This is a genomic window from Marinomonas alcarazii, assembly GCF_003208215.1.
Lineage (GTDB): Bacteria > Pseudomonadota > Gammaproteobacteria > Pseudomonadales > Marinomonadaceae > Marinomonas > Marinomonas alcarazii.
This window is the reverse complement of sequence record NZ_QKLW01000008.1, coordinates 1-57,671: the sequence shown is the minus strand read 5'-3', so window position 1 is coordinate 57,671 and position 57,671 is coordinate 1. Positions and strand designations below refer to the sequence as shown.

At 45.2% G+C, this 57,671-nt stretch carries 52 protein-coding genes (1 of these 52 running past the window's edge); 28 read left to right on the top strand and 24 right to left on the bottom strand.

Annotated elements, in window-relative coordinates; all coding sequences use genetic code 11:
* Positions 1-1,368, top strand: partial view of a methyl-accepting chemotaxis protein gene (locus DFP75_RS14625; protein WP_110576798.1) — the 3' portion only. Its footprint begins 246 nt before the window's first position; the window shows 1,368 of its 1,614 coding nt (coding positions 247-1,614); the start codon falls outside the window, past its left edge; the stop codon is at positions 1,366-1,368.
* Between the two features lie 65 nt (positions 1,369-1,433).
* Here the strand turns inward: DFP75_RS14625 and DFP75_RS14620 are convergent, their stop codons facing one another.
* The 7 genes from DFP75_RS14620 to DFP75_RS14590 all read right to left on the bottom strand — a co-directional run bounded on the left by DFP75_RS14620 (position 1,434) and on the right by DFP75_RS14590 (position 8,404).
* Entirely contained in the window at positions 1,434-2,087 is a 654-nt protein-coding gene (locus DFP75_RS14620) for an HAD family hydrolase (RefSeq protein ID WP_110576797.1), read from the bottom strand.
* 60 nt (positions 2,088-2,147) lie between these two features.
* Positions 2,148-3,068 carry an EamA family transporter gene (locus tag DFP75_RS14615; protein WP_110576796.1) on the bottom strand — a complete coding sequence of 307 codons (921 nt, stop codon included), beginning with the start codon at positions 3,066-3,068 and terminating at the stop codon, positions 2,148-2,150.
* A 12-nt stretch (positions 3,069-3,080) separates the two neighbouring features.
* The gene (locus DFP75_RS14610) at positions 3,081-4,796 is read right to left on the bottom strand and encodes a putative 2-aminoethylphosphonate ABC transporter permease subunit (protein ID WP_110576795.1); all 1,716 of its coding nucleotides are present in this window, start codon (positions 4,794-4,796) and stop codon (positions 3,081-3,083) included.
* On the bottom strand, positions 4,796-5,869 hold the full coding sequence (locus tag DFP75_RS14605) for a putative 2-aminoethylphosphonate ABC transporter ATP-binding protein (RefSeq protein ID WP_110576794.1): 1,074 nt from the start codon (positions 5,867-5,869) through the stop codon (positions 4,796-4,798). The genes DFP75_RS14610 and DFP75_RS14605 overlap by 1 nt, the downstream gene beginning before the upstream one ends.
* An 85-nt stretch (positions 5,870-5,954) precedes the next feature.
* Complete coding sequence (locus DFP75_RS14600; RefSeq protein WP_110576793.1) at positions 5,955-6,986, bottom strand: putative 2-aminoethylphosphonate ABC transporter substrate-binding protein; 1,032 nt, start codon at positions 6,984-6,986, stop codon at positions 5,955-5,957.
* A gap of 173 nt (positions 6,987-7,159) precedes the next feature.
* Positions 7,160-7,867: a UTRA domain-containing protein gene (locus tag DFP75_RS14595; RefSeq protein ID WP_110576792.1), complete on the bottom strand. Its 708-nt coding sequence runs from the start codon at positions 7,865-7,867 to the stop codon at positions 7,160-7,162.
* A 75-nt stretch (positions 7,868-7,942) separates the two neighbouring features.
* Positions 7,943-8,404, bottom strand: a complete 462-nt coding sequence (locus DFP75_RS14590) for an Lrp/AsnC family transcriptional regulator (protein WP_110576791.1) — start codon at positions 8,402-8,404, stop codon at positions 7,943-7,945.
* A gap of 136 nt (positions 8,405-8,540) precedes the next feature.
* Here DFP75_RS14590 and DFP75_RS14585 point away from each other — a divergent pair, with 136 nt between their 5' ends.
* The 5 genes from DFP75_RS14585 to DFP75_RS14565 all read left to right on the top strand — a co-directional run bounded on the left by DFP75_RS14585 (position 8,541) and on the right by DFP75_RS14565 (position 11,840).
* Positions 8,541-9,497 carry a DMT family transporter gene (locus DFP75_RS14585; RefSeq protein ID WP_110576790.1) on the top strand — a complete coding sequence of 319 codons (957 nt, stop codon included), beginning with the start codon at positions 8,541-8,543 and terminating at the stop codon, positions 9,495-9,497.
* A 220-nt stretch (positions 9,498-9,717) separates the two neighbouring features.
* Positions 9,718-10,122, top strand: coding sequence for a type II toxin-antitoxin system HicB family antitoxin (locus DFP75_RS14580; protein WP_110576789.1), 405 nt, complete (start codon positions 9,718-9,720; stop codon positions 10,120-10,122).
* Positions 10,123-10,188: 66 nt separating this feature from the next.
* A complete protein-coding gene (locus DFP75_RS14575) occupies positions 10,189-10,578 on the top strand; it encodes a type II toxin-antitoxin system RelE/ParE family toxin (RefSeq protein WP_110576788.1) in 390 nt (129 codons plus the stop codon).
* Positions 10,571-10,873: a helix-turn-helix domain-containing protein gene (locus tag DFP75_RS14570; RefSeq protein WP_110576787.1), complete on the top strand. Its 303-nt coding sequence runs from the start codon at positions 10,571-10,573 to the stop codon at positions 10,871-10,873. The genes DFP75_RS14575 and DFP75_RS14570 overlap by 8 nt, the downstream gene beginning before the upstream one ends.
* A 64-nt stretch (positions 10,874-10,937) precedes the next feature.
* The gene (locus tag DFP75_RS14565) at positions 10,938-11,840 is read left to right on the top strand and encodes a hypothetical protein (protein ID WP_110576786.1); all 903 of its coding nucleotides are present in this window, start codon (positions 10,938-10,940) and stop codon (positions 11,838-11,840) included.
* Positions 11,841-11,916: 76 nt separating this feature from the next.
* Here the strand turns inward: DFP75_RS14565 and ettA are convergent, their stop codons facing one another.
* The 4 genes from ettA to DFP75_RS14540 form a co-directional block, all read right to left on the bottom strand.
* Positions 11,917-13,578 carry an energy-dependent translational throttle protein EttA gene (gene ettA / locus DFP75_RS14560; protein WP_110576785.1) on the bottom strand — a complete coding sequence of 554 codons (1,662 nt, stop codon included), beginning with the start codon at positions 13,576-13,578 and terminating at the stop codon, positions 11,917-11,919.
* Between the two features lie 217 nt (positions 13,579-13,795).
* Positions 13,796-15,292 carry a methyl-accepting chemotaxis protein gene (locus DFP75_RS14550; protein WP_110576783.1) on the bottom strand — a complete coding sequence of 499 codons (1,497 nt, stop codon included), beginning with the start codon at positions 15,290-15,292 and terminating at the stop codon, positions 13,796-13,798.
* Between the two features lie 54 nt (positions 15,293-15,346).
* On the bottom strand, positions 15,347-16,162 hold the full coding sequence (locus DFP75_RS14545) for a type 2 periplasmic-binding domain-containing protein (RefSeq protein ID WP_217494979.1): 816 nt from the start codon (positions 16,160-16,162) through the stop codon (positions 15,347-15,349).
* Positions 16,163-16,326: 164 nt separating this feature from the next.
* Complete coding sequence (locus DFP75_RS14540) at positions 16,327-17,238, bottom strand: DMT family transporter (RefSeq protein WP_110576781.1); 912 nt, start codon at positions 17,236-17,238, stop codon at positions 16,327-16,329.
* Between the two features lie 160 nt (positions 17,239-17,398).
* On the opposite strand from DFP75_RS14540, the gene nrdR reads away from it, so the two are divergent.
* The 7 genes from nrdR (at position 17,399) to DFP75_RS14505 (ending at position 23,344) form a co-directional block, all read left to right on the top strand.
* Positions 17,399-17,911, top strand: coding sequence for a transcriptional regulator NrdR (gene nrdR / locus DFP75_RS14535; protein ID WP_110576780.1), 513 nt, complete (start codon positions 17,399-17,401; stop codon positions 17,909-17,911).
* Complete coding sequence (gene ribD, locus DFP75_RS14530) at positions 17,908-19,080, top strand: bifunctional diaminohydroxyphosphoribosylaminopyrimidine deaminase/5-amino-6-(5-phosphoribosylamino)uracil reductase RibD (RefSeq protein WP_110576779.1); 1,173 nt, start codon at positions 17,908-17,910, stop codon at positions 19,078-19,080. The genes nrdR and ribD overlap by 4 nt, the downstream gene beginning before the upstream one ends.
* 278 nt (positions 19,081-19,358) lie before the next feature.
* Entirely contained in the window at positions 19,359-19,883 is a 525-nt protein-coding gene (gene nusB, locus DFP75_RS14525; RefSeq protein WP_110576778.1) for a transcription antitermination factor NusB, read from the top strand.
* Between the two features lie 309 nt (positions 19,884-20,192).
* Entirely contained in the window at positions 20,193-21,263 is a 1,071-nt protein-coding gene (locus DFP75_RS14520) for a CNNM domain-containing protein (protein WP_110576777.1), read from the top strand.
* Positions 21,264-21,393: 130 nt separating this feature from the next.
* Positions 21,394-21,687 (top strand): DUF6172 family protein, encoded by a 294-nt coding sequence (locus DFP75_RS14515; protein ID WP_110576881.1) that lies wholly within the window; start codon positions 21,394-21,396, stop codon positions 21,685-21,687.
* A gap of 166 nt (positions 21,688-21,853) precedes the next feature.
* On the top strand, positions 21,854-22,804 hold the full coding sequence (gene thiL, locus DFP75_RS14510; RefSeq protein WP_110576776.1) for a thiamine-phosphate kinase: 951 nt from the start codon (positions 21,854-21,856) through the stop codon (positions 22,802-22,804).
* A 57-nt stretch (positions 22,805-22,861) separates the two neighbouring features.
* Entirely contained in the window at positions 22,862-23,344 is a 483-nt protein-coding gene (locus DFP75_RS14505; RefSeq protein ID WP_110576775.1) for a phosphatidylglycerophosphatase A family protein, read from the top strand.
* A gap of 228 nt (positions 23,345-23,572) precedes the next feature.
* On the opposite strand, the gene DFP75_RS14500 is transcribed toward DFP75_RS14505, so the two are convergent.
* The gene (locus DFP75_RS14500; protein WP_110576774.1) at positions 23,573-24,379 is read right to left on the bottom strand and encodes an amino acid ABC transporter permease; all 807 of its coding nucleotides are present in this window, start codon (positions 24,377-24,379) and stop codon (positions 23,573-23,575) included.
* Between the two features lie 113 nt (positions 24,380-24,492).
* Positions 24,493-25,281, bottom strand: coding sequence for a transporter substrate-binding domain-containing protein (locus DFP75_RS14495; RefSeq protein WP_181417036.1), 789 nt, complete (start codon positions 25,279-25,281; stop codon positions 24,493-24,495).
* Between the two features lie 204 nt (positions 25,282-25,485).
* Here DFP75_RS14495 and DFP75_RS14490 point away from each other — a divergent pair, with 204 nt between their 5' ends.
* From DFP75_RS14490 to DFP75_RS14455, 8 genes are all read left to right on the top strand, one after another.
* Entirely contained in the window at positions 25,486-26,316 is an 831-nt protein-coding gene (locus DFP75_RS14490) for a hypothetical protein (RefSeq protein WP_110576773.1), read from the top strand.
* A 33-nt stretch (positions 26,317-26,349) separates the two neighbouring features.
* Positions 26,350-26,808 (top strand): GNAT family N-acetyltransferase, encoded by a 459-nt coding sequence (locus tag DFP75_RS14485; protein WP_110576772.1) that lies wholly within the window; start codon positions 26,350-26,352, stop codon positions 26,806-26,808.
* Between the two features lie 23 nt (positions 26,809-26,831).
* Positions 26,832-27,383 carry a DJ-1 family glyoxalase III gene (locus DFP75_RS14480; protein ID WP_110576771.1) on the top strand — a complete coding sequence of 184 codons (552 nt, stop codon included), beginning with the start codon at positions 26,832-26,834 and terminating at the stop codon, positions 27,381-27,383.
* A gap of 262 nt (positions 27,384-27,645) precedes the next feature.
* Complete coding sequence (gene carA / locus DFP75_RS14475) at positions 27,646-28,776, top strand: glutamine-hydrolyzing carbamoyl-phosphate synthase small subunit (protein WP_110576770.1); 1,131 nt, start codon at positions 27,646-27,648, stop codon at positions 28,774-28,776.
* 23 nt (positions 28,777-28,799) lie between these two features.
* The gene (carB, locus tag DFP75_RS14470) at positions 28,800-32,015 is read left to right on the top strand and encodes a carbamoyl-phosphate synthase large subunit (RefSeq protein WP_110576769.1); all 3,216 of its coding nucleotides are present in this window, start codon (positions 28,800-28,802) and stop codon (positions 32,013-32,015) included.
* Complete coding sequence (gene greA / locus DFP75_RS14465) at positions 32,015-32,491, top strand: transcription elongation factor GreA (RefSeq protein WP_110576768.1); 477 nt, start codon at positions 32,015-32,017, stop codon at positions 32,489-32,491. Before carB ends, greA begins: the two co-directional genes overlap by 1 nt.
* A gap of 120 nt (positions 32,492-32,611) precedes the next feature.
* Positions 32,612-33,625: a lipoate--protein ligase gene (lplA, locus tag DFP75_RS14460; RefSeq protein ID WP_110576767.1), complete on the top strand. Its 1,014-nt coding sequence runs from the start codon at positions 32,612-32,614 to the stop codon at positions 33,623-33,625.
* Between the two features lie 291 nt (positions 33,626-33,916).
* Positions 33,917-34,138: a type II toxin-antitoxin system Phd/YefM family antitoxin gene (locus tag DFP75_RS14455; protein ID WP_110576766.1), complete on the top strand. Its 222-nt coding sequence runs from the start codon at positions 33,917-33,919 to the stop codon at positions 34,136-34,138.
* 260 nt (positions 34,139-34,398) lie between these two features.
* Here DFP75_RS14455 and pgi read toward each other — a convergent pair whose 3' ends face one another.
* From pgi to dksA, 8 genes are all read right to left on the bottom strand, one after another.
* Complete coding sequence (pgi, locus tag DFP75_RS14450; RefSeq protein ID WP_110576765.1) at positions 34,399-36,045, bottom strand: glucose-6-phosphate isomerase; 1,647 nt, start codon at positions 36,043-36,045, stop codon at positions 34,399-34,401.
* 27 nt (positions 36,046-36,072) lie between these two features.
* Positions 36,073-36,924, bottom strand: a complete 852-nt coding sequence (gene panC, locus DFP75_RS14445; protein ID WP_110576764.1) for a pantoate--beta-alanine ligase — start codon at positions 36,922-36,924, stop codon at positions 36,073-36,075.
* On the bottom strand, positions 36,924-37,748 hold the full coding sequence (gene panB, locus DFP75_RS14440; RefSeq protein ID WP_110576763.1) for a 3-methyl-2-oxobutanoate hydroxymethyltransferase: 825 nt from the start codon (positions 37,746-37,748) through the stop codon (positions 36,924-36,926). The genes panC and panB overlap by 1 nt, the downstream gene beginning before the upstream one ends.
* 3 nt (positions 37,749-37,751) lie before the next feature.
* A complete protein-coding gene (folK, locus tag DFP75_RS14435) occupies positions 37,752-38,234 on the bottom strand; it encodes a 2-amino-4-hydroxy-6-hydroxymethyldihydropteridine diphosphokinase (RefSeq protein WP_217495032.1) in 483 nt (160 codons plus the stop codon).
* A gap of 14 nt (positions 38,235-38,248) precedes the next feature.
* Positions 38,249-39,709 (bottom strand): polynucleotide adenylyltransferase PcnB, encoded by a 1,461-nt coding sequence (gene pcnB, locus DFP75_RS14430; protein WP_110576761.1) that lies wholly within the window; start codon positions 39,707-39,709, stop codon positions 38,249-38,251.
* A 561-nt stretch (positions 39,710-40,270) separates the two neighbouring features.
* Positions 40,271-41,653, bottom strand: a complete 1,383-nt coding sequence (locus DFP75_RS14425; RefSeq protein ID WP_110576760.1) for a sigma-54-dependent transcriptional regulator — start codon at positions 41,651-41,653, stop codon at positions 40,271-40,273.
* Between the two features lie 126 nt (positions 41,654-41,779).
* Positions 41,780-42,682: a tRNA glutamyl-Q(34) synthetase GluQRS gene (gluQRS, locus tag DFP75_RS14420; protein ID WP_245927069.1), complete on the bottom strand. Its 903-nt coding sequence runs from the start codon at positions 42,680-42,682 to the stop codon at positions 41,780-41,782.
* 4 nt (positions 42,683-42,686) lie between these two features.
* The gene (gene dksA / locus DFP75_RS14415; RefSeq protein WP_110576878.1) at positions 42,687-43,121 is read right to left on the bottom strand and encodes an RNA polymerase-binding protein DksA; all 435 of its coding nucleotides are present in this window, start codon (positions 43,119-43,121) and stop codon (positions 42,687-42,689) included.
* Between the two features lie 169 nt (positions 43,122-43,290).
* On the opposite strand from dksA, the gene DFP75_RS14410 reads away from it, so the two are divergent.
* On the top strand, positions 43,291-44,457 hold the full coding sequence (locus tag DFP75_RS14410; RefSeq protein WP_110576759.1) for an aminotransferase class I/II-fold pyridoxal phosphate-dependent enzyme: 1,167 nt from the start codon (positions 43,291-43,293) through the stop codon (positions 44,455-44,457).
* A gap of 42 nt (positions 44,458-44,499) precedes the next feature.
* On the opposite strand, the gene lptG is transcribed toward DFP75_RS14410, so the two are convergent.
* Together lptG and lptF are read right to left on the bottom strand one after the other, a co-directional pair.
* Entirely contained in the window at positions 44,500-45,561 is a 1,062-nt protein-coding gene (gene lptG / locus DFP75_RS14405; RefSeq protein ID WP_110576758.1) for an LPS export ABC transporter permease LptG, read from the bottom strand.
* A 5-nt stretch (positions 45,562-45,566) separates the two neighbouring features.
* Positions 45,567-46,685: an LPS export ABC transporter permease LptF gene (lptF, locus tag DFP75_RS14400; RefSeq protein WP_110576757.1), complete on the bottom strand. Its 1,119-nt coding sequence runs from the start codon at positions 46,683-46,685 to the stop codon at positions 45,567-45,569.
* A gap of 120 nt (positions 46,686-46,805) precedes the next feature.
* Between lptF and DFP75_RS14395 the strand changes: the two genes are divergently transcribed.
* From DFP75_RS14395 to DFP75_RS14380, 4 genes are all read left to right on the top strand, one after another.
* Positions 46,806-48,269: a leucyl aminopeptidase gene (locus tag DFP75_RS14395; RefSeq protein WP_110576756.1), complete on the top strand. Its 1,464-nt coding sequence runs from the start codon at positions 46,806-46,808 to the stop codon at positions 48,267-48,269.
* A 270-nt stretch (positions 48,270-48,539) separates the two neighbouring features.
* Positions 48,540-48,929 (top strand): hypothetical protein, encoded by a 390-nt coding sequence (locus tag DFP75_RS14390; RefSeq protein WP_110576755.1) that lies wholly within the window; start codon positions 48,540-48,542, stop codon positions 48,927-48,929.
* 136 nt (positions 48,930-49,065) lie between these two features.
* Positions 49,066-51,849, top strand: a complete 2,784-nt coding sequence (locus tag DFP75_RS14385; protein WP_110576754.1) for a valine--tRNA ligase — start codon at positions 49,066-49,068, stop codon at positions 51,847-51,849.
* 93 nt (positions 51,850-51,942) lie between these two features.
* A complete protein-coding gene (locus DFP75_RS14380; protein ID WP_110576753.1) occupies positions 51,943-52,200 on the top strand; it encodes a cold-shock protein in 258 nt (85 codons plus the stop codon).
* Between the two features lies 1 nt (position 52,201).
* On the opposite strand, the gene DFP75_RS14375 is transcribed toward DFP75_RS14380, so the two are convergent.
* Positions 52,202-52,624, bottom strand: a complete 423-nt coding sequence (locus DFP75_RS14375; RefSeq protein WP_110576752.1) for a CBS domain-containing protein — start codon at positions 52,622-52,624, stop codon at positions 52,202-52,204.
* A gap of 111 nt (positions 52,625-52,735) precedes the next feature.
* Here DFP75_RS14375 and tadA point away from each other — a divergent pair, with 111 nt between their 5' ends.
* Together tadA and purL are read left to right on the top strand one after the other, a co-directional pair.
* Entirely contained in the window at positions 52,736-53,224 is a 489-nt protein-coding gene (gene tadA / locus DFP75_RS14370) for a tRNA adenosine(34) deaminase TadA (protein WP_110576751.1), read from the top strand.
* Positions 53,225-53,341: 117 nt separating this feature from the next.
* Positions 53,342-57,241 carry a phosphoribosylformylglycinamidine synthase gene (gene purL, locus DFP75_RS14365; RefSeq protein WP_110576750.1) on the top strand — a complete coding sequence of 1,300 codons (3,900 nt, stop codon included), beginning with the start codon at positions 53,342-53,344 and terminating at the stop codon, positions 57,239-57,241.
* Positions 57,242-57,671 lie beyond the last annotated feature (430 nt).

The window sequence follows — 57,671 nt, the reverse complement described above, 5'->3', positions numbered from 1 at the left end:
GATCGTGTTGAAAATGCCCAACAAGTAAAAGATCGCTTTAATCTATACCGTCAGTACTTATCAGCAGAGCCTGAAATTTATCAATCGCAAGGTGGTTTTGATAAGGCCTTTACGACTTGGTTGAATGCTTCAAATGCGCTTGTGAAGTTAGAGCGAAATGATCCGAATTTTGCGGCTGCAGAGCAGAAAGCCAATGCAGACTTTAGCGCTTTAAGGGACATTCTTGATAAAGCTGGCGAAGCGGTAAATAACCATGCGGAAATGTCTAAAAAAACCGTAATAGAACAGGAAAAAGCTTTTGAGAAAATGGCGATTGTTGTTGTGGTTATCGGTTTGGTAATAGCTGCTTGGTTCAGCTACAAAACACCTAAAACGCTTACTAATCAAGTGCGTTACTTAGGACAACGTATTCGTGAAATATCGGAAGGTGATGGTGACTTAACTCAACGTATCGAGTTTTCTACTAAAGACGAGTTGGGTGATCTTGCGGATGAATTTAACGGTTTTGTGGAACGTCTAAAAGGCATCATTGGTAGCATTCATAAACAGTCGGATGCGTTGGGTGAAATGACTGGCCAGCTAAATAGCGTAGCAACGAAAACGGCGGGCATTACCACCGCACTGGCGAATGCTTCTGCTTCGATCGTAAGTGCAGGTCATGAAATGGATATGTCTAACCAGCAAATGGCGGCTGTCGCTCGTGATACGGCAGACGAAGCCAAAAATTCTAACAGTTTGACGCAAAATGGTATGTCTGCAGTCAACAAATCTCAGCATGCAATTACTACGCTCGTGGCGGATATTGAACTTGCTCTTGGCCGTTCTGGTGAGCTACAAAAGAGTTCAGAGAGTATTGCCTCCGTTTTGGAAGTGATCCGAAATATCGCTGAACAGACCAACCTGTTGGCATTGAACGCCGCTATTGAGGCGGCTCGAGCAGGTGAGCAGGGACGTGGTTTCGCTGTGGTGGCGGATGAAGTGCGCACCTTAGCAACTCGTACGCAAGACAGCACTAATGAAATTGAAGGTATGATAGAGCAGCTAAAAATCAATGTGGCTGAATCTTCTAAAGCGATTCAAAACAGCCGTGACAATGCTGAATTTACAGTGAGTAATTTTGGTGAAGTTACCAGCGTGTTCAATAGTTTGCAGGAATCCTTTGCGAAGGTTCAAGAGATGGCAGCGCAAACGGCACAAGCTACTCAGGAGCAATCGGTTGTTGCTAATGACATTAATCAAAACATGGTGTCGCTAAAGGATCAAACGGACTCTGTCCAATCTGTGTCTGATCTGATACAACAACAGTCAAAAGACATTACTAAGTTGTACAAAGTATTGGATCAACAGGTGGGGAGTTTTAAAGTTTAGTCTGTTGCTGATAACGCTATAAAGATAAAAGGGTCGCATGAAAGCGACCCTTTTTTATGGAAGAATTAGCGAAGGCTAATGACAGGCCAGTCGCGTTCTTGAGCCACCTTCAAGAGAATTGGGTCAGCATCGACTGCGATAGGGTTGGACGCTTTTTCTAGTAAGGGGAGGTCGTTGTGAGAGTCGCTGTAAAAAAAACAATCGGCCATACTCATGTGGTGCTGTTCAGCCCATTCTATGGCTCGTGTTACCTTGCCTTCACGAAAAGTGGGTACGCCTGCTATTTCTCCAGTGATCTGGCCGTTGTGGTACTCAATATCGACCCCTAAGGCGTGTTCAACACCAAGGTAGCGAGCAATGGGGGCCACAAGGTGAGTGCCCGTGGCCGAGATGATCACCAGAGTATCACCGGCTGCTTTGTGTTTTGCTAGGGTGGCTTTTGCCTTCGGTAAGATCATTTCTGACACTTTATCTTTAATAAATGCATCAATCACATCATTTACTTGTTCCGCATTGAGCTGGATTAAAGGCGCGAGGGTGTAACGCATATAATCCGCTAAGTTAAGTCGGCCAGCATCGTAGTCTTCCATATAAGCTAGGTTAACGCTGAGAAAATCGTCTGGGGTCGGTAAGTTGCTTGCTGCCAAATACTCAGAGAAAGCTTGTGCTGTATCGCCAGCCACAAGCGTGTTGTCTAAATCAAAAAATGCCAGTGCCATCTCGGCTCCTTACTCTAGGCCAACCTTAACATGGTTGGCGATATACTCTGTTAAATAGGATTAACCCAATGCGACGGCAATTAGGCCTGTGAAGGTCATACCAACACCAATGAGCTTGGGGAGTTTGAATGATTCACCAAAACCGATGACCGCGAAAAGCACACCGAGCGGAATGCTCAGTTGCCGGAATGCCACCACGTAACTCACGTTACTCACAAACGCCATGGCTAAAATGACCAGAGAATAGGTGCATAGCATTAGCACCGCTGTAATGGCCGCAAGTCGCCATTGCCTTCGAGCCATGTCTTTAAATTGTTGCCTCTGCGGTTTGGATAGCCAGACAAACCACACCATCCAGATAAGTGAAAAGCAACTTTGTAGGGTGACGTACAAAATAGCAATATGCTCAGGTGGTGAAATAGGGGTGCCATCAGGGCTTGCTAACTCCCGCATTAACTGTGTCGCACGATCATCTACTAAGGAATAGCCTGCGGTAGCGAAAGCGGCAATGAGCGCAAATACAGTGGTGCGATTGTTATAATTGCGCCAACTGAAGTCTTGTAAGCGAGGTAGAGGAATCAATAAGCAGCCTAGAACAATCAAAATCACCCCAACGATGCTTTGATTGGAAATACCAGAACCTTGCCCTAAAAGCCAGCTTGAGACACAGACGATTATTAATGGCGATGAACGTGCGATTGGATAGGCGATCGACATATCTCCAGCGCGATACGCTTCTGCTAATCCCCATAAATACAGAGCTTGGAATAGACCTGTCAATAACAGCAAGCCCAGAATGCGAAGATCAAAGGCTTGAATCAATGACCACTGCCAAACAATTAATGGAGAAAATAACAGGCTGCCTAGTAACATGGTCAAAAAGAAAAAGGCGAGGGTAGGCTTCGCCTGTTTTCCAAAGAAATTCCAGCCAGCGTGCATAAACGCTGAAATTAATACCAGTAGGATAGCGGTTAGCGTCATGATCCTATTGCCTTAGCGCTTGTGCCAGCTTTGCGTGTGTTTTAGTAACACATCACCGAGAAACCAATGCACCACTCGAGCGCCCATACACGTCACCATGATTAAGACCGCCATCGCTGCAGCAGGAGCAATGTCACCCGCATCGTCCATATTGAGCACGGCAACTGAAGCTAAGGTCGTGTTGTAGGAGTACAAGAATACGACCGCAGAAACTGTTGTCATCGCGTTCACAAAAAGATAGCTGGCAATGTCCAATACCGCAGGCAAACAGACCGGCAATGACACACGCCAAAAGGTGATAATTTGTGGCACCTTGAGTGACGCTGAGACGGATTCAAACTCAGGGTCAATTTGTTTTAAGGCAGTCGATGCGGTCATGTGGCACACCGTATAAAAGTGGCTAATGGTGCACACGACTAAAATGGTCATGGTGCCATAAATGCTATTGAGTGGATTGTTAGGAGCGTTGAAGAAAAAGATGTACGCCAAACCCAATACCAAGCCAGGTACTGCCAAGGGCAGAATGGCAAATAATTGGAAAAAGCCTTTTAGTACGCCATATCCAGACAGCTTTTCCGCCAAATAGGATTGGAAGAAAATAAACAGCGTACCGATCACTGCGGTATAGGCTGCCATCTGTAAAGAATTCCAATAGGAAGCCCAGCCACCGCCGTCCATCAAATCAAACTGATAGTTCTTCAAAGAAAGAGATAGGTTATAAGGCCAGAACGTTACCAAAGAGGCGTATACCGCCATCAGAATAATGCCGATGATCACACCGGAAAGAACAAGCATAAACAACAAGGACAGCTTGTCGGCTAGTGGGCGTGGTTTGGGAGCAAAAGGCACGGCTTTTGACGTTAACTGCGCAGACTGCCGACGTTGTAACCAGCGATCGGTTAAGAAAGTGAGTACCGCAGGCAATAAGAGAATCACACTAACAGTGGCGCCCATTTCAAAGTTTTGTTGTCCAATTACCTGCTTGTAAATGTCGGTCGCCAAGACATTGTACTGTCCGCCAATTACTTTAGGTACGCCAAAATCGGTGATCACCAAGGTAAACACTACGAAAGCCACGCTGATAATGCCGTACTTAGCTGCTGGCAAGGTGACGGTGACGAAAGTACGCCATGGCGACGCGCCTAACACTTCTGCAGACTCGTATAAGCGTGCATCACTTTTCGATAGTGCGGTTAGCATGATCATCAGCGCATGGGGAAAGGTCCAAAAGCAGGAGCCAATAATAATCCCGATCGGGCCATAGATACTTTCTCCAAACAACAGTTCTTTCAAAATGCCTTGGTTGCCAAACAAGTACACCAAACTGATGGCAGGCAACAGAGAGGGGGACAAAATTGGTAGAACCAAAATCAGACGAAACATACCTTTGAGTGGAATACAGGTACGGTTAATAGCGTAAGCTGAAAAAAACGCCAGACTAGTGACGATCAAGGTACAGACAAAGGCTAAGAAAACAGAATGGCCAATGGAGCTGGACAGACTTGGGGTGGTTAAAAACAGTGTGAAATTTTCTAGCCCAACAAAGTTACCCTCGCGGTTTTGTACGCTTTTAGATAAAAGGCTGTAGATAGGCAGTACAATTGTAACGACCAGTGCTAAGGTGCCAACAATCATCATGCAGCCAAGCGCCCATTCATCCCAACTGCGACGACGGATCAGAGGCTGTTTTTGGCTGCTTGTATCTGTTGTAGTTAAGGTGGCTTCCATTACACCGCTCCTGCAAAGATATGTAGGCGATCTTGTGGCAATTGGCAGACCACTTTTTGTCCTTGTGATAGTTCAAGACGAGCCATTTCGTTCATGGAGATGTCGGCCATAATCGGTGTTTCGCGGTCGTCCAATTGAAGTAGGGAGCGTACACGGGAGCCTAAAAACTCCAGATGTACCACTCTGGCATTCACAATGTTGCCAATGTTGGTGTCAGCTGTGAAACGAATATCTTCTGGACGAATGGCGACACGAACTGCTTGTTCATAAGCAAGCGTGTTTTTAGGAGAGCGTAGGTGTAGCGACCCTGAATTGAGAAGGCCGCTTTGTGTGACTTGTGCTTCTAGAAAGTTCATTTCGCCAACGAACTCTGCCACAAAGGGGCTTTTGGGGTTGGCGTAAATCTCTTGTGGTGAGCCAACTTGCTCGATCACACCGTGATTCATGACAACAATTTTGTCCGCCATGGTCAGAGCTTCTTCCTGATCATGGGTTACCATAATTGTAGTCACGCCAAGCTTTTCTTGGAGCTGTTTGATTTCTTGGCGTAAATGGGCTCGTACTCGAGCATCTAGTGCAGACAAGGGCTCGTCTAACAGCAGAAGCCCAGGTGATGTGGCTAAAGCGCGGGCTAAGGCGACCCTTTGTTGTTGACCGCCAGACAGCTGCATAGGGAATTTCTCTTCGCTACCAGATAATCCTACGGTAGCGAGTAACTCTTTGACTCGTGCTCGACGTTGGTTGGCTGGAATGCGTTGTGATACCAAACCATAGGCAATGTTGTCTGCTACGGTTAGGTTGGGAAAGAGGGCATAGGATTGGAAAACAATACCAAAGTCACGATGTTTGACTGGTAAATAAGTGATGTCTTTGCCTGCTTGGGAAACCATGCCACCAGTGGGTAGATCAAGGCCTGCAATAATTCGTAATAAACTGGTTTTCCCGCAGCCAGAAGGCCCTAGAAAGCAGACAAATTCGCCTTCGGCAATACTCAGTGAGATGTCCTTTAGCGCTTGATAAGAACCGAAAAACTGCTGGACATTTTCGAGTGTTAAGTAGGTTTTATTTGACATGACTTGTTCTCTCATCCTATGAAAAAGCAGCGCTGAAGCCAGTCAGCACTGCTTGTTGTGCAATAGAAATTACCGCTTTGTTGTGTTATTTGGATTCACTCTTGCTATCAAAGCGTTGCTGCCATTGCGCTAAAATCTTATCGCGGTTTTGAGCAGACCAAGCAAAATCGTTATCAATCATCAGTTCTTCCGCATTGGCTGGGAAGAATTCGACTGGTTTGGCAACACCCGGCATCGCTACAACGGCATAGCCTTCGTTGTACATTTCGTTGGCTTTCTTAGACACAGTCCAGTCAACCAGTGTTTGGGCTGCTTTCAGTTTGTCTGTGCCTTTCACGATTGAGGTTGCTTCCATATCCCAGCCAAGACCTTCGGTTGGGAAAACAATGTCGAGTGGCGCGCCTGACTTTTTCGATTTAGCGGCACGGAAGGCGAAAGAGATACCAATTGGGATTTCACCAGAGGCCGCTAGTTTACAAGGCTTAGAGCCAGAGTGAGTGTAGCGATTGATGTTCTGGTGTAAGCCGTCCATGAATGCCCAGCCGTCTTTTTCGCCAAACAGTTGTAACCAGCTGCTCACATCTAGATAGCCTGTACCAGACGAGTTCGGGTTGGGCATGATGATGTGATCTTTGTAGATAGGCTTAGTCAGATCTTGCCAAGAGGTTGGTTTTGGTAAGCCCAACTTTTCGGCTTCGACGGTGTTATAACAAACGGCCGCCATCCACGCGTCCATACCAGTCCAAACTGGCTCTTCGGAACGGTCTTTGAATTTAGGCGAAAGCTTGTCATAACCTTTTGGCTTGTAGCTTTGCAGCATATTTTCACCATCAAGCAGCATTAGGCTGGTCGCCGCTAAGCCCCAAACTACATCGGCCTGTGGGTTGTCTTTTTCCGCCAATAGCTTGGCGGTGACGATCCCAGTTGAGTCACGTACCCAGTTAATCTTGATTTCTGGATGATCTTCGTTGAAACGCGCTGCGTATTTTTTTAGGTCTTCCGCTTCGATGGCGGTGTAAACCGTTAATTCCGTTTGTGCGGCATGGACGCTTGTCATAGAAAGAGCAGCGAAACCTGCAAACGTGGTAAAGCATTTAGCAAGGGTCTTCTTGTTCATTTCAACTCTCCGTGGGCAGTCAGAATACAAAAGTTAATCTGGTATATACCAGTTGGTGTTGAAAACAATAATGATGAAATGTTGCATCTTGATGACAGATGTAAAAAAGTAAAACGATGCTGTCCTTAGCGATGTTTTAAAGTGCGAAAAAAAGACAGGAATTGGAGAAGGGGTTAGTCGCGAATGGCTATTTGGATAGTGACGGCGTCATGGCGCCAGTATTCGTAGTCGATTTCCAGCACTTGTTTGTCTTGAGTATAATTGATGCGTTCAATGTTTAGGCCAGATTGCCCTGCGGTAATGCCCAGTGCGCTGGTGGCTTCTTCAGGCAAAGAGGTGGCCTTGAAAGATAAATCCATATCACGATAAGACATCTGGTACTTGCGGGCTAGCAGTTGACTGAGAGACTGAGTTAGGTCTTCCTCCTCGATGCCGGGTAATAGCGTGGTATTGATGTACATTTTCTCGATCAATACAGGGCGATTATCAATATAACGTCGACGGTGCAAGAAGAGGACAGGTGTGCCGACGGCTAAGTTCATTTTGGTTGCCACTTCTGAATCGGCTGCGACCAGTGTTTGCTGCAGCTTTTCCGTATGAGGTGTATAGCCTTGCTCGGTGACGAAAATATTGAAGCTCAGGTGGGCGGCTGGGTCATACACTACGGCTGGTGGCGAAACAAACCAGCCACGGCGATTTTGGCGATAAACCATACCTTCCATTTCGAGGCTTTGCAGTGCTTGGCGCACTGTGACTCGGGTGAGTTTGAATTGCTCACCAATTTCTCGTTCGGAGGGTAACTTACTGCCCGCTTCCAGCACCTTATTGCGAATCAGGCTGTGGAAATGTTCTTGCAGATGGCGGTAATGCTTCAATGACATTGACTCATTCTCTAGGGGATATAGCCCCTTAACATACTAAAAACAGGCTATTAAACAAAGCCTTTCCCTTGCTTATTAAGACACCCTGTTCAACGGCAGTGGTGCCGCTGTTTTTACTGAGCGAATAGCAAAATGGCTCTGAATGTCTTTGACATGAGGCAGTGACTGCAAAGCCTTTAATATACGCTCGTAATCCTGTAAGTCCCTTGCTACCACTTCTAGGCGATAGTCCGCGATACCGGACACCAGATGGGCGCTGATGATGTCTTCCATTTCTAAGATCGCTTGTTCAAAGACGATGTGCTTGTCTCCCGCATGGCTTTTTAAGCGTACTTCGACAAATACTGTCATGGAAAAGCCCGCTTTTTGTCGGTCAATGCGGGCGTGATAACCTTCTATCACACCCGAATCTTCTAAGTGTTTAACGCGGCGTAAACACGGAGAAGGGGATAAGTGTATTTCTTCCGCTAGGGCGACGTTGGTTAAACGGCCATCCGATTGCAGATGAGAGAGAATATCTAGGTCGGTTTTATCCATAATGGCACACTTAGTAATGTAAAGAGTTGAATTGAGTGTTATATGCTAAAAAGTAGCCTTTCTTGAGGGTAAATAGCAAGGACATGCTCGCGGATGAGAGCAGATAATAAAGCTATCGATTTCCCAAGAGGTGGTTATGTCCCAAACAGTCACACAGCACACATCAGCAATAGCAGCTCAAGAAACACCAAAATACAAACAATACGCCACAGGTTGGGGTTTTCGCCTTGGCTTATTGGCGGCTTTTGTAAGTATTTTGATTTGGGCGTCTTGGTTGGTCAGTATGCGTGCTGGCATGACCAATACTTTGACTGCTTTCGATTTGGGTATTCTACGATTTTCTCCGCCAGCATTATTACTGTTTCCTTTCTTATGGCGCGCTAGAGCCCAAGTAAAAGCGGTTTCTCCCATACTTTTATTGGGCATTGTATGTGGTGCCGGCCTGCCGTTTTTCTACCTCAGTGCAACAGGCGTTAAATACGCTCCTGCGTCCCATGCTGGCTTATTAATTCTTGGCGCTTTTCCTTTCTTTGTGACCTTGCTGGCCGTGCTTTTCTATCAAGAAAAAGTCAGCCAAGCGCGTAAAATCGGCTTGAGCTTAGTTTGTATCGGCGTGGTTGTTTTATTCAGCTTGTCACTGCTTACCGCACCAGAAAACACATGGAAAGGCGATTTATTATTGCTGGCCGCTAGCTTCTTCTGGGCGGTGTACACAGTGAGTTTGCGGATTGCAGGATTACCACCGTTGGTATCGACCGCTCTAATGGGATTAGTCTCCCTAATCGCGTTGGCTTTCTTATGGGCCACAGGATTAGCGTCTAGTGGACTAGCCGATGCCTCTTGGGATATGTTGGCAGGTCAAATTCTAGTGCAAAGCCTACTTGTTGGCCTGATGACGGGCTTCTCCTATGGCTATGCCATCCAAAAACTTGGCGCGGAAAACATGGCCGCCATCGGCGCCTTCACCCCAGTACTCGCCGCGCTCATCGCCATCCCCGTACTTGGCGAATATCTAGAAGGCTACTCCATCGCAGGGCTTATCTTCGTCAGCGTCGGCGTTGTCATCGCCAGCGGGATCTTTAAAAAGCGGTAGTTTTCTTTATCACCTCAGAGCTCTGATAACCCCGCTTACCTAAGGTAAGCGGGGTTTTGTTTTTTTTATAGAGATTTTTATTTTCCTCGAAGTCATAGCTATTTATTTTAAGGGTTATTGGAGTTGTGGTTTGTTTTGTTCAAAAAAATAACCTATTGAAATTTTTGAAAACAAGCTCAGCTCAACTAGTTCATTAGTGGCTTTAGCAGAGGTACGATCAATGAAATATCCAATTGTATTACATACCGATAACGGCGTTAGTTATGGCGTGACTGTGCCAGATGTGCCCGGCTGTTTTTCGGCTGGCGATACATTTGATGAAGCACTAGAAATGGCTGAAGAAGCGATTTTTTCTCACCTTGAACTCTTGCTAGAAGACGGTGAAGACATTCCAACCGCCAGCCCAATCTCTGTTCATAAAGACAACCCAGACTACGCCGATGGCGTGTGGGCTGTGGTGAATATAGATATCACACCACTGCTTGGTAAAAGCGAAAAAATTAACGTAACACTGCCACATTTACTCATTACCAAAATCGACAAAATGGTGGCGGCTAATCCGAAGTACAAATCCCGTTCTGGGTTCTTGGCCGAAGCATCGAAGAAAGTGCTACAGTTAAGTTAGCGGCAAGATAAAACAAGCACAGGATGTGTTGAGTATTGTTGAAATACTGCCCAAGGAGGGTATACTTTGATTTATAAAACGAAAGAGTTTTGTTCTTTAACTAAAAAAGATCGTTTGTCTGATATGGATCTCATTGAAGCATGTGATGAGATCCAGAGAGGATTAGTTGATGCAGACCTAGGTGGCGCTCTCTATAAAAAGAGAGTGGCAACAGAGGGCAAGGGTAAGAGTGGTAGCTATCGAACGATTATTGGTGCTGTCATTGGTGAAAAGTACTTTTTCTTGTATGCCTTTGCTAAAAATAAACGAGCCAACATCACGAAAAAAGAGCAAATGGCGCTAAGGGAACTAGCCCAAATCTTCATTAGTTTTAGCCAAGTTGAATTAGAAAACTTGATAGCCTCACAAGAGTTAATCAAAGTAGAGCATTGCCAAGAAGGAGATCGCCATGAGTGATATTTTAAAGTCTGTTCACAAGACAGCCAAAGGCCTTAAAAAGGCGGGTGCGATTGATAAAACCACCATGCGTCAGTTTGATACCTTATGCTTAACCTCCATTCATGATTTCACACCTGAGCAAGTCAAAAAACTAAGACTCGCCAACAACCTTTCCCAACCTGTTTTTGCTCAATACCTTAACGTCAGCGATAAGCTCGTTAAAAAATGGGAGCAAGGTGAAAGTAAACCTAGAGGCGCTGCGCTGAAAATGCTGTCTCTTGTGAAGCGTAAGGGGATAGAGACCATTGCTTAACTGTAGTGAAATATTGGAAATACATAATGTGATTTTTTTGGAATCAATGAAATAAGGAAGTACTTTGCTGACTAGAAAAGAATTTGAAAGGCTTATAGTTGAAATTGATCGAGAGCTTGGTGATAGAAACTTACTCTTTCATCAAAGACCAATGCATGCTTTTTCTAGTTTAGCAGGCAAACTTGATCCAAAGGGTGTATTTCCTATCACTTCTGAAGATTTTAATGATCCAGATGATTTTTCAAATGAGGCTATTTTCACTCAAGTCCATAATTGGTATGAAGAAACTTATGGTGATCGAACAAAAATACATATGGGGCCTGGTAGCTATATCCTTATTATCAAAGGTGAGCCTTGGAAGGTTGAGCTTCCTTTAGTGTATGGAAGGAATAACTTTACAATCGACTCTGATCTTGAAAGAGTTGAAAGGTATGTTGTTGCAAATGACGGAAAAAAAGTCCCATCGACTAATATTCTTTGGCATGTGGAAAACATAACGAGAAAAGTAGCCTTATCTCTTTCTGATGAAGAGCGAGAGATTATTTTTCAAGACTATATGTTTGCTTTGAACTCAGTGCAATTTTTACGAGATTTAAAAGGTGTTCCATATATGGAACAGGGAATGAATGATTATGATACAGCGATTCACAACATTTTTTATAAATACCCTGATTACAACAATGCAAAATGGTCTGCACTTCAGTTTGCAGAAAAAACTATAAAATCAAAGCTGAAGCAACATAATGTAAAGATTAAACATATACATTTTCTTTCTGATCTTTCAGGTGATCTTGAAAAAATAGGAATAAATGTCTCAAAACAACTAATCGACAATATACAGTGTGATGCGAAGGTTCGATATGGTGAGCAAAAAGTAACTCGGTATGAGGCTGTTCTTGCAATTAGAAGTTCACTTTCCTTATTTTCAGATGTCTTTCGAGCATCTTCATTTGAGATTAATACATAGTAATCAGACACAAAAAAACCGCTTACCTTCCGATAAGCGGTTTTCCATTCAAACCAACCAATCCTATTAAATAGAATTACGCATCAATACGTTTGTATTTGATACGCGTTGGTGTGGCTTCGTTGCCGGTACGTTTTTTGTAGTCGGCTTCGTATTCTGCGTAGTTACCTTCGAAGAAGACAGCTTTAGAGTCGCCTTCGTACGCTAGGATGTGTGTCGCGATACGGTCTAGGAACCAACGGTCATGGGAAATAACAATCGCGGCGCCTGGGAAGGCAAGTAGTGCGTCTTCCAGTGCACGCAAAGTTTCTACGTCAAGGTCGTTGGTTGGCTCATCCAGTAGCAATACGTTGCCGCCTTCTTTAAGCAGTTTTGCAAGGTGCAAACGGTTACGCTCACCACCAGACAAGTGCTTAACCAATTTTTGTTGATCAGACCCTTTGAAGTTAAAGCGGCCGATGTAGGCACGAGACGGTACTTTGTAGTTGTGAACCGTGATCATGTCTTGGCCGTCGGCGATTTCTTCAAATACAGTTTTGTCACCATCCAGTTCACGCATTTGGTCTACGTAAGCCAGCTGTACCGTTTCGCCTATGGTGACGGTACCTGTATCAGGTTGTTCGATACCCGCGATCATTTTGAATAGGGTCGATTTACCGGCACCGTTACCACCCACCACACCGACGATCGCGCCTTGTGGCACGACCATGTTGAAGTCTTCTAGTAGCATCTTGTGTTCGAAGCTTTTGCTAACGCCTTCGATTTCGATGACTTTGTTACCAAGACGTGGTCCTGGTGGAATGTACAATTCGTTGGTTTCGTTACGATCTTGGAACTCTTGCGAGTTCATTTCTTCGAATCGAGCCAAACGAGCTTTGGATTTAGACTGACGGCCTTTGGCGTTTTGGCGAACCCACTCAAGTTCCGATTTAATGGCTTTTTGGTGAGAGGCTTGTTGCTTCGCTTCGGTTTCTAGGCGAGCGTTTTTCTGCTCTAACCAAGAAGAGTAGTTGCCTTCGTATGGAATACCGTGGCCACGGTCCAATTCCAGAATCCAGCCAGCAGCGTTATCTAGGAAGTAACGGTCGTGGGTAATTGCCACAACGGTGCCAGGGTAATCTTTAAGGAAGCGTTCTAGCCAAGCAACGGATTCCGCATCCAAATGGTTGGTTGGCTCGTCTAGAAGAATCATGTCTGGCTTGTTAAGCAATAGACGACATAAGGCAACACGGCGACGCTCACCACCAGAAAGATGCTCTACTTTTGCATCCCAAGGTGGAAGACGTAGTGCATCGGCTGCGACTTCAAGGGCGCGCTCTAGGTTGTGGCCTTCTTTTGCTTCGATCAAGGCTTCAAGTTGGCCTTGTTCTTTTGCTAGGGCATCAAAGTCAGCATCTGGTTCTGCGTATTCTGCGTAAACGGCATCCAAACGCGCCATGGCTTCGATAACGTCAGTGAAGGCTTCTTCAACAATGCCACGGACGTTCTTTTCTGGGTCAAGGTGAGGTTCTTGTTCCAAGTAGCCGATTTTGATGCCAGGCATTGGGCGTGCTTCACCGTTATGCTCGGTATCAACACCCGCCATGATGCGTAGAAGAGTCGATTTACCAGAACCGTTAAGACCCAATACACCGATCTTAGCGCCAGGGAAGAATGAAAGAGAAATGTCTTTTAGAATCTCGCGTTTCGGGGGAACAATTTTCCCAACGCGGTTCATGCTGTATACAAACTGAGCCATAAAGAATCAACTTATCCTATGATTGGAGATCCATGCACTTTTAACGTCGTGAATGAATTTCGTTAAAACACTCCACGGGGTTGCCAAAAGAGCTGAGCAAATCGATGGAGAGCCAAATGCAATTAGTGGGGTAAGGATAGCACAGGGGATGATTAGGAAAAATACAGATGCGAGTAAGAACCGCTATTTATCGTGGCGGTTCTTACTGTGTTTTTTACTAAAGCTTAAAGTTAGATAAATCACTGTTAATGCTGGAGCTAAGAGAGTCGAGTTGATCACTTAGTTGTTCGATACTTGCTGCATTGTCCGTGATCACGATGGTGGCATTATTAATGATCAGCACTTTGTCGCTCACTTCAGACGCAACGGAGCTTTGCTCTTCGGTCGCTGTTGCTACTTGAGCGTTCATGTCGTTGATGACGACAATATCTTGAATAATGTCATCAAGGGCTGTGATGGCTCCGCTGGATTCATCAATGGTTTTTTGCAGGGTTGCGCTGGTTGATTGCATTAGCTTACTAGCGCCTTCCGAAGCGGACTGCAAATTGTTAATGATGCCTTCAATTTCTGTGGTGGAATCTTGAGTTCGTTGCGCTAATGAACGCACCTCGTCGGCCACTACCGCAAACCCACGACCTTGTTCACCAGCACGAGCGGCTTCTATTGCTGCGTTAAGAGCCAGTAAATTGGTCTGTTCGGCAACGCCTTTGATGACTTCCAGTACCGTGTTGATTTGCGCACTTTGGTCTTTCAATTCAATGATTTTCTCAGACGTTGAATTAATTTCTTGGCCTAAGTTGTGAATATCATTGATGGTATTTTTGACAATGGTATTGCCTTTGAGGGCCAGCTCGTTACAGCGTTGGGTTTTATCGGCCGTTTCGTTGGCGTTTCTAGCGACTTCTTGAGTAGCTGATGACATTTCATTAAGTGCTGTAGCGACTTGTTCAATCTCTAGTAACTGTTGCTCAGTGGACTTGGTGTTTTCATTGGCATTGGATTTTATGCTTTGAGAGCAGTGCGATAGCTCGTTGTTTGAATTAACAATTTTTTGTACCAAGGTATGAAGGTTGGAAATAAAAGTATCGAAACCATGTGCAAGTGCGCCCACTTCATCTTTACTCTGAATGTTTAGGCGTCTTGTTAAGTCACCGCCACCTTGTGCGATTTCAGCCATAGCGTTGGCGACAACTTTGATAGGGTTGACGACATAACGAGTTAGTACAAACCAGTTAGTAATCTGTAAAACGAGGATCAAAATGATGCCGATTAGAAGGAACATATTGCGAATTGACGATAAGAGCTTGGCGTTGCTGTCCATACGGTAGGTCACTTCAAGATGGCCTATAACGCTGTTGTCACTCCAAACGATATTGACTGTATCGACACGTAAGTCCTTGGAGTCTGCTTTGGTGCTTTGATCATCTTTCGCTGTGCCTAGTAGTTTATCTCTTTGATCATAGGCTTTGATGCTGTCAACAAAAGGGAGATTCATAAATGAAGACATGATGCGCTCAATAAGACTCGAATCATAAGAGAATATCGGTTCTTGCAGCGCAATAGATAAGGTGTTGTTTAACCCTTTTATTTGTTTGTTTAATGCCTCTTCAAAATGATTTTTTGCCAACATGTAACTACTGGAAAAAATGATCACCATCACGAGTAGTGAGGCAGTAGAAAGAAAAAGCATGGATTTTTGTTTGATTGAATTCATTTCTATCTCGTATCGTTGCTTTGGGAGTAAGGAATATGTCGTTACATTTTTGGTTTAAAGGTTGTCTAAATCTAGCCAAAATTCTTTGCGGTCAAAGGGGGTATCTGGATGCATTGTGGCATTTTTGATACGAATGACTTTGCGCTGCTTTAAGTTGGCCTGCTCTAACACATCTTTAATCATCGGGTGATTGAAGAAGAGTTTGTCAAAGCTGCCATCAGCGATAGCCATTTCAAAGCCTTTGTAAATTTTGTCGTGCAGCGATTTGTTGGACTTTTCAACATAGAAATATTGCGCGAATGGATAAATCAGCATGAGATGTTTTTCAATGGCTAAGTTCAGCTCTGGACGTGATTTTACTTCTACCCAAGGTTCATGAAGCGCTCTGGGAAAGTAATCGAAACGGCCGCCTTCTAGCATTAAAAATAAGTTAGGGTATTTCATTGTGGTGACGGTCGGGATGTTGGCTAATTTCATTACCTTTGTGTCACCCCAAAGTTTGCCCAAGCCAGCATCGAGTTTCTTTAAATCTTCTAAAGAATGTATTTGGTCGAATTTTTCTTGGTCACTGGCGCGAATAATAAAGATTCGGTGTCCGAGTAGCCCCTTTAGTGCCGGAATTCGGATCGGGAGCATTTTATCTTCGTAAGTAGAGGTGGAGCCACCCCACATCACATCGAATTTTTTTGACTCGACGGCGCCAATAGCTCGCGCTGTGTTTAGCTCTTGGTCATTTTGAATGAAGGTGGTATTTTGATCTACCTTACTCATAACGAGCTTCAATACACTGAACATCAGCTCTTCTTTCTCGCCTACCACCTTGTTAACTCTGATGGTTTCAGCGCTTATTACCTGCAGGGAATGAAGCATAAGAGCCACCATTCCGATGTGTCTCAATATATTCACGTGATCTTATTTCCTTATTATTTTTTACATAAAATTACACTTTTCTTAATCTTATGTCTTATAGCTTTTCTATTTCAAGCTAAATTTCATTATAACTATGGAAGAGATAAAAAGGAGAAGAGAGAGCTTTAGTTACTGGCTAAAATGAGAAGAGCCGCTCCGGTCACAACGAAAATAGCCCCAATCCACGCGCCAAATGCAGGACGTTGGCCTGTGGTGATCCATAAGCCTGGGAGAATCAATACCGGAACAATGGCTGACAGAGTGGTGACGATACCGACGTTAGCGTTGCCGACGCCCCAAACTAAGACGCTCATGCCGATCACCATGCCGATGGTGGCGAGGGCGGCGACCCTCATAAAATCGAAACGCGTTAGTTGGCCGAATGGGATCGTATCTTCAGCCTGTTTGTGTCTATAAAACAAGCCATACGCTAACACTAATGCTAGGGCGCCTGTGCCGACGCGTATTGCCGATACTGCAATAGGATCAGCGCCGTCGACTAAGGCTGGCTTGCTAAGCAGTGCACCACAGGCTTGTCCAAGTGCAGCACCAAGAGCGAGTAAAATGCCTATGCTTAATTTGCCCTTGGTTTGTTCCCAAGCGTGGAGGCTAGCTCTACGACCAAAAAGAATGGCAATCACGACTCCGATAAGCACCAAGCCGCAGGCGAAAAGCTGATTGAAAGAAAGGTTTTCATCTAAGAATAGCCAACCCAATAGAATCGACATAGGCGCATTGGTGGCGAAAAGCACCCCAGTGCGTCGAGGACCAAGGCGATGCACCGCAGTAAACAGCATGGTATCGCCAATAAAGATGCCTAGCAGCCCAGACAGCATAATAATTTCAGCATGCTGCCACAGCGTGGTATTGAACCGTTGGGTGATTAGGCAAATTGCTAAGAGGATAGAGCTGGCAATGACAATACGAACCGTATTGAAGCGCATGGTGCCAAAACGTTGAATTAAGTTGGGGGCCATTAGGCTCGAAATAGTCCAACACAAAGCGGCAACCAAGCCCGATAATTCTGCGAACGGCATATAAATCCTTATAAACAAACCCCTTTTATAGGTAAAAAAAGGGGAGAAGCGCACACAGTAGCTTGGTAGCTATATTATGGCGAGGTTGATATCATTTCACCCATCATGGATGGCCTAATTTCAGGCATTCTTACACCAAATTAGTGATATTGGAAGCACCATGCGATGCCCTTTTTGTGGAACTCAAGATACTAAAGTAGTGGACTCTCGTCTGGTTTCTGAAGGCGCACAGGTTCGTCGCCGTCGTACCTGCAGTCATTGCCAAGAACGCTTCACCACTTTTGAAGTGGCTGAATTACAAATGCCGAAACTAATCAAAAGTGACGGAAGTCGGGAGTCTTTTGATGAGGATAAGTTACGCAACGGCATTATTAAAGCCATTGAAAAACGTCCTGTCAGCATTGAAGCGGTAGAAACTGCGATCACCCGAATTAAAGAAAAAATGCAAGCGACTGGCGAGCGAGAACTGCCTTCTCGTTGGACTGGCGAAGCGGTAATGGAGGAATTGAAACGTCTCGACCAAGTTGCCTATGTGCGTTTTGCTTCTGTGTATAGAAGCTTCAAAGACATTAGCGAGTTTCGCGAGGAAATTGACCGTTTAGAAAATCACAGCGCCTCTGTTCCAGAGCCGAAAGAAGCCGCCCAAGAACTTAAAAAAGAAGACAAAGCATGACTGTTTATCATCACGAATATTGGATGGCGAAAGCCATTCAATTGGCAAAGAAAGGCCTTTATACCACGCACCCAAATCCACGTGTTGGCTGTGTTTTGGTTAAAGATCAGCAAATCATTGGCCAAGGCTTCCATGTTAAAGCAGGAGAAGGTCACGCTGAAGTGAATGCTTTAGCTGACGCGAAACAAGATGTGGCGGGTGCAACGGCTTATGTCACCTTAGAGCCTTGCAGTCACCAAGGTAAAACGCCACCTTGTGCTGATGCTTTAATCAATGCGGGTGTTGCGCGCGTTGTTTATGGTATGCAAGATCCGAATCCTGAAGTGTCTGGCAATGGTTTACTGAAAATCAAAAAAACTGGCATCGAAGTGATTGGTCCGGTTTTAGAGGCGGAATGCGAAGCGCTGAATCCTGGCTTTATCAAACGCATGCGCGAAGGGCTTCCTTATGTGCGAGTAAAGCTGGCTATGAGCATGGATGGCCGCACAGCAATGGAATCTGGTGAAAGCCAATGGATTACGGACTCTGCTGCGCGTCTTGATGTACAACGTCTACGTGCTCAAAGTGATGCAATTGTGACGGGGATTGGTTCGGTTTTGGCTGATAACCCAAGCATGACGGTTCGTATTGATAACGAGGGTCAAGAAGCTGATCCAAAAAGCGTGCGCCAACCGATTCGAGTCATAATGGATACGGCGCTGTCGATTCTTCCAGAAGCGAAAATTCTTTACCCGACGAATCAAGCTTGGGTGTTTTCGGTCGAAGAAGAAGTAGAAGAAGAACACTTAGACACGCTGACTAAAAAAGGCGTGACGGTGCGTTTTTCGCCACGCGGTTTAGACGGGCGACTCGACTTATTAGACGCGATGGAGCAGCTGGCCGATGCGGGTATTAACGAAGTTTTGTTAGAAGCGGGTGCCGAATTGGCTGGTGGCTTTTTAGCGGCGGGGCTGGTAGATGAAATCGTCGTTTATATGGCACCAAAGCTATTAGGTTCCAGTGCGCGTCCTTTGTTTAAATTACCTTTAGATGAAATGGATGAGGCGGTGGATTTGACGCTTAAATCGGTTCGCCAAGTTGGTCAAGATGTGCGTTTAGTGTATCAACCACGTTATCTAGAAGATGATTTTGAAGACGACCTTGAAGGTGACTTTGACGCAGAGTTGTAAAAATAAAGAAACGTGAGTCATTGCTTTTTCAGGCTTTTTTTTTGAAATGCCTGAAAATTGTTTTTTCTTGCGAATATTTAGAGAACTTTGCCGAGAAACCTAGAATAAATGTTGCTATAATCGCCGCCCAAGACAACCCATATATTCGTGCCTTTGGTCGATATGACTCAGATGCTGTCTAAACAGTGTCTAATAGCTCTTTAACAACCAAGGGTACTTTCAAACAGACATAAGCGTTAGCCCACAAGGCAGCGTAGTCTGGACAATTGAGGCAAAAAATGAGCGAAGTGGAAACAACAAACGACCAAACTCCAGCACCAAAACGTAAGGAGAAAAAGCCTTCACGTTCGCAATTGCGCAGTGCTTCACGTCGTTTGGCATTACAAGCGGTCTACCAGTGGCAGATGAATCACTCTGCTGTTAGCGAGATAGAGACCCAATTCGTGATGAACCAGGATCAAGAAATGGATTCTTGTGACAAGGTGTACTTCCGCGAGTTGCTACAAGGCGTTACTGCCAGTGCAAAAAAACTGGACGTTATGTTTGAAGAGTTATTAGATCGCCCATTAAGCGAACTAGATCCAATCGAATTGGCAGTTATGCGTATCGGGGCATATGAATTGTCTCAGCGTTTAGATGTGCCATATCGTGTTGCGATCAATGAAAGCGTAGAGCTAGCAAAAGGCTTCGGCGCGACAGAAAGCCACAAATACGTTAACGGCATTCTAGATAAACTAGCACAGCGCGTGCGTCGCGAAGAAATCGCCGCTCGCCGAGAAGCGAATAAAGAGTCAAACAAGTAATCAAAAACCGATTACTTAAACGCTCTCAATAGTATTTGAGAAAGACAACTAAGAGCCCTGTTATTACTTGTTAATAACGGGGCTTTTTTATATCTGCTTCAAACTGTCCAATTTTATTTGAACCTAACGTCCTAATCACAGACTAAATTAACATAGCCCGAGTGCTTAGAAGCCTAGATTAGCATGTTTGCCACTGAACTATTTAGAGTGGCAAGAATACGCTTCATGTTATTTAGGGGAAGCACAGCTTTGTAAATGTGATGATGAAGGTCTTAAAAACAACCGAAAAAATGAACGCGAGGGTCGGTAATGAGTACAGATGCTTTGCTGTTAATTATTTATGTTTTGACGGCAATAGGTTTTTCCTTTCTTTGTTCTGTGGCAGAAGCCGTATTACTGAGTATTACGCCGTCATATGTAGAAGGCATGAAAGAAAAACAGCCAAAATTCGCACAGCGTTTGAAGCGACTAAAACAAGATAATATTGACCAATCGCTTGCGGCTATTCTGACACTTAACACCATTGCCCACACGGCTGGGGCGATTGGAGCAGGTGCGAAAGCTACGGCGGTATTTGGAAGTGCATGGTTTGGTGTGTTTTCAGCGGCCATGACGATGGCGATCTTATTTTTCTCTGAAATAGTGCCTAAAACCATCGGCGCAATTTATTGGTCAAAGCTTGTTGTTCCTACGATGTACTTTGTACAGGGACTTATCGTCATCCTTTACCCCATCGTGTGGGTTTCAGAGAAGCTAACTAAGCTAATATCTCACGGAAAGACGCTGCATCACTTTAGCCGAGACGAGTTTATTGCCATGGCAGAGCTTGGTAAAGCAGATGGCCAGATTCATGATAGTGAATCCAGGGTTATTCGTAACTTGTTTCGTTATGGGTCGGTTAAAGCAATGGATGTCATGACGCCTCGAACGGTTGCTTTTGCACTTTCAGAGAATCAAACGGTTTCAGAGGTGTTTGAGCTTATTAAAAGTAAGCCGTTTTCACGTTTACCTGTTTATAAATCGGGCTTTGATGACATTACAGGTTTTGTGCTTAGAGACGACATTTTGTTAAGTAAGGCGTCTGACCGACATAATGAAACACTTAAGTCTTTAAAGCGTGATATTACCGTGGTCCCTGAAAAAGTATCATTACCAATGCTCTTGGACAGCTTTCTTAACGAGCGTCAGCATATTGCATTGGTGGTAGATGAATATGGAAGGGTAAAAGGAATCGTGACTCTTGAGGATTTGGTGGAGACCTTACTTGGCGTAGAAATTATGGATGAAATGGACAGTGTTGAAAACATGCGGGTGTTGGCGCGCAAAATGTGGACAACGCGAGCCAGAGCGCTTGGAATAGAGGTAGATCGCGTAGAGTAAAGTCTTGGGTATGATGTTTATGATCAGCTATTTTATCGTTTTATTGATGGCTGGTTTATTCTTAACCCGCTATTATAGGCGTCTTAAAGGTGGTTGTTATGCTGCCTTACCCAATATTTTTAGGATCATAATGAAAAAGACGTTTGTACTATCTCACCCCAAAAAGCCATACCAGCGTCTTATTGAAGAAGCGAAAAACGACGTTAAGCAATACATAAAAGCAGAGCGCAACAAAGCCTTGCCAGAAGGTGCGGATTTTTGGGGATTTAACTGCAAGTTTGGTCAAGTCGCAGACAAGGCACGAGCGATTCATGAAGGTGACATCAATGCCAATATTAGTTCTGCACAAAGCCAGCATTGGAAGTCTTTTTATTTAGAAGTGATCCCAACACCGAAAACACGCACTAAACGCTCAGAAGATTAACTCTGGGTATTCGGATTGGATGATGTCTTAAGGGCAGATTGCATTAGGCAATCTGCCCTTTTTTGCTTCTGACATCCTACTGACAATACGGTATCCTCTTACTCATTAAACTGGCTTATTTTGACCGTTAGGCGTGAGCTATTAATTAGGATAAAAGGATCTTCTGTTGAAAGAATTCGAGTTGATACAAAACATCTTTCAAGCGTCTGTCATGGCGAACACGCAAGGGCGTGGGGATCTTTTGTTAGGCATTGGTGATGATTGTGCTCAGGTGCAAGTGCCGCAAGGTCAGAGCTTGGTGTTTTCTATGGATACCTTGGTTGAAGGGCGACATTTTCCCTTCGATGCTGACCCTGTCGATATCGGTTACCGTGCGGTAGCAAGCTGCGTCAGTGACTTGGCTGCAATGGGGGCAAAACCGGCTTTTTTCACCCTAGGGCTGACCATTCCAAACTCTGATCCATCGTGGTTGGCCGGATTAGCACAAGGCATGGCGGAACTGGCGGAGCCAATTGGCTTGGCTTTAGTTGGTGGTGATACGACCAAAGGGCCGCTAACGATCACCCTGCAAGTGCATGGTTATGTGGAAGCGGACATGGCGCTAAAACGCAGTGGCGCCAAGGTTGGTGACGATATTTACGTTACAGGGTTGCTGGGTGATGCGGCAGCGGCTGTGCCGATTGTTACGGGAGAGTTGCAAGTATCGAGTGAGCGCTTTGATTATTTTTATGATCGTTACTGGCGACCAACACCAAGGTTAATTGCCGGCATGGCGCTGAAGCGAGTGGCTCATTCTATGATGGATATTTCTGATGGTCTCGCTCAAGATATCCAGCATATACTTAAAGCATCAGGAGCCGGAGCGAAGATCGATGCGAGTCGTTTACCAATCTCTTCTGAATTGCGTTATTGGCAACCCGAATCGGCAATTTCATTGGCATTAACCGGCGGCGATGATTACGAACTCTGTTTTACTGCCCCGAAAGAGCAAGCAGCCGAGATTGCCTTAATCACGCAAACACTGAGTTTACCTTGTACCAAGGTAGGAGAAATTGTTGCGGAAGGCTTTAGTATTCAAGGCTATGACGGTGAGGCATCGGGCTGGCAACATTTTTAGAGCCGAGATGGGCGCAAAGATTTTTAGTTTTTCATTTAATAAATAGGTAGTAACACCATGGCAAATTCTGCCCCAGCGTCTGTATGGCGTAATCCGATACATTTTTTGGCATTTGGCCTAGGCTCTGGTGCCGCGCCAAAAGCACCTGGCACTTTTGGTACATTAGCAGCGGTGCCGATTTTTATTTGGTTATTACAAGATTTAACGGCCACCGCGTATTTTATTGTGCTGGTCGTGACATCATTAGTGGGGGTTTACCTTTGTGGTAAAACCTCCAAAGACATGGGCGTACATGACCATGCAGGGATTGTTTGGGATGAGTTTGTCGGCTTCTGGATTACCATGTGGCTGGCGCCTGCGGGTTGGTTTTACATCGTGTTGGGCTTTGTCTTGTTTCGTTTATTCGATATCTTGAAGCCTTGGCCGATCTCATGGGTCGATAAAAACGTACACGGTGGCTTCGGTATCATGCTAGACGATATTCTGGCCGGTGTTATGTCTTTTGTCGTACTACAGGCTTTGGTTGAGTTTGTTTTTTAGCGCTTAGTTCCTTCCCCTTTTGTCTTCCAAGGGGAAGGTTAGGATGGGGTTGTTTTTGTTACTCAAACTGTCTATGTTGCCATGAACGAATAACATTTCTTCTCGAAACTACCGCCTCCCTCGTCGAAATGTTATTCGTTCATGGTGTTGATTCCCTCCGACCGGATAACCTTTTCCCCGAAACCAACGCTTTCCCCTTTTTTGGGGGAGGCGCTAATCTGTCTTTAGTCAATGATGATCATTTCTTCTCAAATGCGCTTCAAAGGCGCGGATCATGAGGGATAAGCTGAGTGTGAGTACGAGGTACATGAAGGCGACGACGTTGTAGGTTTCGAAGAATTGGAAGGTGGAGGAGCTGAAGACTTTGCCAAGTTGGGTAATGTCTTGTACGCCTAAAACCGAAACGAGTGCTGAGTCTTTGATCATGGCGACGAGGTCGTTGCCAAGGGGCGGTAAGATTTTACGCATGGCTTGGGGGAGGGTGATAAGGCGGAAGCGGTGCCAGTTGGATAAGCCGAGTGCTTTTGCAGCTTCGATTTGGCCTTTGCCGACTTCTTGAATACCAGCGCGAAACACTTCTGCAATGAAGGCGCTGTAGCTGATGGCAAGGGCGATAATAGCGCGCCACAATAAGGTGAAATCTCGTGTGCGAGCTTTTTCTATCCAGCCCGCTTCAATCGGCATTTGTAACGCCCAGTTGTAGAGTTTGACCATTTCCGGTGCGCCGACAAAGGCGATGTAGAAGAGCAGTACGAGAACGGGGACGCCACGAAAAATTTCTACATATAGGCGAGCAAACTCACGTAGTAGTCGATGACGAGAAAACCCTGCCAGTGCAATTAATAACCCAAGTAAGCTTGCCAGTATAAAGGCCGTGAAGGTGACGCCAATTGTGGTCAGCAGTCCTTCGCTTAGTGCGCCCGCGATGCGTTGGTAGCTTTGGTCGGAAACCATGTTCCAAACCAAAACCAGAGCGATAATAATGATGGTGACGAGCCACCAAGGCGTGCGATCTAGGGATTTTTTAAAGGGCATAATACATTCATAGCAAGACCGTTCCGTGGTTTATCAATAAAAAAACGGATCGCTATATAAAGTAGAAGATCCGTTGCTGTTGTCTGTTACATCGCGTTTATCAGTTGTGCTGCTTACTGATTAAAGTCGAAGAACCATTTTTTGTTTAGTGCTTCTAATGTGCCATCTTTTTTCATGCTTTCGATAGCAGCATTGATCGGCTTAACAAGGTCTGAACCTGGGGTCAGGATGAAGCCGAAATCTTCAGAGCCCAGTGGACCGCCAACGATCTTGAATGCGCCAGGGTTAGCACCGATGTAACCACGTGCCGATGCAGCGTCCATTAATACACTGTCGACGTCACCCGATTTTAGCGCTTGAACGGACGCACCGAAAGTCTCTAATAAAGTGATGCGAGGGTTGCCTTCGTCGCCATCAAGAACGTCATAAACAGCCACATAAAAGTTGGTGGTTCCAGCTTGTGCACCAAAATGCAGGTCTGGGTTGGCGGCAAAGGATTTGGCATCGTTGAAGCGATCTTCATCGGCACGAACTAACATAAACTGCTGAGAGGTCATATAAGGAATCGTGAAGTCGATTTGCTGGGCGCGTTCTTCATTAATAGTGATGCCATCCATGCCGACATCGTATTGGCCTTGTTTGATGGCTTGGATCATGGTGTCCCAGCTGCTTAGGTGCCATTCGATTTTGGCGTTTAAGCGTTTGCCAATTTCATTCATGGCGTCGTATTCCCAGCCAATACCTTCGCCTGTTGCTGGATCAACAAAGTTCAGTGGCGTGTAGGCATTTTCCGTGACGGCTAAAATAGTGCGACCTTTAAGGTCGGGTAAGTTGTCTGCAAAACTTAGGCTGCTGATCGCAACGGTCGCGATCAGCATCAAACGAGATAAAATCTGGGTCATGCTTTTACCTTTATAGAGGGCGTTATATTAATTAAAGTGGTTCAATAGGTTCAAAATTGGTTGCGATTATACACAGCCATCGTGCAAAGATCTCTAGCAAGCTTTAGGCCATCAAGTGGCATCTGTTGGCGTAAGCGGGTATATTTGCGTACCAATATTCAAATCTATGAATAGGCACTTTTTTAGGCTGCGATTAAGGTTATTATGTCCCGCGAATTACCACCTCAACAGGCTTTTCAAACTCATTGCTTAGCGCAAATGGGCGTGGTGTCTTGGTTGTCTATTGATAAAAGTGGGTCTGCTTCGGACAATGTCTCTGGGACGGTTTTTATGCCGCCTCAACCTTGGCCGATTGATACTGATGTCGCGGCGGATGTCGTTTCGGCACCACCGTCTATGGGATTTAAAGCGGCAGATCCTGAACCCGCTCCCGTGCCTAAATTATCGCCAGAAGAAAAAGAGCCTTTGGTTCATAACCTTCGTGAGCAGTTAAATGCTGGTCCGGAAATTATTGTTGAAGATCTACAGCCTATTGAAGAATTGGCGGTAGATATTGTGATTGAGCCTGAATCCAATGTTGTCAGCCAAATTACACACCTTGATATTCGAGCTTATGCGTTACTGAATAAATTGTTAATTTTGAGTGATGTGCCACAGGTGTTTTCCCAAGCAGAAGATATCGAACGTTTGGCGCTGAAAATGGGGCAAGCTCTGCTGAAACAGCCTATTGATGAATGGCAAGGTAGTGCGTTTAGCTGGCCTGGTCAATTGCGTAATCCGTACTTCACAAATCGCACTGACTGGTTGTTTGGAGCCTTAGAAAGCTATGTTGGCCGTCTAGTGAAAGACTTTCCTGAAGTGCCTTTGCTGGTTCTGGCAGGTGCTAAGGTGACTCAGCTGGTGGAAGATTTACCTGCTGATACGTTATTGAAGCAATATCCTACTGCTCGTATTGTGAGTTTGCCTGAGCTACATCGCATTCCAGAGTTACGCAAAGAAGCGTGGGAAGAAATGCAGTCTACGCTTTTTAGCTAATGTCATATTTCGACTGATGTGGTTTTGAATCCTATGAATGTCTCTGTTTCTATCCGTCCTGCCGTTTTGTCTGACCTTCCCGCCATTATCCAACTTGATGCTTTGTCTAACCCTCATCCTTGGGGTGAAAAATTGGTGGCTGACGCCTTGCACAGTCGGGAAAATTGGATAATCGAGTCGGTGGGTTCGACCCCCTTGGTTGCTTTGGGGTGGCTGACTGCATCGGTTGTGCTTGATCAATCCGAATTAGAATTAATTGTGATTGATTCTTCTATGCGTAGACAGGGGCTCGCTAGAAGGTTGATGATGGTTTGGTCAGAAACGGTTGCGCAGCAAGATGTCAGTGAATTGTTGCTAGAAGTGCGTGAATCGAATCTAGGCGCCATTTCCCTTTATGAATCGTTAGGGTTCGAACAGGTTGGTCGCCGAAAGAATTACTATCAAACAGAACAAGGGCGCGAAGCGGCCTGTTTGTTTACCAGAATTTTATGAATTAAATTGTTAAAGAGGTAAGTATGAGCAAGGTATTAGTTCCTATTGCAAACGGCAACGAAGATATTGAAGCTATTACTATTATCGATGTTTTGAGACGTGGTGGTTTAGACGTAACTGTGGCGAGTATTCATGACTCAAAACAGGTTGTTATGGCACACAATACTAAACTAGAAGCGGATGTCTTGTTGACGGATGTGGCCGATCAAATTTTTGATGCGGTTGTGTTGGCGGGCGGCATGCCTGGCGCTGAACATTTGCGTGATTGTGAGTTATTGATTGGTATGCTGGAAAAGCATGACATTCAAGATGCGCTATTGGCTGCGATTTGTGCATCGCCTGCAGTGGTGTTTGGTACCCATGGTTTTGTTGTCGACAAACAAGCGACTTGTTACCCAGGATTTGAAGACGGTCTAACTGGCGCAGAATATATGCCTAATGAACCTGTGGTGATGGATGACAATATTCTGACGGCCAAAGGACCAGCGACTGCGATGATTTTTTCATTGACTGTGTTGGGTAATTTAAAAGGTTATGAAGCAGCACAAAGTGTGGCTGATGGTTTGCTATGTTAAGTCTGTCTGACAGGTAGATATTATTCCTGACTAAGAAGTCAAGAAAAAAAGTGCTTCATTCGTGTATTTTTGCCTGTTTTCTCGGCAATTTGGTGGACGCTAAAGGCGTATCAGAGTAGAATTAGGCAGATTTTTTGAACGCGAGATTCATTGGTTATCCATCAATGGATGAACGGCAAAAACGCAATTTCTTAAAAGCGAGATGAGCCGCCGGTTCGTCTCGCTTTTTTGCAACCTGATAGGCTCTAAATGGGAGGTTCCTTTGGCAACATCAGCGATTCTAGCTCTGGAAGACGGCACGATTTTTAAAGGGGTGTCGATCGGAGCGGATGGCTCCTCAACCGCCGAGGTTGTTTTCAACACCTCGATGACCGGTTATCAAGAAATACTTACTGATCCTTCCTATGCTCGACAAATGGTCACCTTGACCTATCCCCACATCGGGAATACTGGCGTTAACTCTGAAGATGAAGAATCTAACAATGTTTGGTGTGAAGGCCTGATTATTCGTGATCTTCCTTTGGTTGCTAGCAGCTGGCGTTCACAAGAGTCTCTTGATTCTTACCTGAAACGCAAAGGTGTTGTTGGTATCGCCGATATCGATACGCGTAAATTGACACGTATCCTTCGCGAGAAAGGCGCGCAAGCGGGTTGCATTATGGCAGGTGAAAATCTGGATGAAGCAGCTGCTGTTGCGGCGGCCAAAGCCTTCCCAGGTTTGAAGGGTATGGATTTAGCCAAAGAAGTCACGGTTGAGAAAGCTTACGAGTGGACCGAGTCTACTTGGGATCTTGTTAATGGTCATACGACCCCAGAATCATTCGATTTCCACGTAGTGGCTTACGACTACGGTGTGAAACGTAACATTCTTCGCATGTTGGTTGAACGTGGTTGTCGTTTGACTGTTGTGCCTGCGAAAACGCCTGCAAGTGATGTGTTGGCGTTAAACCCAGATGGTGTCTTCCTATCCAATGGTCCTGGTGATCCAGAGCCATGTGATTACGCGATTCAAGCGATTAAAGAGATCCTAGAAACAGACATTCCAGTTTTTGGTATTTGTCTTGGTCATCAGCTTTTGGCTTTGGCTTCTGGCGCAAAAACGAAGAAAATGAAGTTTGGTCACCACGGTGCAAACCACCCAGTGCAAGACATCAAAAAAGGCACGGTCATGATCACTAGCCAAAACCACGGTTTTGCGGTTGATGAAGATTCCTTGCCAGCGAACCTTGAAGCCACTCATAAGTCTTTGTTTGATGGCTCTTTACAAGGCATCGCACGCACTGACAAGAGCGCATTCAGCTTCCAAGGTCACCCTGAAGCGAGCCCTGGTCCACACGATGTGGCGCCGTTGTTCGATCAGTTCATTGAAAACATTAAAGCCACTAAAGCCTAAAAGTAGGAGCGGAGCGAAATATTATGCCAAAACGTACTGACATAAAAAGCGTCTTAATTTTAGGTGCAGGCCCTATTGTTATCGGTCAGGCTTGTGAGTTTGACTATTCTGGTGCACAAGCGTGTAAAGCACTTCGTGAAGAAGGTTTTCGCGTTATTCTGGTGAACTCAAACCCAGCGACGATCATGACTGACCCAGTGATGGCGGATGCGACTTACATTGAGCCAATCGAATGGAAAACCGTTGAGAAAATCATCGAGAAAGAACGCCCAGATGCTGTTCTACCTACTATGGGTGGTCAAACTGCATTGAACTGTGCGTTAGATCTTGAGCGCCGCGGTGTTCTGGAAAAATACAATGTTGAAATGATTGGTGCGACAGCGGACGCGATCGATAAAGCGGAAGATCGTCATCGTTTCGACGAAGCAATGAAAGCCATCGGTCTTGAGTGTCCTCGTGCGGGCATCGCCCACAACATGGAAGAAGCGCTTAAAGTACAAAATGAAGTCGGCTTTCCTTGTATCATCCGTCCTTCTTTCACAATGGGCGGAACGGGCGGTGGTATCGCCTACAACATGGAAGAGTTCGAAGAGATTTGTACTCGCGGTTTGGATCTGTCGCCAACCAACGAGTTGCTAATCGATGAATCTTTGATCGGTTGGAAAGAATACGAGATGGAAGTTGTCCGCGACAAAAAAGACAACTGCATCATTGTTTGTGCGATTGAAAACTTCGACGCAATGGGTGTTCACACAGGTGACTCTATTACCGTTGCGCCAGCACAAACTCTGACAGATAAAGAATATCAAATCATGCGTAACGCTTCTTTGGCGGTATTGCGTGAGATCGGTGTAGAAACCGGTGGTTCTAACGTACAGTTCGGCATGGACCCAAAAACAGGTCGTCTTGTGGTTATCGAGATGAACCCTCGTGTATCTCGTTCATCGGCTTTGGCATCGAAAGCAACGGGTTTCCCAATTGCGAAAATCGCTGCGAAATTGGCGATCGGTTACACCCTTGATGAGTTGCAAAACGACATCACTGGGGGTCAAACTCCAGCGAGCTTCGAGCCAGCAATCGACTACGTTGTCACTAAGATTCCTCGTTTCACTTTCGAGAAATTCCCAACTGCCAATGATCGTCTTACAACGCAAATGAAATCGGTTGGTGAAGTGATGGCGATTGGCCGTACTTTCCAAGAGTCTTTGCAAAAAGCCTTGCGTGGTTTGGAAGTCGGTTCTGATGGCTTTAATCCTCAGCTAGATTTCTCTGAAGAAAACAGCAAAGAAAAACTTGCTTACGAGCTTCAATCTCCTGGTTCTGAACGTATTTGGTACATTGGTGATGCCTTCCGCTCTGGTATGACAGTTGATGAAGTATACGCTGCCACAGGTGTTGATCACTGGTTCTTGGTACAAATCGAAGACTTGATCAAAGAAGAAGTTGCCTTGGCAGACAAAGGTCTGATCGACATGACGTACGATGTACTTCGTCGTCTTAAGCGCAAAGGTTTCTCTGATGCACGTCTTGCGTCTTTGATGAGCGTGACTGAGAAGTCTATGCGTGAGCGTCGTTACTTGATGAACGTTCATCCTGTTTACAAGCGTGTAGATACTTGTTCCGCTGAATTTGCGACAGACACAGCGTATATGTACTCAACGTACGAAGACGAGTGTGAAGCTGCGCCAACAGACCGCGATAAGGTTATCATCCTTGGTGGTGGTCCAAACCGTATCGGTCAAGGTATTGAGTTTGACTACTGCTGTGTACACGCAGCACTTGGTCTACGTGAAGACGGTTACGAAACCATTATGGTGAACTGTAACCCTGAAACAGTATCCACTGATTACGATACATCTGACCGTTTGTACTTCGAGCCAGTAACGCTTGAAGATGTGTTGGAAATCGTACGTAAAGAAAAACCAAAAGGCGTTATTGTTCAGTTTGGTGGTCAAACACCACTGAAAATTGCTCGTGCCTTGCAAAACGAAGGTGTGCCAATCATTGGTACAACGCCAGAGTCTATTGACCGTGCGGAAGATCGTGAGCGTTTCCAAAGCATGATCCAGCGTTTAGGCTACAAACAGCCTCATAACGCAACAGTACGTAGTATTGAGCAAGCCGCAGCGAAAGCCGCTGTTATCGGTTACCCGCTAGTGGTTCGTCCTTCTTATGTATTGGGCGGCCGCGCGATGGAAATCGTGTACAACGAAAAAGAGTTGATGCGTTACATGACCAGCGCAGTGAAGGTGTCTAACGACAGCCCTGTATTGCTAGACCATTTCTTGAATGCAGCGATTGAGGTTGATATCGACTGTATCAGTGATGGTAAGCAAGTCGTTATCGGCGGCATCATGCAGCATATTGAGCAAGCCGGCGTTCACTCTGGTGACTCTGCGTGTTCTTTGCCTCCTTATTCTTTGTCGAAAGAAGTGCAGGATAATATTCGCGAGATGATCAAGAATATGGCGCTAGAGCTTGGCGTTATTGGCTTGATGAACACTCAGCTTGCTATTCAAGATGGCGAAATTTATGTGATCGAGGTTAACCCTCGTGCATCTCGTACTGTGCCGTTTGTTTCTAAGTGTATCGGTCGTTCTTTGGCGCAAGTAGCTGCCTTGGTAATGGCGGGTAAAACGCTAGAAGAACTTGGTTTCACTGAAGAAATTATCCCTACTTACTACAGCGTGAAAGAAGCCGTTTTCCCATTCAACAAGTTCCAAGGTGTCGATCCGATTCTTGGGCCTGAAATGAAGTCTACGGGCGAAGTAATGGGTGTAGGTGACACGTTCGCGGAAGCTTTTGGTAAAGCTGTTCTTGGTGGTGGTACTGAATTGCCAACATCGGGTCGTGCTTTCATTAGTGTTCGTGATATGGATAAAGAAGGTGCGGTAGACGTTGCTCGTCGCTTGGCAGAACTTGGTTTTGACCTTGTAGGTACTGAAGGTACAGCGAAGTACTTAACAGAGCGCGGTGTTAACGTTAGCAAAGTGAATAAGGTGAATGAAGGTCGTCCACATATCGTTGATATGATGAAAAATGGCGAGATTGATTACATCATTAACACTACATCCGGTACACAAGCGATTGCAGACTCTTCTGTTATTCGTCGTACAGCATTACAGCGTAAGGTTTGTTACACTACAACATTGGCTGGTGCTGAAGCTACGAGTATGGCGATTAGCCTAACAGGTGAAACGAAAGTTAGAAGACTGCAAGATTTGCACTTGGGGAAATAATGAATAAAGTACCAATGACAGTAGAAGGTGAGGCTCGTCTAAGAGAAGAGCTAAATCACTTGAAAACTGTCGTCCGTCCTCGCGTGATTGCGGATATCGCAACCGCGCGTGAGCATGGCGACTTAAAAGAAAACGCTGAATATCATGCAGCTCGCGAAGAGCAAGGGTTTACTGAAGGTCGTATTAAAGAGATCGAAGGTAAACTTGCTGATTCACAAGTGATTGATGTGAAAACTATGCCTGCCACCGGTAAAGTGGTGTTTGGTACCACGGTAACCTTGTTTAACGTGGATACTGAGGCAACGGTAACGTATCGCATAGTCGGCGACGACGAAGCAGATGTAAAAGAGAAGAAAATCTCTTACGCCTCTCCAATCGCCAAAGCTATCATTGGGAAAGAAGAAGGTGACGAAGTCATTGTGAAAATCCCAAGCGGTGAAGCGACATACGAAATCGAAAGCGTCGAATACATTTAATGTAAAGCGAGCTTCTAAAAACCACGATGCGAAAAGCACCGTGGTTTTTTTATGTCTGTAAAAAAGTTATAAAGAGAGCTGATTTTTAAGCTTATTCCTTTTGCGACAAGAGAAAACTCCATGGCTAGCCGAATTCTACTTTCCCACTCTAATAATCCTCATTTTAACTTGGCTGTTGAAGACTGTATTTTCCGTTCCATGCCAGCAGATCAGCGAGTGTTGTTTTTATGGCGAAACGCTGAAACCGTGGTGATTGGTCGCTCTCAGAACCCTTGGAAAGAGTGCAACATAGGTAAGATGGAGCAAGATGAAATTCACCTTGCTCGCCGCCAGAGTGGCGGTGGTGCTGTCTTCCATGATTTGGGTAATACCAACTTCACCTTCATGGCGGGTAAACCTGAATACAACAAAGAAGTGTCGACTGAGATCGTTCTGCAAGGCTTGAAGAAGCTTGGCATTGAAGGCTACGCCAATGGTCGAAATGACTTAGTAGTAGGCGAAGGTGAGGAAATGCGTAAGTTCTCTGGCTCTGCCTATAAAGAAACCAAAGATCGTGGTTTTCACCATGGTACTTTATTGTTGCACGCTGACTTGAGTCGTCTAGCGAATTACCTAAACCCTGATGTCAAAAAGCTCCAGTCGAAAGGCATCACCTCAGTACGATCTCGTGTAACCAACCTTGATTCGCTTTATCCACAGATTAACCATCAACTGGTGTGTGACGCTATTGTCGAAGCGTTTTGTGAATACTTTGATGAAACGCCAACCATAGAAGAAATTTCCCCTGAAGCCTTGCCAGATCTGCCAGGCTTCCTAGAGAAATTCGAACAACAACAAAGCTGGGATTGGAACTTTGGTAAATCGCCACAATTTACCCACACACTAGACGAACGCTTCAAATGGGGTGGCGTAGAAATTCACCTCGATCTGAGCAACGCGAAAATCACCGCCGCGCAGACCTTCACCGACAGCTTGTTCCCGGATCCAATAGAGCAACTTGCAGAAAAACTTATAGGCGTGACCTACCGACCAGACGCTATCGCAGCTTGTGTCGACTCGGTTATTGAAAACTATCTAGACCATAAGGCGGATTTAGAAGAGATGAAAGAGTGGTTGGTTAAGGCGGTTTCTTAGCTCTACTGTTTCTTTAAAACTTATTGAGTAATCATATTCGGCTCAGAATTCGCCATATTATGAGCCGAATAATTAGCGTAATCGGCTTAAAGTACCTTTAACCGCTCCAAAGCCACCGAAATATTGGCGACTGAGTTCAAAAAAGGCTGCTTATTTCGCTTGGAGGACGGTGGCAGGAATGATACCTGATTAGGATGGTTCCACTGATCGCAGCTTGTGGGTTAGCTGTTGATTTGCTTTGGGTGTTTACTTTATATTCAGTGGTACAGAATTAAGTACAGGAAATAAATGATGGATGCTATTAGTTATACAGCAGCTCGGGCTAATCTTGCTAAGACAATGGCTAAGGTCTGCGATGATCATTCTCCAGTGATTATTACGCGGAAAAGCGAAAGCCCAGTTGTGATGATGTCGTTAGCGGATTATCAGTCTATGCAAGAAACTGCCTATTTGCTGAGTTCACGAGCTAATGCTAAAGCACTGCTTGATTCTATCGATGAGTTGGAGGCATAAGAAAGCCAAGCGGCGTTTCGATGAGGTAGGCGATAGTTTCGAGAGAGAAACGCCGCTTGGCTTGGTGTCATGTACAAAAGTTAGTGTTGAGCTGTCATGTGGTTTTCGAGCTGAAGCCGTGACTTACATGAAAGCTTCGCTTTCAATGACCCCTCCCTAACCCTCCCCTTAAAGAGAAGGGGAGGGAATAAAAACAAAAACACCAGCCGAGGCTGGTGTTTTTAATGCAATGATAGAAAGTCTAAGCTGCTCTTTTTTAGTTAAGCCTGAGCTTTCTTGAACGCGTTGATCAAGGCTTGGGTAGAAGCATCCAGTGCGCTGTTGTCGCTGTCGCTGACTAAGCGGTTATAGATGTCTGTGCCCAACACTTTACCCAGTTCTACACCCCATTGGTCGAATGAGTTAATTCCCCAAATCGTGCCTTGTACAAAAGTACGGTGCTCGTATAGGGCGATCAAGGCACCAACGGTTGCTGGTGTCATTTTATCCGTAAACAGAGTGTTACTAGGGCGGTTGCCTTGAATTACTTTGTGTGGCGCAACCGCATCCACTTGATCTTCGCTGGCACCTGCATCACGCAATTCTTGCTTGGCTTGCTCTAAGGTTTTGCCGACCATTAAGGCTTGCGATTGGCTTAGGCAGTTAGCAATTAAATGAACGTGATGTTCACCAATTGGATTGTGGCTGGTCAGTGGTGCAATGAAGTCCACTGGCACAAGGCGGGTACCCTGATGCAATAACTGATGGTAAGCGTGTTGGCCGTTAGTGCCAGCGCCGCCCCAGATGATTGGGCCTGTGTCAGTCTCTACACCATCACCATTCAATAGGTTGGCTTTACCGTTACTTTCCATGTCGAGCTGCTGAATATGAGCAGGCATGGCACGTAAATAATGGTCGTAAGGAATCAAGGCGTGAGTTTGTGCGTTGTGGAAATTGATGTACCACACGCCAAGAGCGCCCATGATTACTGGCAGGTTTTCTTCAAACGGTGCTGTGCGGAAATGCTCGTCCATTTGGTGAGCGCCATCTAGCAATGCGTAGAAGTTATCCATGCCTACGGCAATGGCGACTGGCAAGCCAATTGCCGACCAAAGAGAATAACGTCCGCCAACCCAATCCCACATAGGGAAGATGTTTTCTTCTGCCATACCGAAGTCGACGGCCTTTTTCACGTTGGAGCTCACTGCCGCAAAGTGCTTGCTGACGTCATTCTGTGAGCCGCCATTGCTTAAAAACCAGTCTCGCGCAGCGTTAGCGTTAGATAGGGTTTCTAGCGTACCGAAGGTTTTGGACGAGATAACAAAGACGGTGGTCTCTGGGTTAACTTGTTGTAGTTTGCCTGTGATATCTGAGCCATCAATGTTGGCCACAAAGTGCACCTTGATGTCGTCTTTTTTATACGGTGTTAAGGCTTCAGCAACCACTTTTGGACCAAGGTAAGAACCGCCTATGCCAATAGAGATGACGTCGGTGATGCGTTTGCCTGTGTAGCCTTTCCATTCACCGCTGTGTAGTTGCGTAACAAAGGCTTCCATTTGCTTTAGCGTCGCACGAACTTCAGCGAGTACGTTAACGCCATCGACCATGAGTGATTCTTGTGCTTGGCTAGCACGCAGGGCGATGTGCAATACAGAGCGATCTTCGGTGTTATTGATGTGTGCGCCACTGAACATGCCGTTGATGGCGTTTTCTAAGCCCGCTTCTTTTGCTAAATCTGTCAGTAGCGAAAGGGTTTTTTCATTGGCACGGTTTTTTGCGTAATCTAAAGTCCAACCAGCCGCTTGAGCGGTGTACTTTTCTGCGCGGCTTGGGTCCGATTCAAACAAAGACTTCATACTAACAGACGCCATTTCTTGTTTATGCTCTGTTAGTTTTTGCCAAGTGGTCAATTCTGTGGGTGAGCCCATTACAATCTCCCTAGATATCAAAGTGAATTAAGCGAGTTCTACACGTAAGTTATCGATCAGACGTGCACTGCCTAAATGTGCCGCAGCCAAAATGACTAGGCGTTTCTCTTCTTCTGACGGTGTTTGCAAATTATCTTGTGCGCGGATCTCGAAATAATCACGACGGAAACCAGCCGCTTCAAGCTTCTGTTGAGCTTGTTCGCGAATGTCCTCGTGACTCGCACTGTTTGCTAGGAGCGCCTCTTTCGCCCATAGCAGGGTTTGATACATTGCCGGAGCAATGCGTCTTTCTTCTTCTGTTAGGTAGCCATTGCGTGAACTCATGGCAAGACCATCAGCGTTACGCGCGGTATCAACGCCGATAATACGAACGTTTGAACTTAGGTCGCGCACCATGTCTTCAATGACTTTCAATTGTTGAAAATCTTTGTTGCCGAATATGGCGCAGTCTGGCTGAACAATATTAAACAATTTTGTGACTACGGTAGAAACGCCAACAAAATGCCCTGGGCGTGATGCGCCGCAAAGGATGTCAGATAGACCCATGACTTCAATTTGTGTTTGGCTGCGCTTGCCGTCTGGGTACATTTCCAAAGCGTCAGGCGCAAACAGGTAGTGACAACCGTTTGCTTCAAGGACTTTCTTGTCTTCTTCTAGTGTTTTTGGGTAGCGCTCTAAATCTTCGTTGGCAGAGAATTGCATTGGGTTAACAAAGATCGACGACACAACAACGTCGCCTTCTTCTGCTGCGCGACGAATTAAGGACATATGGCCGTCGTGTAGATTGCCCATCGTTGGTACAAAAATAATGCTCTTGTCTTGTAGGCGCTCAACTTTTAGCGCAGCACGAAGTTCGGCAATAGTATGGAATGTTTTCATTATTTGAATCCGTGCTCTGGTCCTGGGAATGTCATGTCTTTTACTTCTTTAACGTAGGCTTCAAAGGCTTGCGTCACATTGCGCCCGTCGATTAAAAAGTTTTTCACAAATTTTGGTGTGTGGCCTAGGTTGATGCCCAGCATGTCGTGCATAACCAATACTTGGCCATCCGTGTGGTGACCAGCACCAATACCAATAGTTGGCACTGGAACGGCTTCTGTTAGTGTTTTGCCTAGTCCTGTTGGGATGCATTCGTACAGAAGGATATCGGCTCCAGCAGCAACAAGATCTAGAGATTCTTGCAGTAATAAGTCGGCCGCGTCTTGGCTTTTGCCTTGTACTTTATAGCCACCAAATTTATGAACGGATTGTGGTGTGAGACCTAGATGCGCACAAACAGGAATACCGCGTTGGCTCAATAGTTTTACTGTGTCTGCGAGCCAGCTTCCGCCTTCTAGTTTGACCATGTTGGCGCCGGCTTGCATTAGCTTTGCTGCGTTATCGAGCGCTTGTTCTGGCTTGCTGTAACTCATGAAAGACATATCAGAAAGGATAAAGGCGTTGGTGTTGCCTCGCTTTACCGCTGCGGTGTGATAACACATGTCTTCAATGGTGACAGGTAGCGTGCTGTCTTGGCCTTGTACGACCATTCCCAAAGAATCGCCGACCAAAATCGTTTCAACACCTGCGACGTTCATGACATTGGTGAAAGAAGCATCGTAGCTTGTTAAGCAGGTGATTTTTTCTTTTTCCGCTTTCATTTTTCTGAGCGTGGATAAAGTAACCGGTTTGGTGAGTTTTCTTTGTGAGTTATCTGAATACATAGTTTATTCTTCTTTGATAAAAACCAAATCGCTGGTATCAAGTTGGTGTAGCTGCTCTGTAACGGTTTTGCCATTTTCTAAGAGCATATCGGGCGCTAGGTCGCTAAGCGGCTTTATCACAAACCCTCGTTCTAGCATAAAGGGGTGTGGCACGTTTAGTCTTGGTAATTGTATTTTTTCTTGTCCGTACAATAGCAGATCTAGATCTAGGGTGCGCGGTCCCCAATGACGTTCTCTGACTCGACGTTGTGCTTGTTCAATGCTTTGTAATAGGTCAAGTAGGGCGATAGGGGATAGATCGGTGTCGAATGAGGCGACAGCGTTGATGTAGTCTGGCTGGTCTTGTGGGCCAACAGGTTTGCTGCCATAAATAGAAGAAACACGAAAATTTTTTAAATCGTCGTGTTTCTTTAATGTATCAATAGCGCAATCTATCTGCGCTATTGGGTTTTCCAGATTACTGCCAAGGCCAATATAAGCGTGTATCAAGGCGTATCCTCTTACTCGTCAAAAGTGTCGCTTTGTGATTTTGCTGTTTCGGATGTGTTGCTATTACTCTTTCTACGACGACGTGGACGGCGCTTTTTCGGACCTTCTTTGTCTTTGCTAAATGAGTCAATGCTTTTAATAAGATCTCTCTGTTGGCTTTCTGTGCCATGCTGGAATTTCTCCCACCAATCGCCTAGGCCGTCTAATTCGGTTCCACTTAATTCACGAATAAGTAGAAAGTCGTATGCAGCACGGAAACGAGGGCGCTCTAGCAATAAAAACGCTCGTTTACCGTAGCGTTTTGGTAGTCGATATTGCATATCCCAGATTTCACGCATTGGCGTTGAGAAGCGGCGAGGAATAGCTGTAGACGCGACCTGATTGTCTAAGACCATGTTAGCGGCTTGGTGCAGCGCCGGTGTTGCTGGCATGCCTTGCGCTTGGAATTCTTCATGACGTAGCGCTACGCTTGGCCAAAGTAATACGGCATATAAAAAATACGGCGCAGTGGTTTTGCCACTTTGGATACGATCGTCAGTATTTTTTAGGCCTTGCAGAATGAACGCTTCTGGGTCGATGTCGTTACGTTTCCAGCCACTTTGCAGTAATGCTTCTGTGTCTGGGAATAAATAGCGGAATAGACCATATTGACGTAATAGGGCGAAGGTTTCTATGCCGTTACCGCTGCCAAGTAATTTGAGTACTTCTTCAAATAAGCGAGCAGGCGGGATGTGGTCGAGCAGGTGTGCCATTTCTTTGATCGGCGCGGCGGTTTCTGCTTCTAGCTCAAAACCCAGTTTGCCCGCAAAGCGAATGGCTCTTAGCATGCGAACAGGGTCTTCTTGGTAGCGTTGTCTTGCGTCACCAATGATACGAATTTGTTTGTTCTCTATGTCTTTTAGGCCTCCACAGTAATCGTGGATGCTGAAATCCTGGACATTGTAATACAAGGCATTGAAAGTGAAGTCTCGGCGCTCGGCGTCTTCTTCTATGCTGCCGTAGACATTATCGCGTAACACTATGCCGTGAGCAGAGCGTGCGGAGTCTTTACCTTTCAGGGATTTTTGCGTTGTGCTTGTTGCGGCGTCATTGTCATCTTGAGCTGTGTTGGCTCTGAATGTTGATACCTCAATGATCTCGCGTCCGAATGTCACGTGAACCAGTTTGAAACGACGACCAATCAGTCTCGAATTCGAGAAGGTGCTGTGAACTTCTTCAGGCGTTGCGTTGGTTACAACATCAAAATCTTTGGGTTCAATGCCAATCAAATGGTCTCGGATGCAGCCGCCAACAAGGTATGCGTCAAAGCCCGCTTTATTTAGGCGATACAATACTTTGACAGCATTTGGGCTTAAATCTTGTCGAGATAAGCTGTGCTCGCTGCGAGGAATGATAATAGGGTAAGTCTGCGCCTGTGGTGAGGCAAACAGAGAGGTAGCTTTACGTACCAGAGATTTTAATCCTGTGAGCATTAGACAACAAATTTTAAAGTTAACGAAAAGGGCATTCTACACGTGAAAGTTGTAAAATTACACGAATAATGGTTATGTTTAGATGATTTCAGTGTGTCGTAATTCAGGGGGAGGTTGTGAAGCGATTAGAATTTACAAGGAGTAAATAAAATAATCGCTTTGGATACATGAAGATACTAGTTCCGAAAACAAAGTGGGTGCTGCTTCTGCAGTTCTACTCAGGTTTTATTTTTATTTTTGCATTGTTTTCATTGCCCGAAGGCTTATATATCTAAAAAAATCAATTATCCAAAGCGATTTTCCATCCATGACCTCAAATTTTTATTTTTATTTGAAGAGGTCACGGTGTTCTTAGCTTTTATTTTTATTTTTAAGAACCTACATACGACGATTAACTTATTTTTATTCTTGGTCAATCTTATTATCGTTGTGTCATATATAAGGCATTAGTTGTGCCAAAAATCATAAAGTGCTGATTTTGCTGCGTTTTAGTGTCTTTCTGTTCATTTTCTTTACAAAGTCTTGCATATTTTTTGGGTATTTTGGTATCAGGTGTTACTTTTAGTTTGTTACTTTTTTGGGTATGAAAAGTTTTTGTCGTCTTTCCCACAAGCTTTTTCTTGATATGCCCAAAGAGTGTGCAAGTTGTGTTTCGGTCATCTTGTGTTGGTGCGTTAGTACGAAGTGCTTGAAGTAATCATCCAGTGTTGTTCCAGTGAGTGTCTCGGTGCTACTTGCAGCGTCGCTGTTGGTTGTTGATGTTGAATTTTGCTGAGTGGCAAGCTTCAGGTTACTGGCGTCAATCTTTCCTTTGGGGCTAAGTATTACCGCTCTTTCTATGGCGTTTTCTAGCTCTCGTACATTGCCGGGCCAGTTGTGCGCGCGGATGGCTTTGTCAAACGTTCGGCTGTAGCTGTAGACGGGTTTGTTGTGTTTTTGACAAATTTTTTCCAGTAAACTTTTTGCAAGGATCGAAATGTCCTCTCCTCTTTCTCTCAATGGCGGCAGTAGCAGCTCCATAACGTAGAGACGATAATATAAATCCTCCCGAAATTGTCCTTGCTTGACCATCGCCATCAAGTCTCTGTGAGTGGCTGTGATGAGCCTAATGTTTACTTTAGTGGATTGTGTTGCGCCGACCCTGCGGATTTCGCCTTCTTGTAATACGCGCAATAGCCTAGCTTGAGCTTCTAAGGGGAGCTCGCCTATTTCATCTAGGAACAAGGTGCCTTTATCGGCTGCGAATATTAGGCCGTCATGTGCAGCACTGGCGCCAGTAAAAGCGCCTTTTTCATGCCCAAATAGCTCTGATTCTATTAGGTTTTCGGGGATAGCGGCACAGTTGACGCTGATGATGGGATTCTTGCTGCGCAAACTTAAGTTGTGCAAGGCTTTTGCGACCAGTTCTTTACCTGTACCAGATTCACCTCTTATCAGCACGGTGACATCGGTTCCTGCAATTTTTCTCATATCGCTAAACAAATCTTGCATGGGTTGGCATTGGCCAATTATGCCGCTGCCAGCAGTCCCAAGTGTGAGAGTTTCTTCTATCGGGCTGTCGGTTGAATTGGATGTCGGTACTTCTTCATGGGAAGGAGTGTGATTGTGTTGTTCTAGTGCGTTGACCACATTGTTTAGCAGGGTTTCGGAGTCGGTTGGCAGAGGCAGGTAATAAAGCGCGCCTTTGGACATGCTGCTGACACCCGTGCTGAGACTAGGCTTGGTATCCAAAACAATACGAGGAGGTGTCTCAGGCATGGCAATGCCGGTGTTATCAATGCTCTCTTGATCGATAAGCAGTAAGTGGAATTCGGCTAGCTCATAGTAGCGTGTTGCTTGCTCTAATGTGCTGCTGGTGTTGACCTGAAAACCATATCGAGACAACCACTTTTCTGACTCTTTGAGTGGTGAGTTGTCTGGGCAAATGATCATAATGCTGTGCATAAAGCTGTCACCTCTTGTAACTAGTGTAACGATTATACACACATGAGTTTGTTGGTCGAGACAACTGTCCTGTTGTAAATAACAAACAATCAATAGCATTGTCGAAAAACAATCTAAGGCAGCGTGTTAGATGAAATGAAGGTCTTGCTCTTCCAGAGGGAGGTCTTTTATGCCCTGTAGCTTACTGGGGTCCCAGGCCTCGATCGCCAGCGAAAGCGCTTCGGTGATCGAGGTGGGTGAGATTAGATCTATTTTTAGATAATGAAGTGCACGCAAGAGAGTTGGGAGATGATTGTTCTCTATGGGTTTGGCGTGATTTTGCTTGCTGATCTTATCGCCTTGGTGGTTGGTAATAAGAGGGATGTGGCAAAGGTTTGGTGCTGTCCAGCCTAATAAGTGATAAAGGTGCAATTGCTGTGCGGTAGTTTCAATGAGGTCGGCGCCTCTGACTAAGTGGCTGATGTTTTGTAAGTGGTCATCTACCACAACGGCGAGTTGGTAAGAGAAGAAGCCGTCTTTTCTTTTTAATACTGGGCAGTTATTTTTTAGATCGTCGCTGAAAACCAATCGACCCTGAATGCGGTCTTGATATTCATAGATGACGGGGCTTGTTTGTAGGCGCCACGAATGGGGGTTGTCTAAGTTGCTTTGGCATTTGTTTGGGTGGCTGCCGTTGTGTTTAGCAAGCGACTGGCGTGTGCAATTACAGGGGAAAACGATCTGTTGTTGTTTGAGTTTAGATAATTGCTGTTCGTATAGATTGTGATGCTGGCTTTGAACGCGGATAGGTTCGTCGGAGTGAAGTCCGTAGCTGTTAAGTGTGTCGATGATTTGTTCTGCAAAACGCGCATTGCAACGTGTACCATCCACATCTTCTATGCGGATAATCCAGCTGCCTTGCTGTTGTTTTGCATCCAAATAGCTCGCTAATGCGCTGACTAGCGAGCCAAAGTGGAGAGGGCCGGTTGGCGATGGCGCAAAGCGGCCACGATAGGGTGTCGCGGAAGAGCTAACGTGGTTTGACAGCAAGCTGTTAACCGCCGATTTGCTTCTCTTTGATTTCAGCCAATGTTTTGCAATCAATGCACATGGTTGCTGTAGGGCGAGCTTCTAGACGGCGAATGCCGATTTCGATACCGCACTCTTCACAGTAGCCATAATCATCCGCATCGATTAGCTCAATGGTCTGAGAGATTTTTTTAACCAGTTTACGTTCGCGGTCACGAGCGCGAAGTTCTAGGCTAAATTCTTCCTCTTGGCTAGCGCGATCGTTAGGATCCGCGTAATTCACCGCTTCTTCTTTTAAGTGATGAACGGTACGATCAACCTCTTCCATAAGATTTTGCTTCCAGTTGAGTAGAATGCTTTTAAAGTGCGCCAACTGGTTTTCGTTCATGTATTCTTCGCCATCCTTAGCAACGTAAGGAGTGAAGTCTTTCATTAATGATTCAGGGTTCATATTTGGCATACGCATTGCCTCACTTCGCAGGTTCCCATTGTGGTAGCCTGTAACCAATAAAATTAGGTGATTTATTTTCGGGCGGAAACTTACCAGATAATGTGGTCGTTAACCACATTTTTTGCGCAAAATGCCGCGATATTTTTCAAACAAGCTGATAAAGGCAGAGAAATACAGAATGAAACAGCATAAGTTAGCAACCCGAGTGGGGCAGATTGCGCCTTTTCAAGTGATGATGCTTTTGGAGCGTGCAAAGCATTTGCAATCTCAGGGAGAAGACGTGATTCATCTTGAGGTTGGAGAGCCTGATTTTGTTGCGGTGGATGCCGTTGCTAATGCTGGCATGGAGGCGATTCAACAAGGAAAAACGGGTTATACCTCAGCAACTGGCTTGCCTGAATTGAAGCGTGCGATTAGTGATTACTATCTTAGTCGTTATCAAGTCGGTGTCTCTCCAGAGCGCATTATTGTGACTCCTGGGGCGTCTGGCGCTTTGTTGCTAATGGCGTCCTTAATGGTGAATGCGGGTGATGAAGTTCTGATGCCTGACCCTTGCTACCCTTGTAATCGACACTTTCTTATTCAAGCAGGCGCACAGGCAAAATTACTGGAAACAAAACCTGAAGACGGCTTTGAGTTAGATTTGAGCACTTTGGCCGCGCATTGGGGGGATAAAACATCGGGTCTTTGGTTGGCCTCTCCGTCCAATCCTACAGGAGCGGTGCTTAACAAGTCATATATAACCGAAGCATGGCAGAAAGTGAGTGAGTTAGGCGGACATTTGCTCGTGGACGAGATTTATCAAGGTCTGGTTTATGAAGGGGAAGACTTTTCAGCTTTATCTATTTCAGACGACATTTTTGTGGTTAATAGCTTTTCTAAATATTTCGCTATGACTGGCTGGAGGCTTGGCTGGTTGGTGGTGCCAGAATGGGCGATCGAAGGGGTGACTAAGTTAGCGCAAAACATATTCATCGCCGCGCCAAGTGTTTCTCAGCATGCTGCGGTTCGTGCTTTCGAAGCCGATGTGTTGGCGGAGTGCGAAGCGCGTCGACAAACGTTAGATGCGCGTCGGCTTGTATTGCTCGACGGCTTGGGGTCGATTGGTTTACCCATAGTGGCTCCTGCTCATGGGGCATTTTATGTTTATGTCGATGTGTCTGGTGTGACTGAAGATGCTATGACGTGGTGTTTAGAATTGCTTGAAAAAGAGAAGGTGGCGTTAACACCGGGAGCGGATTTTGGTATCAAGGATGCTCACAAATATGTTCGTTTTGCTTATACATGTGATGAACATGGGCTGAAAGAAGCATTGGTAAGAATTGCACGTTTCATGGCGTCTTGAGTGAGCCATGTAAGTAATATCTAGCAATAATAAGACGCAGAGCTAGCCTCTGCGTCTTATTAAAATGATACCTGCTAACAAACAGATAATGATCGGAATGCTCACGCCAATGACCGGCGGGAAGTTAACCGCTACGCTCATGCGGCCAAAAAGGTTGAGCGCATTTTGAAACGCCAAACCAATAATAACCCCAGTAAAAATACGGCTGCCCATAGTTGAAGACCTGAGCGGGCCAAAAACGCTGGAGAGTGCCACTAATACTAATGCCAACGAAGCGACAGGGCGCAATGCGGTAATCCAAAACTCTAGCTCGTAACGAGCGCTGTCTAATTTTTGTTCTTTCAAATACGACTGATAGTTTTGAAGCTGACTTAATGACAGGCTATCTGGTTCTTGAGTTGCGAGAAATAAGTGTTCTGGAGTAATGCTTACATCCCAGTTGGCTCGATCCATGTTGATCTTTTCAATGCGGTCTTCATGAAAGCGTGTTTCTGTGACGTTATTGAGTTGCCATTGTGTGCCTTGTACGTGTTCTGCTGTGCTGGCAGTTCGGATGTAATTTAGCTTTTGCCCTTCTGGAGAAAAAATTTGCAGGTTATAAAGTTTACCTGTGTCATCGGCAGCATCGATGTAGACAAAGTTATTGTCGGCTTTTAGCCAAACGCCACCAGTAAGCGAGAACGTACCGCTTTCTTGGTCTTTAAATTTTTCTATTAGAGTGGCTTTTTGTTCGGCGATAGGAGAAACGAATTCAGAAATCCCCATGCCTAACAATGAAACCAATAAGATAGGTTGGCAGGCGGCGAAGCCAATGCGCCATATGGGCATGCCTGCGGCTCTCATTACTGTGAGCTCTGATGTGGCAGCCAATGTCCCTAATCCCATTAATGTACCAATTAATGAGGCGATGGGAATGTATTCGGCGAGTTTGCCTGGTAAGCGATAAAGAATGACCTGTAACAGTGATTGGATGGTGTAATTGTCGTTTACTTTTTTGATTTGCTCTATAAAGGTCAACGCAAAGTCGAGACCAAGCAACACAACCGCGACGATCAAAAATGCCCACAAAACACTGTTGCCGATGTATCTGTCTATTCTAGTCATTATCGTTACTCGCTTTCATCGGCTGCATCGGGAAGTCTTGCCTTGCGGCGCTCGAATACTTGATTGAACTGTGCGAACAGCAGAGCAGCAATGAGAATAAATATGCCATGAATCCACCATAAGCCGAGTGAGATAGGTAACTTACCTTTTTCCAGTCCGGTGCGTCCCCAAATCAGCAGTGCCATATACAATATCATTAATAAGATCGCGGGTAGCATTTTGAAAAAACGCCCTTGTCTGGGATTAACTTGGCTTAGAGATAAGCCAATGATGGCTAATATCGGGATGATAATGGTCAGTGAAATACGCCATTGTAGCTCGACTTTATCTAATAATGTGTCGCTGTTAATGAGGCTTAATGTTGTTTTGGTGAAGGCCTCATCTATTTCGCTTTGGGCTGTGTTTTCCATTCGTACAGCGTAGGTGTCAAATTGGGTAACGCGATAATTGGCTGTGCCTGGTTTGCCCTCATAGCGGGAGCCATTTTTGAAAACAAGGTATTTTTGATTGTTTTCTGAGCTTACGTTTATTTGTTCGGCGTAGTCAGCTAGCGTTTGAATAGGAATGTTGCCGTCTTTTTTTCGCACTATATCGGATAGGAATATCTGGTTCATCCAGCCTTCATCAGGAGTGAAACTGTCTATGTAAGTAGTGCGTTGCCCGCTGCCTTCAAACCGCCCCGGGAGAAGTAGGTCAAAAGAAGAAAGTTGATTTTGTGCTTGTGATGCTTCTTCGGCTTTGTATTCACTATAAGGCGCTAACCAGAAATTGAGTCCGGCACTTAGGGAACCAATAATGCAGGCAATACCTAGTGTGTAGCCTGCCAATTTTATTTTGCTGATGCCGCTCGAAAAAAGTACTGACATTTCGTTCTCTATATATAAGCGCCCGAAAGCAAGTAATAGAGACAGGAAAAAAGCCAGAGGTAAAATCATCTGAATGAAGCTAGGAACGTGGAATCCTAGAATGACGAATAGGAATTCGAAGGTCATTTTACCTTCAGCGATGCGACCCAAATAATAAGAAAAACGGCCACTTAGAATGACGAGCAGTAAAATTAGCGTCACGCCTGCTGTTGACACCAGCACTTCTTTCGCTAAGTATTTGAATAGTCTCAAAGTCACCTCTGGATGAATCTTGCTTTCTAAGCGTAGAGTTGATTACACATCTAAAGCCCCCATTATCTCGTGGTAAGAAGGACATTATCCAGTTTTTTTTAAAAGTTATTTTTTGAGGGTTTTTTCATGAATATGGCGTTATTTGATCGCTTGTCTACAGTACAAGCTGATTTGCTCGTGGCTTTTGTGCCGAGTGAAGGAGATTTTTCAGAGTCGACCGCGTGGGTTGACGAAAATGCTAATGGGCAGATTTCTCAATTGCGTGAAACGGGTGTTTTTAAAGCGGGTCTAGCGCAGACTTTGTTGTTACCTGGCGTGTCGCAAGAATTTGCTCAAGCTGTCTTGTTGGTTGGTATTGGTAAAGATGCTGAGCTGAGTGATATGCAAGCTCGCAAAGTTGTTGCCGCTGTTGCAGCACAAATCAAAGGCTTGCCTTTTGCATCGGTTGCTGTGGCAAGTGCAGGGCTTGTATTGAAAAAACGTTCTCAAGCGGATGTGCTTGCGTTAGTGGCTCAATGGCTGAATGAAGGTTTTTATAACTTCCTTGGTTTCAAAAAAGACGATGCTGAAAAAGCGACAAAAGTGACCTCTTTGTTGTTAGAGGGTACAGATGAAGCGGCATTAGCAATTGGTACCGCAACGGCGAAAGGTTCTGCCTTTGCTCGCCAATTAGGAAACCTTCCTGGTAACGTTTGTACGCCAAGCTACTTGGCGTCAAAAGCGCAGCAGCTAGGTGAAGAGTACAGCATTGGTGTTGAGCTACTGGACGAAAGTAAAATGGATGAGCTAGGCATGCACTGCTTGTTGTCCGTGGGTCATGGTAGTGATCAGCCAAGTTATTTGATCGTAATGAATTACCGCGGTGGAGCAGAGGATGAAGCGCCTCATGTTCTTCTAGGTAAAGGCATTACCTTTGATACAGGTGGTATTTCTTTGAAACCTGGTCCGAAAATGGACGAGATGAAATACGACATGTGTGGTGCGGCTAGTGTTTTCGGTACGATGAAAGCAATTTGTGAGCTGAAACCAAAACTAAACTTTACTGCTGTTATTGCCGCTGCGGAAAACATGCCAAGTGGCCGTGCGACGAAACCAGGCGATATCGTGAAGACCATGTCTGGTCAAACAGTAGAAGTTCTGAATACTGATGCGGAAGGTCGCTTGGTATTGTGTGATGCGTTGACTTACATTGAACGCTTTAAGCCTAAGTCCGTTGTGGATATTGCGACTTTGACAGGTGCTTGCGTGGTTGCCTTAGGTAGCGTTAATTCTGGTATGTACGCCAACAACGATGACATCGCCTCTGAACTAAAAGCAGCGAGCCAGACTTCAGCAGATAAACTGTGGCAAATGCCTTTGGACGAAGAGTATCAGCAGCAGCTTGATAGTAACTTCGCTGACATCGCTAATATTGGTGGCCCTGAAGCAGGTTCAGTGACAGCGGCGTGTTTCTTGTCTCGCTTCACTGGCTCTTACCCTTGGGCGCATCTAGATATCGCAGGCACAGCGTGGACTGGTGGTGCGACGAAAGGCGCAAGTGGTCGTCCAGTTGCCTTGTTGACTCGCTACTTATTAAATAAAGCGTCCTAACGTACTTTATTTAAAGATTAGAGTGTTCTGCAAAATGTAAAAGCAGTGACAATGATTTTGTCACTGCTTTTTTATTGTCTTTTTCTTAGAAAGGTTAATCCGATCAAGGTGTTATTTTTTCTGTTACAAGAATAGAGCACAACCCATTGCGCCTGAGGGTGGACTTTTGCTTTTGTCAGTGCGAAAGTTGACGGCTATGAAGAGCGATAGATCAACGGGCTCGATCCGGTTGATTTGTCATATGTTGTGTTTTTACCGTTGGTTTTTCCTATGTCAGATTTAGCTACTCAGCATGATGATGGTGTTTTCGAACCAGATGAAGAAACATTAATATCGGCTTTGCGCAATCAAGACGACATTCCTATTTTGATGGATGTTGTTGAAGAGCAATTGACTGCTTCAGTCAGTCAGGAAATGCATATTTCTCAGTCTTTTGATGATCCAGGTTCAATTGACAGCTTGTCACAGCCTGAAGAGGCGCTTGGACCTGCTGAAGAAACCGCAGCAAAAGAAGAGGGGGTTACTGCCGAGCCTTCAAAAGAATTAATAGCCAAGGCCATTGCTGATGTGTTGGCAAAACGTTTGCCAGAATTGGTGGAAGAAGTGATGCAGACATTGCAGACAGCGTCCACCTCACACGAATCCGATGGAAAAGAATAACAAAAACACTTTTATTCAGCAGGCTGTTGCCTGATAAAGACCTTAATTGTTCGTGTGTTATTCTTTATCTTGCTATGACACGTTATAATTCTCCCAATTACAATTTACCGCTACATAAGAGCTTTAAGACACCAAAATGGAAAAGACCTACCAACCTCAGAGTATCGAACAACCTATTTATCAACGTTGGGAAGAGAGCGGCTATTTTGCTCCTCAAGGCAACGGTTCTCCATTTTCTATCATGATTCCACCGCCAAACGTCACCGGTAGTTTGCACATGGGGCATGCGTTTCAGCATACCTTAATGGACGCAATGATCCGTCGTGAGCGTATGAAGGGCAGTCGCACATTATGGCAGCCGGGTTCTGACCACGCTGGTATCGCAACGCAAATGGTTGTTGAACGCCAACTGGCGGCTCAGAACGTTACACGTCATGAACTTGGGCGTGAAAAATTCCTTGAGAAAGTGTGGGAGTGGAAAGACCAGTCCGGCGGCACTATTTCTGACCAAATGCGCGTTTTGGGTGATTCAGTTGCTTGGGACAAAGAACGCTTCACAATGGACCCTGGTATGTCTGCTGCGGTTCAGGAAGTGTTTGTTCGCTTGTTTGATGAAGGCATTATTTACCGTGGCCAGCGTCTAGTAAACTGGGATCCAGTTTTGCACACTGCCATTTCTGATCTTGAAGTGGTTTCTGAAGAAGAAAATGGCTTCATGTGGTATTTCCGTTACCCATTGGCCGATGGTGTGAAAACTGCGGATGGCAAAGATTACATTGTAGTGGCAACAACACGTCCTGAGACTATGTTCGGTGATGCAGCGGTTGCGGTTGCATTGGATGACGAGCGTTTTACTGATCTTGTTGGCAAGTTTGTTGAATTGCCATTGGTGGGGCGTCGTATTCCTATCGTTGCGGACGAATATGTAGACAAAGAATTTGGTACAGGGTGTGTGAAAATCACCCCAGCTCATGATTTCAATGACTATGAAGTGGGCAAACGCCACGATATGCCATTGATCAATATTTTCAACGATGATGCGGCAATCAATGATACGGCGCCGGAGAAATACCGTGGCATGGATCGTTTTGATGCACGTAAAACGGTTGTCGCTGATTTCGACGCTCTTGGTCTACTTGAAAAAGTGGTCGATCATAAATTAAAAGTACCACGTGGTGAGCGTGGTAATACGGTTATTGAGCCTTACCTAACTCAGCAGTGGTATGTAGCGGTTGAGTCATTGGCTAAGCCTGCAATTGAAGCGGTTGAGAATGGCGATATCCAATTTGTACCTAAGCAATGGGAAAATACTTACTTTGCTTGGATGCGTGATCTTCAAGACTGGTGTATTTCTCGTCAATTGTGGTGGGGGCATCAAATTCCAGCTTGGTACGATGCCGACGGTAAACACTATGTTGGTAAGAGCGAAGAAGAGGTTCGTGCAAAATACAGTCTAGCGGCTGATGTTGAGCTGACTCAAGACGAAGACGTCCTTGATACTTGGTTCTCTTCTGCACTGTGGACATTTGCAACCCAAGGTTGGCCAGAAGAAACACAAGACTTTAAAGACTTTAGTGAATCCGATGTTCTGGTAACTGGCTTTGATATTATCTTCTTCTGGGTTGCCAGAATGATCATGATGACGTTGAAGTTTACCAATAAAGTGCCTTTCAAAACCGTCTACATCACTGGTCTTATTCGTGATGAGCGCGGCGATAAAATGTCAAAATCCAAGGGTAATGTTATCGATCCATTGGATTTGATCAATGGTATTGATATCGAATCTTTGGTGGCGAAACGCACTTACGGCATGATGCAGCCTCGCTTGGCTGAAAAGGTCGAGAAGAATACTCGCGAAACTTACCCAGAGGGTATTCAGGCTTATGGTACTGATGCTCTTCGCTTTACCTTGTGTTCATTGGCATCTGGTGGTCGTGATATTAAGTTCGATCTTAATCGTCTGGAAGGTTATCGTAACTTCTGTAATAAGATTTGGAATGCAACTCGATATGTGTTGATGAACACAGAAGATCAAGATTGCGGCCAAAGTGGTGCAGAGGTTGAATTATCCCTTGCTGACAAATGGATTATTTCGCGTTTGCAACATGCAGAAGAAGCCGTAAACCGCGCTTTTGATACGCATCGCTTTGATTTGGCATCCCAAGCATTGTATGAATTCATGTGGCACGAGTACTGTGATTGGTATTTGGAGCTTTCTAAGCCTGTGCTTTGGGACGAAAACGCTACGCCTGCGCAATTAATGGGTACTCGTCGTACTTTGGTGCGTGTGTTGGAAGCTTTCTTGCGTCTTGCTCATCCAATGATGCCGTTCTTAACAGAAGAAATTTGGCAGCGCGTAGCGCCACTAGCGGGTGTGGAAGGTGACACTGTGATGTTGGGTGAATACCCAATGGCTAATGAGGCGAAAAAAGACGCGCAAGCAGAAGCAGACGTAGAGTGGCTAAAAGGTGTTATTGAAGGCATTCGTAATATCCGTGGCGAAATGAACATCTCTCCTTCTAAGCCGCTGACTATTTTGTTCCGTAATGGCTCTGAACAAGATAAAGCGCGCCTAGAGGCTAACTTAACCTTCTTGCAAACCTTGGCTAAGTTAGAGTCTGTGACTTGGTTGAATGCGGGTGATGAAGCGCCAATGTCTGCAACCGCATTGGTTGGTGATATGGAAGTGCTTGTGCCAATGGCGGGTTTGATTGACAAAGAAGCTGAGTTAGCGCGTTTGCAAAAAGAAATCGACAAAGCAACCAAAGATTTGCAGCGTATACAGGGTAAACTTTCTAACGACAGCTTTGTGGCGAAAGCGCCTGTTGAGGTGGTTGAGAAAGAGCGCGCTAAATGCGATGACCTGCAATTAGCAGTCAGCAAATTAGAAGAGCAAAAAATCAGTATTGAGTCGTTGTAACGGCTTTTTGATCATTAGATAAGAGGGCGGGAACCCAGTTTGGGTTTCTGTCCTTGCGCTTACTTAATAAAAATAAAAAAGAGGCGAATTTATATGGAAAGATTAACTGGAAAAGTTAAGTGGTTTAATGACGCCAAAGGCGTAGGCTTTATTAAAAGAGAAGAAGACAGTGATGTTTTTGTTCACTATAAGTCTATTGTCTGTGACGGTCACAAAACCCTTAGAAAAGGACAGCCTGTTAATTTCATATTGTCTTCAACTGACTTCGGTTTGCAGGCAGTGGATGTTCAAGTAGAGAAAGAGGTGCGTTCAGCAGCCTCTGGCTCTAATAAACAACTTGAAAGTGCTTAACTTAGGCTGATTCTTGCAGCATTTTATGTGCGAGTTTCACAAAGTCGACTGGCGTTAAAATCCCCACTAGCTTGTTATTTTGAGTAACGGGTAGGCTGCCATATTTGTTTTCAATAAAAAACTCTGCGGCTATGTCTAAATCTGTCTCGGGGCTGACGGTGAGTATGTCTTTGTTCATTGCATTGGCAATGGGCGTTTGCTGCTCTTTCTTGGAAATTTGTTGGGTGCCAAACTGACTAACAAGATGAAAAGCGTGACGTAAATATTCTCGTTGCGTTAACATGCCAACGCATTCTCCTTCATCGTTCACGATGGGGATGTTGCGAATGTTTTTTTCCTGCATTAATGCTTTGGCTTTCGCTAAAGAATCATTTTCTCTCAAGGTAACTAAATCGGTAATCATTAGATCTGCCACAGTACGCATGAATGAATCTCCTTGTGTCTATTTACGCGTTAAAATTCAGTTTAGAGCGGATTATGTATGAAAGGCAATCATGTATTTAAAGCAATATTGTCGTTTTGAGGTGGATCAATAATGAACGATCAAGAATGGATGGAGCATGCGATTGCTCTAGCTGCGAAAGCGGCGTCGGAAAATGAGATTCCTGTTGGTGCGATAGTAGTACTGAATGATGAGATTATCGGTGAAGGCTACAATGCGCCAATTTCTCTTTGTGACCCAACTGCCCATGCAGAAATCCAAGCCATTCGAAACGCGTGTAAAACGATGAATAATTACCGGCTTCCTGGTGCGGCTTTATATGTAACACTGGAGCCTTGTTCAATGTGTGCCGGTGCTATGGTGCATGCGCGTATCGATCGAGTCGTTTATGCTGCGACAGAGCCAAAAAGTGGCATTGTTGAAAGTCAGGGGCAGTTTTTTGAGGCACCTTTTCTCAATCATAAGGTGAAAGTTGAGTCTGGGGTCTTAGCTGAAATTGCCTCTGCGCAACTAACTCAATTCTTTCAATATCGTCGTGAGCAGAAAAAGAAGCTCAAGGAACAGGCAAAAAAGACGACTTAGCCAATTAATTCCATCATTTTGTGTAGAAATTTCATACTCTGCTAGCCTCTATTTGCCTCATTGATTTAAAATACCCGCACCATTTCCCCAAAACTACCAAGTGAGGCAATACTCGACATGCTAACTCTGCATGGTTCCGCAGCGCTATCGGCGTTTCGCAAGGCAAAGTTATTAGCCAATATGCAAGCATCTATCCCATCTGTTACAGATGTTGATGCTCAATTTCTCCATTTCGTGGAGCTGGTTGATAATCAAACGCTTACTGCTGAACAGGAAACTGTTCTTCAACGCGCTTTGGCCTACGGTCCTAAATCCTCCCAAGTCAGTTCATCTGATCAAAGTGTTTTAGTTGTTCCTCGTTTAGGAACGATTTCACCTTGGTCATCGAAAGCAACCGATATCCTTCATAACTGTGGCCTTGCGGCCGTATCTCGCGTTGAACGTGGCGTGGAATACTTTATACATAGCTCGGAGCCATTAGCGCTTGAAGAGTTAGACTTGTTGTCAGCTATGTTGCATGACCGCATGACAGAAAGCGTGCTTCCGGCATTAAGCGACGCAACTGACATGTTTTCTCATGCTGAGCCTGCGCCAATGACAAGTGTCGATGTGTTAGGTGGCGGCCGAGCAGCCTTGGTTGAGGCAAACCAAACGCTAGGTCTGGCTCTTGCCGATGACGAAATTGATTACCTTGTTGAGTCTTTCATTGAATTGGGTCGTAATCCAATTGATGTTGAGCTAATGATGTTCGCGCAAGCAAACTCAGAACATTGTCGTCATAAAATCTTTAATGCGTCTTGGACAATTGATGGCGAAGAGCAAGAGCGCTCTTTGTTTAAAATGATCAAGAACACGCATGAACATAATCCACACGGCACCTTGTCTGCTTATAAAGACAATGCTGCGGTAATGGAAGGTCATTTTGGTGGGCGCTTCTTCCCATCAGCAGAGACTCGTGAATACGATTTCAGCCATGAAAACATCGATATTTTGATGAAGGTTGAAACTCATAACCATCCAACAGCGATCTCACCATTCTCTGGTGCAGCAACAGGATCTGGTGGTGAAATTCGTGACGAAGGCGCAACGGGTGTAGGTTCTAAACCAAAAGCAGGTTTGAGTGGTTACACGGTTTCTGACCTTAAAATTCCTGGCTTTGAACAGCCGTGGGAAAGCTACTACGGCAAGCCATCTCGTATTGTGACGCCTTTGGACATTATGATCGAAGGTCCTATCGGTGGTGCCGCTTTTAACAATGAGTTTGGTCGTCCAAACTTATTGGGTTATTTCCGTACTTATGAGCAAACTATCCAGGGTGCTTCTCAAGAAGAAGTGCGTGGTTATCACAAGCCAATCATGTTGGCGGGCGGTATCGGTAATATTCGTCGTGAGCACGTTGAAAAACAAGAGATCAAAGTGGGTGCTAAGTTAATCGTACTTGGTGGTCCTGCGATGTTGATCGGTCTTGGTGGTGGTGCGGCATCTTCTATGGCGTCTGCCGATGGTAATGAAGACCTTGATTTCGCTTCGGTTCAACGTGGTAATCCAGAAATGGAACGTCGTTGTCAGGAAGTGATTGACCGTTGTTGGCAGCTTGGTGATAAGAACCCAATCAGCTTCATCCACGATGTGGGTGCTGGTGGTTTGTCTAATGCTTTACCTGAACTGGTAAAAGATGGCGAGCGCGGTGGTAACTTTGATCTGCGTAAGGTTCTAAATGACGAGCCTGGCATGTCGCCACTAGAGATTTGGTGTAATGAATCGCAAGAGCGCTATGTCATGGCGGTTTCTCCAGATCGCATTGAAGAGTTTACGGCGATTTGTGAACGTGAGCGTTGCCCTTTTGCCATCGTTGGTGAAGCAAAAGAAGAAATGCATTTGCAAGTGGCGGATGAGCACTTCGATAATAAGCCTGTAGATTTGCCAATGTCGGTTCTATTTGGCAAGCCACCTAAAATGCATCGTGAAGCAACTAAAGCGGTTATTGCTGGTGATGATTTCACTGCTGTTGATGTGGATCTTGCGGACGCAGCGAAGCGTGTTCTTAGTTTGCCAACGGTTGCGAGCAAAAACTTCCTGATCACCATTGGTGACCGTTCAATCACTGGTATGGTTGCCCGTGATCAAATGGTTGGTCCATGGCAGGTACCAGTAGCGGATGTGGCGGTAACAACGTCATCTCTAGAAAGCTACACTGGTGAAGCGATGACCATGGGTGAGCGCACCCCTGTTGCCTTATTGGATGCTCCTGCATCTGGGCGCATGGCTGTTGGCGAAGCACTGACTAACTTGGCTGCAGCGCATATTACGAAACGTAGTAACATTAAGTTGTCTGCGAACTGGATGGCCGCAGCTGGTCACGAAGGCGAAGATGAAAAACTTTACCAAACTGTAAAAGCCGTCGGTATGGAGCTGTGTCCAGCCTTGGATATTGCCATTCCAGTAGGTAAAGACTCTATGTCTATGAAGACTGTGTGGAAAGAAGATGGCAAAGAAAAAGCAGTCACTTCGCCATTGTCTTTGGTTATTTCAGCTTTTGCGCCAGTTACGGATGTTCGTAAAACACTAACGCCAGAGCTACAAAACAAAGCGGACACGCGTTTGTTATTGGTTGACTTAGGTGCAGGTAAAAACCGTCTAGGTGGTTCTGTTATTGCTCAGGTCTACAATAAACTCGGTCAGCAAGCGCCAGATGTAGACGATGCAGCGGCATTGGCTGGTTTCTTTGATACCACGCAAGCGTTGAATGCAGAAGGCAAATTGTTGGCGTACCATGACCGTTCTGACGGTGGTGCCTTTGCAACTTTAGTTGAGATGTCATTCGCCAGCCATTTAGGGCTGAATATTGATCTTGATGAAACCATTACTAACCGAATGCAAGTTGCGCCAGCCTTGTTCAACGAAGAGTTGGGTGCGGTTATACAGGTTAATGAATCGGATGTGACAGAAGTGATTTCTGCTTATGCAAGTGCAGGTGTGACGACGACTCCGATTGCAACATTATCCGGTGATGATTCGATCCGTGTTTGTTTTGCTGGTGAAACATTGTTAGAAGAAACACGTATTAATTGGCAGCGCATTTGGTCTGAAACCAGTTACCGCATTCAAGCATTGCGTGATAACCCTGATTCTGCCCAGCAAGAATTCGATAATCTATTGGATGCGAAAGACCCAGGTCTATCAGCTGATGTTCGTTTCGATCAAAATGAAGACATTGTTGCTGCGTTTGTTGCTTCAGGCGTTAAGCCTAAAATTGCAGTCTTACGTGAGCAGGGTGTAAATGGTCAAGTTGAAATGGCGGCGGCTTTCCATAAAGCAGGCTTTATTCCAGTAGATGTTCACATGAGTGATATCTTGTCTGGTCGTACGACCCTGGACCAATTTAGTGGCTTGGTTGCATGTGGTGGTTTCTCATACGGTGACGTATTGGGCGCTGGTGAAGGTTGGGCTAAGTCTATTCTTTTCAACCCTGTTGCGCGTGAACAGTTCGAAGCTTTCTTTAACCGTCCTGATACTTTTACACTAGGTGTGTGTAATGGTTGTCAGATGTTATCGAATCTATATGAATTGATTCCTGGTGCGGATCATTGGCCGAAGTTTGTTCGTAACCAGTCTGCTCAGTTTGAGGCTCGCCTTGTTCAGGTAGAAGTTCAGAAATCAAACTCTATCTTGCTTGCTGGTATGGAAGGTTCACGTATGCCGATTGCGGTTGCTCATGGTGAAGGTCAAACGGAATACCGTGATGATCAAGACATGGCGGCACTTGCTGATGCAAACCAAATTGCATTGCGCTACGTTGATAACTACGGTCAGGCAACCGAGCGTTACCCATTCAATCCGAATGGTTCAGCGCAAGGTGTGACAGGTTTAACATCTGAAGATGGTCGTGTGACTATTATGATGCCTCACCCAGAGCGTGTTTATCGTACAGTTCAACACAGTTGGCACCCAAGCGGATGGCAAGAACAAGCACCATGGTTACGTTTGTTCCAAAATGCGCGTAAATGGTTAGGCTAATTGAGCGACCTTAAATAGCTAATAGAAAGCCCTTTAACTGAAAAGTTAAAGGGCTTTTTTATATAGGGGCTTCGAATTTGATTGAATAATAAACAGATTACGGGTTTTCTGGGCGTTTTGTGAACAAAAAGCGTAAAAGTTTGAATTTATTAAAAGAAATACCAAAAAAGGGTTGCACTAAATCTGTAGATCCTTAATATACGCCCTCGCTGACACGGACAAGGCTTCAGGGCAACGAAGACCAAGTTCAACTAACTAAATACGATTTGGTTAGCCATTCAAGTTAGCACGCTCTTTAAAATAGATAATCAGATAATTTGTGTGGGCGCTCGCTGGAGGCTTCAGAAGATCCTTTTAGGATCAAAAAAATTGAAGTCTTGCGAAACGTCTAACACGTCAATTCGCTTTATGTTGGCTTATTGTTTTTAGG

Excerpts from the sequence above, each read along its gene's own strand:
- DFP75_RS14620 (WP_110576797.1), bottom strand. The coding sequence starts at position 2,087 with ATGGCACTGGCATTTTTTGATTTAGACAACACGCTTGTGGCTGGCGAT.
- DFP75_RS14615 (WP_110576796.1), bottom strand. The coding sequence starts at position 3,068 with ATGACGCTAACCGCTATCCTACTGGTATTAATTTCAGCGTTTATGCAC.
- DFP75_RS14610 (WP_110576795.1), bottom strand. The coding sequence starts at position 4,796 with ATGGAAGCCACCTTAACTACAACAGATACAAGCAGCCAAAAACAGCCT.
- DFP75_RS14605 (WP_110576794.1), bottom strand. The coding sequence starts at position 5,869 with ATGTCAAATAAAACCTACTTAACACTCGAAAATGTCCAGCAGTTTTTC.
- DFP75_RS14600 (WP_110576793.1), bottom strand. The coding sequence starts at position 6,986 with ATGAACAAGAAGACCCTTGCTAAATGCTTTACCACGTTTGCAGGTTTC.
- DFP75_RS14595 (WP_110576792.1), bottom strand. The coding sequence starts at position 7,867 with ATGTCATTGAAGCATTACCGCCATCTGCAAGAACATTTCCACAGCCTG.
- DFP75_RS14590 (WP_110576791.1), bottom strand. The coding sequence starts at position 8,404 with ATGGATAAAACCGACCTAGATATTCTCTCTCATCTGCAATCGGATGGC.
- DFP75_RS14585 (WP_110576790.1), top strand. The coding sequence starts at position 8,541 with ATGTCCCAAACAGTCACACAGCACACATCAGCAATAGCAGCTCAAGAA.
- DFP75_RS14580 (WP_110576789.1), top strand. The coding sequence starts at position 9,718 with ATGAAATATCCAATTGTATTACATACCGATAACGGCGTTAGTTATGGC.
- DFP75_RS14570 (WP_110576787.1), top strand. The coding sequence starts at position 10,571 with ATGAGTGATATTTTAAAGTCTGTTCACAAGACAGCCAAAGGCCTTAAA.
- ettA (WP_110576785.1), bottom strand. The coding sequence starts at position 13,578 with ATGGCTCAGTTTGTATACAGCATGAACCGCGTTGGGAAAATTGTTCCC.
- DFP75_RS14550 (WP_110576783.1), bottom strand. The coding sequence starts at position 15,292 with ATGAATTCAATCAAACAAAAATCCATGCTTTTTCTTTCTACTGCCTCA.
- DFP75_RS14545 (WP_217494979.1), bottom strand. The coding sequence starts at position 16,162 with ATGCTTCATTCCCTGCAGGTAATAAGCGCTGAAACCATCAGAGTTAAC.
- DFP75_RS14540 (WP_110576781.1), bottom strand. The coding sequence starts at position 17,238 with ATGCCGTTCGCAGAATTATCGGGCTTGGTTGCCGCTTTGTGTTGGACT.
- nrdR (WP_110576780.1), top strand. The coding sequence starts at position 17,399 with ATGCGATGCCCTTTTTGTGGAACTCAAGATACTAAAGTAGTGGACTCT.
- ribD (WP_110576779.1), top strand. The coding sequence starts at position 17,908 with ATGACTGTTTATCATCACGAATATTGGATGGCGAAAGCCATTCAATTG.
- nusB (WP_110576778.1), top strand. The coding sequence starts at position 19,359 with ATGAGCGAAGTGGAAACAACAAACGACCAAACTCCAGCACCAAAACGT.
- DFP75_RS14520 (WP_110576777.1), top strand. The coding sequence starts at position 20,193 with ATGAGTACAGATGCTTTGCTGTTAATTATTTATGTTTTGACGGCAATA.
- DFP75_RS14515 (WP_110576881.1), top strand. The coding sequence starts at position 21,394 with ATGAAAAAGACGTTTGTACTATCTCACCCCAAAAAGCCATACCAGCGT.
- DFP75_RS14505 (WP_110576775.1), top strand. The coding sequence starts at position 22,862 with ATGGCAAATTCTGCCCCAGCGTCTGTATGGCGTAATCCGATACATTTT.
- DFP75_RS14500 (WP_110576774.1), bottom strand. The coding sequence starts at position 24,379 with ATGCCCTTTAAAAAATCCCTAGATCGCACGCCTTGGTGGCTCGTCACC.
- DFP75_RS14495 (WP_181417036.1), bottom strand. The coding sequence starts at position 25,281 with ATGACCCAGATTTTATCTCGTTTGATGCTGATCGCGACCGTTGCGATC.
- DFP75_RS14490 (WP_110576773.1), top strand. The coding sequence starts at position 25,486 with ATGTCCCGCGAATTACCACCTCAACAGGCTTTTCAAACTCATTGCTTA.
- DFP75_RS14485 (WP_110576772.1), top strand. The coding sequence starts at position 26,350 with ATGAATGTCTCTGTTTCTATCCGTCCTGCCGTTTTGTCTGACCTTCCC.
- DFP75_RS14480 (WP_110576771.1), top strand. The coding sequence starts at position 26,832 with ATGAGCAAGGTATTAGTTCCTATTGCAAACGGCAACGAAGATATTGAA.
- carB (WP_110576769.1), top strand. The coding sequence starts at position 28,800 with ATGCCAAAACGTACTGACATAAAAAGCGTCTTAATTTTAGGTGCAGGC.
- greA (WP_110576768.1), top strand. The coding sequence starts at position 32,015 with ATGAATAAAGTACCAATGACAGTAGAAGGTGAGGCTCGTCTAAGAGAA.
- lplA (WP_110576767.1), top strand. The coding sequence starts at position 32,612 with ATGGCTAGCCGAATTCTACTTTCCCACTCTAATAATCCTCATTTTAAC.
- DFP75_RS14455 (WP_110576766.1), top strand. The coding sequence starts at position 33,917 with ATGGATGCTATTAGTTATACAGCAGCTCGGGCTAATCTTGCTAAGACA.
- pgi (WP_110576765.1), bottom strand. The coding sequence starts at position 36,045 with ATGGGCTCACCCACAGAATTGACCACTTGGCAAAAACTAACAGAGCAT.
- panC (WP_110576764.1), bottom strand. The coding sequence starts at position 36,924 with ATGAAAACATTCCATACTATTGCCGAACTTCGTGCTGCGCTAAAAGTT.
- panB (WP_110576763.1), bottom strand. The coding sequence starts at position 37,748 with ATGTATTCAGATAACTCACAAAGAAAACTCACCAAACCGGTTACTTTA.
- pcnB (WP_110576761.1), bottom strand. The coding sequence starts at position 39,709 with ATGCTCACAGGATTAAAATCTCTGGTACGTAAAGCTACCTCTCTGTTT.
- DFP75_RS14425 (WP_110576760.1), bottom strand. The coding sequence starts at position 41,653 with ATGCACAGCATTATGATCATTTGCCCAGACAACTCACCACTCAAAGAG.
- dksA (WP_110576878.1), bottom strand. The coding sequence starts at position 43,121 with ATGCCAAATATGAACCCTGAATCATTAATGAAAGACTTCACTCCTTAC.
- DFP75_RS14410 (WP_110576759.1), top strand. The coding sequence starts at position 43,291 with ATGAAACAGCATAAGTTAGCAACCCGAGTGGGGCAGATTGCGCCTTTT.
- lptG (WP_110576758.1), bottom strand. The coding sequence starts at position 45,561 with ATGACTAGAATAGACAGATACATCGGCAACAGTGTTTTGTGGGCATTT.
- DFP75_RS14395 (WP_110576756.1), top strand. The coding sequence starts at position 46,806 with ATGAATATGGCGTTATTTGATCGCTTGTCTACAGTACAAGCTGATTTG.
- DFP75_RS14390 (WP_110576755.1), top strand. The coding sequence starts at position 48,540 with ATGTCAGATTTAGCTACTCAGCATGATGATGGTGTTTTCGAACCAGAT.
- DFP75_RS14385 (WP_110576754.1), top strand. The coding sequence starts at position 49,066 with ATGGAAAAGACCTACCAACCTCAGAGTATCGAACAACCTATTTATCAA.
- DFP75_RS14380 (WP_110576753.1), top strand. The coding sequence starts at position 51,943 with ATGGAAAGATTAACTGGAAAAGTTAAGTGGTTTAATGACGCCAAAGGC.
- DFP75_RS14375 (WP_110576752.1), bottom strand. The coding sequence starts at position 52,624 with ATGCGTACTGTGGCAGATCTAATGATTACCGATTTAGTTACCTTGAGA.
- tadA (WP_110576751.1), top strand. The coding sequence starts at position 52,736 with ATGAACGATCAAGAATGGATGGAGCATGCGATTGCTCTAGCTGCGAAA.
- purL (WP_110576750.1), top strand. The coding sequence starts at position 53,342 with ATGCTAACTCTGCATGGTTCCGCAGCGCTATCGGCGTTTCGCAAGGCA.